At 64.5% G+C, this 56,505-nt stretch carries 48 protein-coding genes, 1 tRNA gene and 2 pseudogenes; 28 read left to right on the top strand and 23 right to left on the bottom strand.

Features of this window, described 5'->3' with window-relative positions:
• Positions 1-27: 27 nt before the first annotated feature.
• The 3 genes from HWX76_RS16845 to HWX76_RS16835 form a co-directional block, all read right to left on the bottom strand.
• Positions 28-1,332, bottom strand: coding sequence for an MFS transporter (locus HWX76_RS16845; protein WP_050012028.1), 1,305 nt, complete (start codon positions 1,330-1,332; stop codon positions 28-30).
• A 195-nt stretch (positions 1,333-1,527) separates the two neighbouring features.
• The gene (locus HWX76_RS16840; protein WP_006478125.1) at positions 1,528-2,286 is read right to left on the bottom strand and encodes an SDR family oxidoreductase; all 759 of its coding nucleotides are present in this window, start codon (positions 2,284-2,286) and stop codon (positions 1,528-1,530) included.
• A gap of 85 nt (positions 2,287-2,371) precedes the next feature.
• Entirely contained in the window at positions 2,372-3,811 is a 1,440-nt protein-coding gene (locus HWX76_RS16835; RefSeq protein WP_050012027.1) for an aldehyde dehydrogenase family protein, read from the bottom strand.
• Positions 3,812-4,151: 340 nt separating this feature from the next.
• Here HWX76_RS16835 and ppa point away from each other — a divergent pair, with 340 nt between their 5' ends.
• Positions 4,152-4,679: an inorganic diphosphatase gene (gene ppa, locus HWX76_RS16830; protein WP_006489643.1), complete on the top strand. Its 528-nt coding sequence runs from the start codon at positions 4,152-4,154 to the stop codon at positions 4,677-4,679.
• Between the two features lie 54 nt (positions 4,680-4,733).
• Here ppa and HWX76_RS16825 read toward each other — a convergent pair whose 3' ends face one another.
• Together HWX76_RS16825 and HWX76_RS16820 are read right to left on the bottom strand one after the other, a co-directional pair.
• On the bottom strand, positions 4,734-5,576 hold the full coding sequence (locus HWX76_RS16825; RefSeq protein WP_176016070.1) for a GIY-YIG nuclease family protein: 843 nt from the start codon (positions 5,574-5,576) through the stop codon (positions 4,734-4,736).
• A 49-nt stretch (positions 5,577-5,625) separates the two neighbouring features.
• Positions 5,626-6,660 (bottom strand): AraC family transcriptional regulator, encoded by a 1,035-nt coding sequence (locus HWX76_RS16820; RefSeq protein ID WP_050012025.1) that lies wholly within the window; start codon positions 6,658-6,660, stop codon positions 5,626-5,628.
• Between the two features lie 142 nt (positions 6,661-6,802).
• Here HWX76_RS16820 and HWX76_RS16815 point away from each other — a divergent pair, with 142 nt between their 5' ends.
• A complete protein-coding gene (locus tag HWX76_RS16815; RefSeq protein WP_050012024.1) occupies positions 6,803-9,049 on the top strand; it encodes a glycoside hydrolase family 3 C-terminal domain-containing protein in 2,247 nt (748 codons plus the stop codon).
• A 73-nt stretch (positions 9,050-9,122) separates the two neighbouring features.
• Here the strand turns inward: HWX76_RS16815 and HWX76_RS16810 are convergent, their stop codons facing one another.
• The gene (locus tag HWX76_RS16810; RefSeq protein WP_124554792.1) at positions 9,123-10,301 is read right to left on the bottom strand and encodes a GNAT family N-acetyltransferase; all 1,179 of its coding nucleotides are present in this window, start codon (positions 10,299-10,301) and stop codon (positions 9,123-9,125) included.
• A 109-nt stretch (positions 10,302-10,410) separates the two neighbouring features.
• On the opposite strand from HWX76_RS16810, the gene HWX76_RS16805 reads away from it, so the two are divergent.
• Together HWX76_RS16805 and HWX76_RS16800 are read left to right on the top strand one after the other, a co-directional pair.
• Positions 10,411-12,114 carry an NAD+ synthase gene (locus HWX76_RS16805; protein ID WP_176016069.1) on the top strand — a complete coding sequence of 568 codons (1,704 nt, stop codon included), beginning with the start codon at positions 10,411-10,413 and terminating at the stop codon, positions 12,112-12,114.
• Between the two features lie 83 nt (positions 12,115-12,197).
• The gene (locus HWX76_RS16800) at positions 12,198-12,536 is read left to right on the top strand and encodes a P-II family nitrogen regulator (RefSeq protein WP_006398637.1); all 339 of its coding nucleotides are present in this window, start codon (positions 12,198-12,200) and stop codon (positions 12,534-12,536) included.
• 176 nt (positions 12,537-12,712) lie between these two features.
• Here the strand turns inward: HWX76_RS16800 and HWX76_RS16795 are convergent, their stop codons facing one another.
• Together HWX76_RS16795 and HWX76_RS16790 are read right to left on the bottom strand one after the other, a co-directional pair.
• Positions 12,713-13,792 (bottom strand): porin, encoded by a 1,080-nt coding sequence (locus HWX76_RS16795; protein WP_050012021.1) that lies wholly within the window; start codon positions 13,790-13,792, stop codon positions 12,713-12,715.
• A gap of 541 nt (positions 13,793-14,333) precedes the next feature.
• Complete coding sequence (locus HWX76_RS16790; protein ID WP_124651403.1) at positions 14,334-15,260, bottom strand: LysR family transcriptional regulator; 927 nt, start codon at positions 15,258-15,260, stop codon at positions 14,334-14,336.
• A gap of 141 nt (positions 15,261-15,401) precedes the next feature.
• Between HWX76_RS16790 and HWX76_RS16785 the strand changes: the two genes are divergently transcribed.
• Positions 15,402-15,899 carry a GNAT family N-acetyltransferase gene (locus tag HWX76_RS16785; RefSeq protein WP_050012019.1) on the top strand — a complete coding sequence of 166 codons (498 nt, stop codon included), beginning with the start codon at positions 15,402-15,404 and terminating at the stop codon, positions 15,897-15,899.
• 63 nt (positions 15,900-15,962) lie between these two features.
• On the opposite strand, the gene HWX76_RS16780 is transcribed toward HWX76_RS16785, so the two are convergent.
• The 4 genes from HWX76_RS16780 to HWX76_RS16765 all read right to left on the bottom strand — a co-directional run bounded on the left by HWX76_RS16780 (position 15,963) and on the right by HWX76_RS16765 (position 19,173).
• Complete coding sequence (locus tag HWX76_RS16780; RefSeq protein ID WP_176016068.1) at positions 15,963-16,742, bottom strand: ABC transporter ATP-binding protein; 780 nt, start codon at positions 16,740-16,742, stop codon at positions 15,963-15,965.
• A gap of 19 nt (positions 16,743-16,761) precedes the next feature.
• Positions 16,762-17,475 carry an ABC transporter permease gene (locus HWX76_RS16775; RefSeq protein ID WP_050012017.1) on the bottom strand — a complete coding sequence of 238 codons (714 nt, stop codon included), beginning with the start codon at positions 17,473-17,475 and terminating at the stop codon, positions 16,762-16,764.
• Entirely contained in the window at positions 17,472-18,161 is a 690-nt protein-coding gene (gene hisQ, locus HWX76_RS16770) for a histidine ABC transporter permease HisQ (RefSeq protein WP_006489645.1), read from the bottom strand. The genes HWX76_RS16775 and hisQ overlap by 4 nt, the downstream gene beginning before the upstream one ends.
• A gap of 229 nt (positions 18,162-18,390) precedes the next feature.
• Positions 18,391-19,173: an ABC transporter substrate-binding protein gene (locus HWX76_RS16765; RefSeq protein WP_124554794.1), complete on the bottom strand. Its 783-nt coding sequence runs from the start codon at positions 19,171-19,173 to the stop codon at positions 18,391-18,393.
• 366 nt (positions 19,174-19,539) lie between these two features.
• On the opposite strand from HWX76_RS16765, the gene HWX76_RS16760 reads away from it, so the two are divergent.
• On the top strand, positions 19,540-20,244 hold the full coding sequence (locus HWX76_RS16760; RefSeq protein WP_089488724.1) for a pirin family protein: 705 nt from the start codon (positions 19,540-19,542) through the stop codon (positions 20,242-20,244).
• A 69-nt stretch (positions 20,245-20,313) separates the two neighbouring features.
• On the opposite strand, the gene HWX76_RS16755 is transcribed toward HWX76_RS16760, so the two are convergent.
• Positions 20,314-20,868: a periplasmic heavy metal sensor gene (locus HWX76_RS16755; protein WP_050012014.1), complete on the bottom strand. Its 555-nt coding sequence runs from the start codon at positions 20,866-20,868 to the stop codon at positions 20,314-20,316.
• Between the two features lie 224 nt (positions 20,869-21,092).
• Between HWX76_RS16755 and HWX76_RS16750 the strand changes: the two genes are divergently transcribed.
• Both HWX76_RS16750 and HWX76_RS16745 read left to right on the top strand, forming a co-directional pair.
• Positions 21,093-21,818: a response regulator gene (locus HWX76_RS16750; RefSeq protein ID WP_006493394.1), complete on the top strand. Its 726-nt coding sequence runs from the start codon at positions 21,093-21,095 to the stop codon at positions 21,816-21,818.
• Entirely contained in the window at positions 21,802-23,121 is a 1,320-nt protein-coding gene (locus HWX76_RS16745) for an ATP-binding protein (RefSeq protein ID WP_050012013.1), read from the top strand. The genes HWX76_RS16750 and HWX76_RS16745 overlap by 17 nt, the downstream gene beginning before the upstream one ends.
• Before the next feature lie 42 nt (positions 23,122-23,163).
• On the opposite strand, the gene HWX76_RS16740 is transcribed toward HWX76_RS16745, so the two are convergent.
• A complete protein-coding gene (locus HWX76_RS16740) occupies positions 23,164-23,430 on the bottom strand; it encodes a hypothetical protein (RefSeq protein WP_011545926.1) in 267 nt (88 codons plus the stop codon).
• A gap of 504 nt (positions 23,431-23,934) precedes the next feature.
• Here HWX76_RS16740 and HWX76_RS16735 point away from each other — a divergent pair.
• From HWX76_RS16735 to HWX76_RS16710, 6 genes and pseudogenes are all read left to right on the top strand, one after another.
• Positions 23,935-25,692: an ABC transporter permease subunit gene (locus tag HWX76_RS16735; RefSeq protein WP_050012012.1), complete on the top strand. Its 1,758-nt coding sequence runs from the start codon at positions 23,935-23,937 to the stop codon at positions 25,690-25,692.
• Positions 25,693-25,714: 22 nt separating this feature from the next.
• Entirely contained in the window at positions 25,715-27,052 is a 1,338-nt protein-coding gene (locus tag HWX76_RS16730; protein ID WP_006755837.1) for a nitrate/sulfonate/bicarbonate ABC transporter ATP-binding protein, read from the top strand.
• 518 nt (positions 27,053-27,570) lie between these two features.
• Positions 27,571-28,865 (top strand): annotated as a pseudogene (locus tag HWX76_RS16725) (type VI secretion system Vgr family protein); the annotation flags it as partial.
• 16 nt (positions 28,866-28,881) lie between these two features.
• On the top strand, positions 28,882-29,412 hold the full coding sequence (locus HWX76_RS16720) for a hypothetical protein (RefSeq protein ID WP_176016067.1): 531 nt from the start codon (positions 28,882-28,884) through the stop codon (positions 29,410-29,412).
• On the top strand, positions 29,412-30,098 hold the full coding sequence (locus tag HWX76_RS16715; protein WP_050017460.1) for a hypothetical protein: 687 nt from the start codon (positions 29,412-29,414) through the stop codon (positions 30,096-30,098). Before HWX76_RS16720 ends, HWX76_RS16715 begins: the two co-directional genes overlap by 1 nt.
• 72 nt (positions 30,099-30,170) lie before the next feature.
• On the top strand, positions 30,171-30,653 hold the full coding sequence (locus HWX76_RS16710) for a tetratricopeptide repeat protein (RefSeq protein ID WP_050017461.1): 483 nt from the start codon (positions 30,171-30,173) through the stop codon (positions 30,651-30,653).
• A gap of 69 nt (positions 30,654-30,722) precedes the next feature.
• Here the strand turns inward: HWX76_RS16710 and HWX76_RS16705 are convergent, their stop codons facing one another.
• Positions 30,723-31,217, bottom strand: a complete 495-nt coding sequence (locus HWX76_RS16705) for a hypothetical protein (protein WP_050017462.1) — start codon at positions 31,215-31,217, stop codon at positions 30,723-30,725.
• A complete protein-coding gene (locus tag HWX76_RS16700; protein WP_176016066.1) occupies positions 31,214-31,765 on the bottom strand; it encodes a hypothetical protein in 552 nt (183 codons plus the stop codon). The genes HWX76_RS16705 and HWX76_RS16700 overlap by 4 nt, the downstream gene beginning before the upstream one ends.
• Before the next feature lie 288 nt (positions 31,766-32,053).
• On the opposite strand from HWX76_RS16700, the gene HWX76_RS36690 reads away from it, so the two are divergent.
• The 3 genes from HWX76_RS36690 (at position 32,054) to HWX76_RS16690 (ending at position 34,409) form a co-directional block, all read left to right on the top strand.
• Entirely contained in the window at positions 32,054-32,263 is a 210-nt protein-coding gene (locus HWX76_RS36690; RefSeq protein WP_080334377.1) for a hypothetical protein, read from the top strand.
• A 138-nt stretch (positions 32,264-32,401) separates the two neighbouring features.
• A complete protein-coding gene (otsA, locus tag HWX76_RS16695; RefSeq protein ID WP_050017464.1) occupies positions 32,402-33,823 on the top strand; it encodes an alpha,alpha-trehalose-phosphate synthase (UDP-forming) in 1,422 nt (473 codons plus the stop codon).
• Entirely contained in the window at positions 33,816-34,409 is a 594-nt protein-coding gene (locus tag HWX76_RS16690; protein ID WP_089488721.1) for an AAA family ATPase, read from the top strand. The genes otsA and HWX76_RS16690 overlap by 8 nt, the downstream gene beginning before the upstream one ends.
• Before the next feature lie 30 nt (positions 34,410-34,439).
• Here the strand turns inward: HWX76_RS16690 and HWX76_RS16685 are convergent, their stop codons facing one another.
• Both HWX76_RS16685 and HWX76_RS16680 read right to left on the bottom strand, forming a co-directional pair.
• A complete protein-coding gene (locus tag HWX76_RS16685; RefSeq protein WP_176016065.1) occupies positions 34,440-35,807 on the bottom strand; it encodes an MFS transporter in 1,368 nt (455 codons plus the stop codon).
• A gap of 182 nt (positions 35,808-35,989) precedes the next feature.
• Positions 35,990-36,370 (bottom strand): DUF5594 family protein, encoded by a 381-nt coding sequence (locus HWX76_RS16680; RefSeq protein WP_050017467.1) that lies wholly within the window; start codon positions 36,368-36,370, stop codon positions 35,990-35,992.
• A gap of 117 nt (positions 36,371-36,487) precedes the next feature.
• Here HWX76_RS16680 and HWX76_RS16675 point away from each other — a divergent pair, with 117 nt between their 5' ends.
• On the top strand, positions 36,488-36,889 hold the full coding sequence (locus tag HWX76_RS16675; RefSeq protein WP_050017468.1) for a hypothetical protein: 402 nt from the start codon (positions 36,488-36,490) through the stop codon (positions 36,887-36,889).
• 185 nt (positions 36,890-37,074) lie between these two features.
• Here the strand turns inward: HWX76_RS16675 and HWX76_RS16670 are convergent, their stop codons facing one another.
• Complete coding sequence (locus HWX76_RS16670) at positions 37,075-37,389, bottom strand: hypothetical protein (RefSeq protein WP_050017469.1); 315 nt, start codon at positions 37,387-37,389, stop codon at positions 37,075-37,077.
• Between the two features lie 143 nt (positions 37,390-37,532).
• Here HWX76_RS16670 and eco point away from each other — a divergent pair, with 143 nt between their 5' ends.
• Positions 37,533-38,033, top strand: coding sequence for a serine protease inhibitor ecotin (gene eco / locus HWX76_RS16665; protein WP_089488719.1), 501 nt, complete (start codon positions 37,533-37,535; stop codon positions 38,031-38,033).
• Between the two features lie 30 nt (positions 38,034-38,063).
• Here the strand turns inward: eco and HWX76_RS16660 are convergent, their stop codons facing one another.
• Positions 38,064-38,687, bottom strand: a complete 624-nt coding sequence (locus HWX76_RS16660; protein ID WP_050017471.1) for a TetR/AcrR family transcriptional regulator — start codon at positions 38,685-38,687, stop codon at positions 38,064-38,066.
• A gap of 115 nt (positions 38,688-38,802) precedes the next feature.
• Between HWX76_RS16660 and HWX76_RS16655 the strand changes: the two genes are divergently transcribed.
• Positions 38,803-39,543 (top strand): SDR family NAD(P)-dependent oxidoreductase, encoded by a 741-nt coding sequence (locus tag HWX76_RS16655; protein WP_176016064.1) that lies wholly within the window; start codon positions 38,803-38,805, stop codon positions 39,541-39,543.
• A gap of 60 nt (positions 39,544-39,603) precedes the next feature.
• Here the strand turns inward: HWX76_RS16655 and HWX76_RS16650 are convergent, their stop codons facing one another.
• Together HWX76_RS16650 and HWX76_RS16645 are read right to left on the bottom strand one after the other, a co-directional pair.
• Positions 39,604-39,936, bottom strand: coding sequence for a hypothetical protein (locus HWX76_RS16650; protein ID WP_050017473.1), 333 nt, complete (start codon positions 39,934-39,936; stop codon positions 39,604-39,606).
• A gap of 208 nt (positions 39,937-40,144) precedes the next feature.
• Positions 40,145-40,221 (bottom strand) — tRNA-Met (locus HWX76_RS16645).
• A 174-nt stretch (positions 40,222-40,395) separates the two neighbouring features.
• Between HWX76_RS16645 and HWX76_RS16640 the strand changes: the two genes are divergently transcribed.
• The 8 genes and pseudogenes from HWX76_RS16640 to HWX76_RS16605 all read left to right on the top strand — a co-directional run.
• Positions 40,396-40,977 carry a sigma-70 family RNA polymerase sigma factor gene (locus tag HWX76_RS16640; RefSeq protein WP_124593617.1) on the top strand — a complete coding sequence of 194 codons (582 nt, stop codon included), beginning with the start codon at positions 40,396-40,398 and terminating at the stop codon, positions 40,975-40,977.
• Positions 40,978-40,989: 12 nt separating this feature from the next.
• Positions 40,990-41,298 carry a hypothetical protein gene (locus HWX76_RS16635; RefSeq protein WP_059576549.1) on the top strand — a complete coding sequence of 103 codons (309 nt, stop codon included), beginning with the start codon at positions 40,990-40,992 and terminating at the stop codon, positions 41,296-41,298.
• Between the two features lie 2 nt (positions 41,299-41,300).
• On the top strand, positions 41,301-41,597 hold the full coding sequence (locus HWX76_RS16630; protein WP_124631382.1) for a 4Fe-4S binding protein: 297 nt from the start codon (positions 41,301-41,303) through the stop codon (positions 41,595-41,597).
• Positions 41,598-42,297: 700 nt separating this feature from the next.
• Positions 42,298-45,084, top strand: a complete 2,787-nt coding sequence (locus HWX76_RS16625) for a type VI secretion system Vgr family protein (protein WP_176016063.1) — start codon at positions 42,298-42,300, stop codon at positions 45,082-45,084.
• Positions 45,085-45,097: 13 nt separating this feature from the next.
• Positions 45,098-47,182, top strand: coding sequence for a DUF3274 domain-containing protein (locus HWX76_RS16620; RefSeq protein WP_176016062.1), 2,085 nt, complete (start codon positions 45,098-45,100; stop codon positions 47,180-47,182).
• The gene (locus tag HWX76_RS16615; protein ID WP_176016061.1) at positions 47,179-48,861 is read left to right on the top strand and encodes a DUF2875 family protein; all 1,683 of its coding nucleotides are present in this window, start codon (positions 47,179-47,181) and stop codon (positions 48,859-48,861) included. The genes HWX76_RS16620 and HWX76_RS16615 overlap by 4 nt, the downstream gene beginning before the upstream one ends.
• 18 nt (positions 48,862-48,879) lie before the next feature.
• A complete protein-coding gene (locus tag HWX76_RS16610; protein WP_176016060.1) occupies positions 48,880-49,143 on the top strand; it encodes a PAAR domain-containing protein in 264 nt (87 codons plus the stop codon).
• Positions 49,144-49,752: 609 nt separating this feature from the next.
• Positions 49,753-54,612, top strand: a pseudogene (locus HWX76_RS16605) (DEAD/DEAH box helicase); the annotation flags it as partial.
• Here the strand turns inward: HWX76_RS16605 and HWX76_RS36685 are convergent.
• Positions 54,589-55,338, bottom strand: a complete 750-nt coding sequence (locus tag HWX76_RS36685; RefSeq protein WP_244137980.1) for an N-6 DNA methylase — start codon at positions 55,336-55,338, stop codon at positions 54,589-54,591. The pseudogene HWX76_RS16605 and the gene HWX76_RS36685 overlap by 24 nt on opposite strands.
• Between the last annotated feature and the right edge of the window lie 1,167 nt (positions 55,339-56,505).

Below are 56,505 nucleotides of genomic sequence, written 5' to 3'. Positions count from 1 at the left end.
TCCGGCCGCGCCTTTACGCGCCGCGCATCACTTGTCGACGAGCCGCTTCGGCACCGACAGCGCCAGCAGCCCGCCGAGCACGAGGAACCCGGCCAGCATGTACATGCCCGCATCGTTGCTGCCCGTTATCTGCTTGAGCCAGCCCATCAGGTACGGGCTCAGGAAGCCCGCGAGGTTGCCGATCGAGTTGATCATCGCGATGCCGGCCGCGGCGGCCGTGCCGCCGAGGAAGGCGGTCGGTAGGCTCCAGAACAGCGGCAGCGTCGTCAGGATGCCGATCGTCGCGAGCGTGAGGCCGAGCATCGCGAGCGCGGTCTGGTGGGCCCAGATCACCGACAGCACGAGGCCGAGCGCGCCGATCGCGGCCGGAATCGCGAGGTGCCAGCGGCGTTCGCGGCGCTTGTCCGCGCTGCGCGCGATCAGGATCATCGCGACCACCGCGGCCGCATACGGAATCGCCGACAGCAGGCCGATCATGACCGTGTCGGTCACGCCCGTCGCCTTGATGATCGTCGGCAGCCAGAAGCCGACGCCGTAGAGCCCCATCACGAACGAGAAATAGATCAGCGCCATCAGCCAGACGCGCGGGCTCGACATCACGGCGCCGAGCGGCGGGTCTTCCTTGGTGGCTTCCTCGGCGTCGACGTTGCGGGCGAGCAGCGCCTTTTCTTCGTCGGTGAGCCACGTCGCCTTCGCGATCCGCTCGTCGAGCGCGAAGAACACGAGTACGCCGGCGAGCACCGACGGAATGCCTTCGAGCAGGAACAGCCATTGCCAGCCGTGCCAGCCGCTTACACCGTCGAACGCCTTCAGGATGAAGCCCGAGATCGGCCCGCCGATCACGCCGGACAGCGCGACGGCCGTCATGAAGAACGTCGTCATCCGGCCGCGCCGGTGCGCGGGATACCAGTAGGTGAGGTAGAGGATCACGCCGGGGAAGAAGCCTGCTTCCGCGACGCCGAGCAGGAAGCGCATCACGTAGAACATCGCGGGCGTCGTGACGAACATCGTCAGGATCGAGATCACGCCCCACGTCGCCATGATGCGGGCGATCCACACGCGGGCGCCCACCTTGTGCAGGATGATGTTGCTCGGCACCTCGAACAGGAAATAGCCGAAGAAGAAGATCCCCGCGCCGAGCCCGTACACGGTATCGCTCAGGTTCAGGTCGCTCGCCATCTGCAGCTTCGCGAACCCGACGTTCACGCGGTCCAGATACGCGACCACGTAGCACAGCAGCAGCAGCGGCAGGAGCCGCCACGACACCTTGCGATAGGTTGCTTCCTCGAATGCGCCGGACGAGCCCGGCAGCGATTGCGTCGATGTTGCCATGTTGTCTCCTGTCGATCCAAGTTGGCGCTTTAGCGCTTACTTGGATCCCATGCTTTGCGGTCGATCCAAGTTGGCGCTTTGGCGGTTACCTGGATCCCGTGTACCGCTGTCGTTGTAGTTGGCCGGCGCAGACGCCGCGGCGTCCAATCCGGTTTCGTGCGAAGCAAGACGGGGCGATCGAGCGTCCCGGTACGACTAGATGCAGCGTCCGCCGTCGACTTCGAGGCACACGCCGGTGATGAATTCGGCTTCGTCGGACGCAAGATACAGCGCGGCGTTCGCGATGTCCTGCGGCGTCGAGAAGCGGCCGAGCGGGATCGTCGCAAGGAAGCGGCGGCGATTGTCCGGTGTGTCCTCGCAGCCCATGAACTCGGTCATCAACGCGGTTTCGCCGAGCACCGGGTTGATGCAGTTCACGCGGATGCGATCGGCGCCGAGCTCGGCCGCGAGCGACTTGCTCGCGGTGATCATCGCGCCCTTCGTGCTGTTGTACCAGACGAGGCCCGGGCGCGGCCGCACGCCGGCCGTCGACGCGACGTTCACGAACACGCCGCCGCCCTGTGCGCGAAAGTACGGCACGAAGGTCTGCACGCACCAGAACAGGCTCTTCATGTTGACCGCGTACACGCGGTCGAACTCGGCCTCCGTCACGTCGAGCACGGGCTTGTTGCGGTGCGTGGTGCCCGCGTTGTTCACGACGATCTGCACCGCATGGAAATCGTCGAGCGCGGCCTGCAGCAGCGCGCGCCAGTCGTCCTCTTTCGACACGTCGCCGGCCACCGCGATCGCCTTGCCGCCCGCGAGCGCGATTTCGCTCGCGACGCGCTCGGCCGCCGCGCCGTTCAGGTCGTTGACGACGACGTTCGCGCCTTCGCGCGCATACGTCTTCGCGATGCCTTCGCCGAACCCCGAGCCGCCGCCCGTGACGATGGCCGTCTTGCCGCTCAACCGCATGGTGTGTCTCCTGTGCTGGTAATGAGAGTCGTCGTGTGCCGACGGGCGGCCGGCTGCTGCCGGCTGCCTGTGGCGTGCCGTGCACTCAGCCGTGCCGGATCGCGATCGTCTTCAGCGCGGTGAAACCGTACAGGGCCTCGAAGCCTTTCTCGCGGCCGTGGCCCGAATGGCCGACGCCGCCGAACGGCAGTTCGACGCCGCCGCCCGCGCCATAGTTGTTGATGAACACCTGGCCGGCGCGCAGGCGCCGCGCGAGCCGCATCTGGCGGGCGCCGTCGCGTGTCCAGATGCCCGCGACGAGGCCGTACGGCGTGCCGTTCGCGAGTGCGACGGCTTCGTCCTCGTCGACGAAACGCATCGCCGCGAGCACGGGGCCGAACACTTCCTCCTGCGCGAGCCGGTGCGACGGCGGCACGTCGCGCAACAGCGCGGGCGCCTGATAGAAGCCGCTTTCGGGCGCGTCGGCGACGACCTGCCCGTGTCCGGCCATCGGAATGCCGTCGTGCTGCGCGTCGGACAGGAAATCCCACACGCGCTGCTGCTGCTTCGCGTTGATCAGCGGGCCGCAGTCGAGATCGGCGCGGCTCGGGCCGACGCGCAGTCCGTTGAATGCGGTGGCGAGGCGCTCGACGAGCGGCTCGTACACCGCGCGCTCGATCAGCACGCGGCTGCCGGCCGAGCACGTCTGCCCGCCGTTCTGCACGATCGCGGACACGAGCACGGGCAGCGCCGCGTCGAGATCGGCATCGGCGAACACGATTTGCGGCGACTTGCCGCCGAGTTCGAGCGTGACCGGCACGTGGTTCTCGGCCGCCATCTGCGTGACCAGCTTGCCGGTGGCCGGCGAACCCGTAAACGAGATGTGATCGATGCCCGGATGGCGGGCGAGCGCGGCGCCCGCTTCATGGCCGTAGCCGGTGACGACGTTGAGCGCGCCGGCCGGCAGCCCGGCCTCGGCGGCCAGCTCGGCGACGCGCAGCACGGACAGGCACGCGTCCTCGGCCGGCTTGACCACGCATGCGTTGCCGGCCGCGAGCGCCGCGCCGACGCTGCGCCCGAAGATCTGCATCGGGTAGTTCCACGGCACGATATGGCCCGTGACGCCGTGCGGCTCGCGCACCGTCAGCACCGTATAGCCGGCCTGGTAGGGGAGGGTTTCGCCGTGCAGCTTGTCGGCGGCGCCCGCGTAGAACTCGAAGTAGCGCACGAGCGCGGCGGCATCGGCGCGCGCCTGTTTCAGCGGCTTGCCGGTGTCGCGCGCCTCGATCGCGGCGAGTTCCTCGATCGAATCGGCCACGCGCGCCGACAGCCGCATCAGCGCGCGGCCGCGTTCGGCGGCGCTCGCGGCGCCCCACGGGCCCGCGAACGCGTCGCGGGCGGCGGCGACCGCGCGCTCGATGTCGGGCGCGGTGCCGCGTGCGATCGTCGCGAACGGCTGGCCGTCGGACGGATCGACCACCGCGATGGTTTCCAGTTGCGCGGGCAACGTCCATTCGCCCGCGATGAAGTGCTTCGCCTCTTCCATGCGTCCTCCTGTCGACCCAAGTTAGCGCTTTAGCGCTTACTTGGGTCCCATGCATAGCGGTCGATTCAAGCAAGCGCTTCAGCGCTTGCCCGGCCCCCACGCACCGCGGTCGACCCGGGTCGGCGCCTTGGCACCGCCTCGGGCCCATGCATTGTGATCGACGTGCCACGCCGCCGCCGGTTCGGCGGTCGGACATCCGGAACGATTATCGCGCCGATCGTCATCCGGACGCCACCGGTCGATTGGCTATAATGGCGCATTCCTTTTTGGGGGACGCCCGCGGCCGTGCATCGGCCGCGGCGCCCTGTCCCGAATTCCCATCGACCTACAGAGAGTGCTCATGAGCTTCAATCATGTTCCGGCCGGCAAGGACCTGCCGCAAGATTTCAACGTGATCATCGAGATTCCCGCGCAAAGCGATCCGGTGAAGTACGAGGCGGACAAGGAACTGGGCCTCCTCGTCGTCGACCGCTTCATCGGTACCGGCATGCGCTACCCGGTGAACTACGGCTACATCCCGCAGACGCTGTCGGGCGACGGCGATCCGGTCGACGTGCTGGTGATCACGCCGTTCCCGCTGCTGGCCGGCTCGATCGTGCGCTCGCGCGTGCTCGGCATGCTGCAGATGACCGACGAGTCGGGCGTCGACGCGAAGCTGGTCGCGGTGCCGCACGACAAGATCTGCCCGATGACGGCGAACCTGAAGACGATCGACGACGTGCCCGAGTACCTGAAGGACCAGATCAAGCACTTCTTCGAGCAATACAAGGCCCTCGAGAAGGGCAAGTGGGTGAAGGTCGAAGGCTGGGCCGGCATCGAAGCCGCGCACAAGGAAATCACCGACGGCGCCGCGAACTACAAGAAGTAAGCGGCGTGCCGGCCGACGGCCGGCTCGTACGGAACGCGAACCGCGCGTGTCTCGTCAGGAGGCCGCGCGGTTTTGTTTTGCGCGCGCGGTTTTCCGGCGGGCGGACGCGGAGACGGGCGGCAGCGAGGTAGCCGGTGCGTTCTTCGCGCGTTTCGCGCGGGGCGCGGCAACGGACGGCGCGGTCGCTTCGGCGGCTTTCGTGGCCGAACGACGGCGGGCCGGTGCGGAAGCGGCGTCTTCGCGTGCGTTCGCGGCGGGTTTGCCGGCGGCGGCCGGTGCCTTCCTCTTTGACAACGCGGATGCGGGCAGGTCGGTTTTCTTTACCGGTGTGCGACGCGACGAGGTCTTTTTTGCGGCTGCATCGCCGACGGGTTTTGCACGTTTCGCGTCCGGTGCGGCTTGACTCGCCTTCGTCGACTTCGATGCTTGTTTGCCCTTCGCAGGCTTCGCCGTCTTCGCGGCCGTTACTGCCCCGACCACTTTCCCGGCCTTCACCTTTTTCCCGGCAACCTGTTCCGTTGCAGCCGTCTCCGCCGCAGCGTCGACATTTTCCGCCTTCACCTTCTTCCGCCCGCGCGCCGTCGCCTTCGTCCCGGCCGTGTCGCCGCTCTCGTCGAGCGTGACCACCGCCGGCAGCACCGATTCAAGCGTCCGCAACCCGGCCGCGAGCTCGCGTTTTTTCGCGGGCGCGAGCCGCTTCACCCAGTATTCGGCGCGCGACGCGCTCGACCGGTCGGGCAGCGCAAACGCCGCGAGCACCGCGCGCGGCTTGCGCGAGCGCGTGTAGCGCGCGCCCTTGCCGGACGCGTGTTCGTCGAAGCGCGCGGCGACATCGGTCGTGATGCCCGTGTAGACGCTGTCGTCGGCGCATTCGATCAGATACAGAAACCAGGACATGGCAGGGCGGCGGGATGCGAAGCCGCCAGTGTCTCAGAAAAACCGTGCATCAACGCCGTCGGTCGCCGTGCCCGTCGCGAAAGCGGCTGGGCGCCGCGCCGAGTTCGCGCGTGAAGAAGCGCGTGAACGCGCTCGTCGAACGGAAGCCGACGCGCACGCCGATCTCGCCGATCGGCAACTGCGTGTTGAGCAGCAGGTCGCGCGCCTCGCCGAGCCGCGCCTGCGCGACGAGCGCATGGAAACCGACCGCTTCGCGATGCAGGCGCCGGCGCAACGTCCAGCGCGACATCGCGAAGCGCGTGCAGACGTGCTGCATCAGCGTATCGGTCGGCACGTCGGCGTCGTCGGACGTGCGCAGCCAGTCGCGCACGCATTGCTCGACCGACGAGCCGAACGTCGAGCGAGCGCGCACGCGTTCGCGCGCGGCGTCGGCCGCATGCCGCTGGATGCCGGCGAGCGGCGCGTTGTAGCGCTCGAACGGCGTGTCGAAGTGTGCGGAGCGCAGCACGATGCGATTGTGTGAGGCATCGAACGACACCGGCGCGCCGAGCATGTCGCGCAGCGCGGCAACGGGCGCGAACGCGCGGCCGGCGAATGCGGCGTCGTCGACGCGCACGTGCGGGTCGTACAGGCGCGCGAGCGCCGCGAGGATCGCGAGGTTCGCGAACGCGCTGCCCGCGTGCCGGCCGTCGCCTTCGTTCACGTACTCGAGCGCGATCGCGTCGCCGTTCTCGTGCGCGAACACCCAGTCGACGTTGCCGATCAGCTCGCGATAGTGCAGGTAGCCGTGCAGCGCGTCGCGCAGCGTCGCCGCGTTGCACGTGATGCCCGCGAGTTCGGGAAACGGCACGAGCCACGGCACGACCTGCGGCGGCGGGCGGTGCCACGACAGCGGCCAGTCGTCCATCAATTGCAGCGCGGCCACGTGCCGATCGCCCGCGATGCGGCGCGTGTCGTCGGCGAGCTCGGCCGGCCCGATGCCGAGTGTTTCGTAAAGCGGTGCGGGATCGATGCCGTTCGCACGCGCGTCTTCGCACAGCCAGCGGTAGATCCGGACGGATACCGATTTCTGCTGCAACTCCATGTCTGTCTCCCTGTCGTCATGCCGTTCGGGTTTGTCCCCGCTGCGAGAGGTCAACGCATGCTCCTGCCGGTCAAGCGTGGTGACCGGTCGATTTTTAGACTTGGAGTGGCCACAAGTACAACAGAACGATTCTGGAGGATCAATGAAAACTTCGCTGTTCCGGTGTTCGACGATTGCGTCCGCGTGCGCGCTCACGGTGCTGCTCGCGTCGTGCGGCGGCGACGACATTCACGCCCCGACCGACCCCGACGCGGCAGCCGACCAGCGCGCGGCCGCGCTCGTCGCGCAACTGACGACCGACGAGAAACTGCAGCTCGTGCACGGCACCGGCATGCCGGCGCTCAGCCTCGGCGGCCCGTTTCCGGCCGACGCGCTGAACGGCGCGAGCTACATCCCGGGCGTGCCGCGGCTCGGCATTCCGGCCGTCAGCAGCGCCGATTCGGCGGGCGGCGTGAACGTGAAGAATGCGCGCGTGACCGCGCTGCCGGCGCCGGTCGCGCTCGCGGCGACGTGGGACCCGGCGCTCGCGGGCACCTACGGCACGCGCATCGCGCTCGAACTGCGCGCGCTCGGTTTCGCCGAAGGGCTCGGCGGCGGCGTGAACCTCGCGCGCGAGCCGCGCAACGGCCGCACCTTCGAATACATGGGCGAGGACCCGGTGCTCGCGGGCACGCTGAGCGCCGCGCGCACGCAGGCCACGCAGGCGCGGAAGGTGATCGCGACGATCAAGCATTTCGCGTTCAACGACCAGGAAACCAACCGCATGACGGTCGATTCGGTCGTCGACGAGCGGACCATGCGCGAGGCCGAGCTGCTCGCGTTCGAGATCGGCGTGAAGGACGGCCAGCCGGGCAACGTGATGTGCGCGTACAACAAGCTGAACGGCGTGTATGCGTGCGAGAACCCGTATTTGCTGACGACGGTGCTGAAGAACGAGTGGGGTTTCAAGGGCGTCGTGCAGTCGGACTGGGGCGCGACGCATTCGACGGTCGCGGCCGTGCAGGCGGGGCTCGACGAGGAACAGCCGGGCGCGGCCGACGACGGCAACGCGCCGCTCGGCTCGTACTTCAATGCGAAGCTGCGCGCGGCGCTGCAGGCCGGCAGCGTGTCGGTCGCGCGGCTGAACGACATGGTGCAGCGCAAGCTGCGCACGCTGATCCGCATCGGCGTGATGGATGCGCCGCCGAAGCCGGGCGGCGCGATCGACGAGGCCGCCGGCAATGCCGACGCGCTCGCGATCGCACGGCAAGCGGCGGTGCTGCTGAAGAACGCGGCCGCGCCGGGCGACACGCAGCCGGTGCTGCCGCTCGCCGCGGGCACGCTCAAGTCGGTCGTCGTGATCGGCGGGCATGCGGACGCGGGCGTGCTGTCGGGCGGCGGCTCGGGCGCGGTGCCGGCGATCGACGGCAACGCGGTGACGTCCTGCCAGCAACCGGCGGGCATGCTGTTCGGCGGGTGCGCGACCTGGTACAAGTCCGCGCCGCTCGCGGCGATCCGCGCGAAGGCGCCGAACGCGTCGGTCAGCTATCTCGACGGGACCGACGCGAATGCCGCGGCGAGCGCGGCCGCACAGGCCGATGTCGCGATCGTGTTCGCCACGCAGTGGCAGACGGAAGGGCTCGACCTCGCGAGCCTGTCGTTGCCCGATGCGAAGGCGGACCCGTACAACCAGCAATACGACCAGAACGCGCTGATCGCCGCGGTCGCCGCGAAGGCGAAGCGTGTGATCGTCGTGCTCGAGAACGGCAGCCCGGTGCTGATGCCGTGGCTCGCGAACGTGCATGGCGTGCTGGACGCGTGGTATCCGGGCGCGCAGGGCGGCCAGGCGATCGCCGACCTGCTGTTCGGCGACGCGAACCCGTCGGGCCGGCTGCCGCTCACGTTCCCGAAGCAGGAGGCCGACCTGCCGCAGCCGACGATCGATCCGTCGAACCTGCAAAACGTCTATGCGGAAGGGCTCGCGTACGGCTATCGCTGGTTCGACGCGAAGGCGATCGAGCCGCTGTTCCCGTTCGGCTACGGGCTGTCGTACACGACGTATGCGTTGTCGGCGATGTCCGCGCAGGCGGACGCCGCGGGCAACGTGACGGTCGGCGTGACGGTGACGAACACCGGTGCGCGCGCCGGTACGCAGACGGTGCAGATCTACGCGGCGCTGCCCGCGTCGCTTGGCGAGCCGCCGAAGCGGCTCGTCGGCTGGACCAAGGTCGCGCTGCAGCCGGGCGAGGCGCGCACGGTCAACGTCGCGGTGCCGGCGCAGCGCTTCGCCGTGTGGGATGCGAGCGCGCACGCATGGCGGATCGGCGCGGGCAGCTACGCGCTGTCGGCGGCCGCGTCGTCGCGCGATCCGCAGGCGCTGTCGCAGACGGTGACGCTCGCCGCGCACTGAACGCGCGGTAGCCGGACGGCAGGCGGCGAGGCCCTTGCGTGGCTTCGCCGCGTGCGCGGCGCGCCGGACGGCGCTAGCCGGTGTTGCGCCGGAACGGATCGTGTTCGCGCAGTTCGTCGACGTACGCGTGGATATGCTCGGTCTCGCGCTCGAGAAAACGCGCGACCGCATCGGAAAACGCCGGATGCGCGAGCCAGTGCGCGGAGTGCGTGACGGTCGGCAGGAAACCACGCGCGAGCTTGTGCTCGCCCTGCGCGCCGCCTTCGAACGTGTCGAGTCCGGCCTCGATGCAGAATTCGAGCAACTGATAGTAGGCGGTTTCGAAATGCAGGCAGGGCACGTGTTCGATCGCGCCCCAGTAGCGGCCGTACAGCGTGCCGCCGCCGTGCTCGCCGCGCCGGTACACGGCGAGCGCGCTCGCGATCGGTTTCCCGTCGGCTTCCGCGATCACGAGCAGCAGGTTCTCGGGCATCGTCGCGCCGATCGTGCGGAAGAAGTCGAGGTTCAGGTACGGGCTCGAATAGTGCTCGCGGTACGTTTGCCGATAGCAGCGCGAGAAGAAGCGCCAGTCGGCGTCGGTGATCTGATCGCCGGTCAGCCGCCGGAAGGTCACGCCCGCGTCGTGCACCTTGCGCCGCTCCGCGCGGATGTTCTTGCGCTTCTTCTGCTCGAGTGTGGCGAGGAAATCGTCGAAGTGGCGGTAGCCGTCGTTGAGCCAGTGAAACTGCACGCCTTCGCGCAGCATCATCCCCATCGATTCGAGCAGGCGCGCTTCGTCGCCGGTCGGAAACAGCACGTGCAGCGACGACACGTCGCTCTGCTCGGCGAACGCGAGCAGCGTGGCCGCGAGCCGGCGGCGCGCGTCGTCGTCGGCCGCGAGCAGCCGCGTGCCCTGCACCGGCGTGAACGGCACCGCGCACAGCAGCTTCGGGTAGTAGGGCAGGTCGTTGCGCTGGTACGCGTCGGCCCACGCCCAGTCGAACACGTATTCGCCGTACGAATGCTGTTTCGCGTAGACGGGCGCGGCGGCCGCGAGGCGGCCGGTGCGCGTGTCGGTCAGCGTGACGAAGTGCGGCGACCAGCCGGTGTCGTCCACCGCGCAGCGCGCGACGTGCAGCGCGTCGAGGAATTCGTGGCGCAGGAACGGCGTGGGCTGCGCGTCGCCCGCGAGCAGCGCGTTCCATTCGTCGGCCGGCACCTCGGCGGGGGACGACAGGATGCCCGTGCGATAATCGATGCGTTCGTGTTTCAAGCGTGAATCCGTACCGTTGGATGTTGCCGGATGCGGGCCGCCGTGGCCCGCGCCCGGATCGATTTCGTCAGCCGTTCAAGGCGCGCCGCCGGGTTGCGCCGCCCCCGCCATGAAGACCCGACTCGCTCTCGCCCAGATCAACGTCACCGTCGGCGATTTCGCCGGCAACGTCGCGCGCATCGTCGCGGCCGCGCGCGCCGCGCACAACGATGGTGCGCAACTGATGGTCGCCCCCGAACTCGCGTTGTCCGGCTATCCACCCGAAGACCTGCTGCTGCGACCCGCGTTCTACGCGGCGGCGGCCGCCGCGCTCGATGCGCTCGCCGACGCACTGAAGGCGTTCGACGGGCTCGCGGTACTGGTCGGCCATCCGTTGCGCGGTGCGGGGGCGGGCAGCGCGTCAGCCGTCGATGGTAATGCAAACCGCCCGATCGAGCGCGGCGTGCCGCCCACCGATACCTTCAACGCGGCGTCGCTGATCGTCGGCGGCGAGATTGTCGGCACCTACCGCAAGCAGGATCTGCCGAACGCCGAGGTGTTCGACGAGAAACGCTACTTCGCGACCGATACCGAGCCGCTCGTGTTCGAGCTGAACGGCGTGAAATACGGCGTGATCATTTGCGAGGACGCGTGGCATGCGTCGGCCGCGCAGATCGCGAAGGCGGCCGGCGCGCAGGTGCTGCTGATCCCGAACGGCTCGCCGTATCACATGAACAAGGAGGCGGTGCGCATCGACATCCTGCGCGCGCGGATTCGCGAGACCGGGCTGCCGATGGTCTACGTGAACCTCGTCGGCGGCCAGGACGAACTCGTGTTCGACGGCGGGTCGTTCGTGCTCGACGGCGACGGCGCGGTCGTCGCGAAGATGCCGCAGTTCGACGAAGGGCATGCGATCGTCGAATTCGATGGCGCGCGGCCGCTGCCTGGCGCGATCGCGCCCGGGTTGTCGACGCACGCGCAGGTGTACCGCGCGCTGGTGACCGGCGTGCGCGACTACATCGGCAAGAACGGTTTTCCCGGCGTGCTGATCGGGCTGTCGGGCGGCGTCGATTCGGCGCTGGTGCTGGCCATCGCATGCGATGCGCTCGGGCCGGAGCGCGTGCGCGCGGTGATGATGCCGTCGCGCTTCACGGCCGACATCTCGACCACCGATGCGGCGGAAATGGCGCGGCGCGTCGGCGTGCGCTACGACGAGATCGCGATCGCGCCGATGTTCGATGCATTCCGCACCGCGCTCGCGGACGAATTCGCGGGCCGCGCGGAAGACGCGACGGAGGAGAACATCCAGGCGCGCATCCGCGGCACGCTGCTGATGGCGCTGTCGAACAAGTTCGGCTCGATCGTGCTGACGACCGGCAACAAGAGCGAGATGGCGGTCGGCTACTGCACGCTGTACGGCGACATGGCCGGCGGTTTCGCGGTGATCAAGGACATCGCGAAGACGCTCGTGTACCAACTCTGCCGCTATCGCAACGAAACGACCGATTACGCGCTGCGCGACGTGATTCCCGAGCGGATCCTGACGCGCGCGCCGTCGGCGGAGCTGCGCGAGAACCAGACCGACCAGGACAGCCTGCCGCCGTACGACGTGCTCGACGCGATCATGCGGATGTACATGGAAGAAGACCGGCCGCTCGCCGCGATCGTTGCGGCCGGCTACGCGCAGGCCGACGTCGAGCGCGTGACGCGGCTCATCAAGATCAACGAATACAAGCGCCGCCAGGCGCCGATCGGCATCCGGGTCACGCATCGCGCATTCGGGCGCGACTGGCGCTACCCGATCACATCACGTTTTACCGAACGGCTCGATTGACCGGTGCTGGGCCGGAGGCGGCCCGCCGGCTTACAATCGGGAACGCGATTTTTCATCCAAACGAGCATTGAGGGACAACCATCATGAAACGCATCACCGCCATCATCAAGCCGTTCAAGCTGGACGAAGTCCGCGAAGCGCTCGCCGAAGTCGGTCTCACGGGCCTGACCGTGACGGAAGTGAAGGGCTTTGGCCGTCAGAAGGGCCACACCGAGCTGTATCGCGGCGCCGAATACGTGGTCGACTTCCTGCCGAAGATGAAGATCGAGGTGGTCGTCGCGGAAGCGCAGGTCGATCAGGTGATCGACGCGGTGATCGGTGCGGCGCGCACCGGCAAGATCGGCGACGGCAAGATCTTCGTGTCGGACGTCGAGCGCGTGATCCGCATCCGCACCGGCGAAGAGAACGAAGCGGCCGTCTGAGCGCCGCGTCCGCGCCGCTCGATCAATCCCGGCCGCTTCGACCGAGCGGGCCACGGGTCGCAAGAATCCGCCGCCCAAGAAAAAACGGTGCGGATACCCGGTTGGGTACCGCACCGATACGCGCCTCTCGCAGCAGCGTGGAAAGTGTTGTCGAATCGTTCTTTGACGGCGCCTGATCAGAACAGGTGCTGGATGCCGGCGTAGACGCCGGTCTGGCTGCCGCCCGGATGCGGGTTGCCGGTCGACACGGCGGTGCCCGCACCGTTCGCGTTCAGGCCGAAGTTGGCCGACGAGCTGTTGCGCACCGTCGCGGCCTGCAGGTCGAACAGCGTGCGCTTCGAGATGTTGTACGAACCGCCGATCGTGTAGATGTTCGCGTTGCCGCCGCCGTGGTTCGCGTTCACGTGATACACGGCCGCGATCAGCGCCGCTGCCGGCGTCGCCTGCCACGTCACGCCGCCCCACACCTGTTGCGTACCCGTCACGCCGGCGTTCACTGCCGGGCCGCCGCTGCCGTCCGCGCGCGATGCCTGGTAGGCCGCCTGAACCTTGAACTGGCCGAGGAACACGTTCACGCCCGCGAAGTATTCGCGCGAGTAGTTGAACACGTCCGAGAAGCGGCCGTTGCTGTCGCGCGTTTCGTCGTAGATGCCGCGCAACTGGAACAGCGAGTTCGTGTAGGTGACCTGACCGCCCATTGCACGACCCGGTTGGCCGGCCGTCGTGTTGCCGTTGAAGCTGGTCGAATTCGAGAACGAGAACTGGCCGTAGAAGTCGAGGCCGTAGAGCGACGGCGACTGGTACGACACGTTGTTGCTGGTCTTGTTCCAGTTGCGGCCGCGCACCAGCGAGGCCGTCGACCAGGCCGACTGGCCGAACGGGTCGAAATCCCACACGCCGTTGGCGATCGCGAGCTCGCGACCCAGCAGCAGCGTACCGTAGCGGTCGTTCGAGATACCGACGGTCGCGAAACGATCCCAGATCGAGCCGCTGAAGCCGCCCGTCATCGTGTTGAACGCGCCTTCGATGTGGAACAGGACCTTGTTGCCGCCACCGATGTCCTCGCTACCCTTCAAGCCCCACAGGCTCGTGCCCCAGTCGCCGCTTTCCGCGCGCACTTGGTGGCCGTTTTGCAGGCCGTTCATGTACTCGATACCTGCATCCAGGCGGCCATACAGCGTGACGCTGCTCTGCGCGTGCGCCGTCACCACCCCAGCAGCCATCAGCGCCGCCGCGACCAAAGCTTTCTTCATCATCTCCTCCATACCCTGTCAAAAAGTCAACCCAGACTGCACGAGATGCCCGGAGCGCGAGCGCCGGGCAAAAGCGGGATAACCAGGGAGACCTCGTGCAGGGCCGGTAAGCGCGGCACGCGGGCAAGCAGACGGAAAACCGTTGAGCGGTCCCGCGCAGCCGGGTCGGCCTGCGGGGTCTCCTTGTTGTGTCGTGAAGCTAAACTACATTTCACGAACTTCGTTTTGCTACTTTGGTTACTAATTTAGCAAAAATACAATTTTGTGGCGACGGAAATCGTTGTTTGACTAACCGCTGTCGCCAAATTGCCATGCAACACGGTGCGCAACAGGGCTCCCAAGGGTTCTCGATTACCGGAAAACCCTTGTCCCACAAGGGAGACATGGATTCGGCGGATAGGGCTCAAGGATTGCCACTATTGACGTTGCAAAGGCGCCGGCGTAAGCGCGAAAGTCGCGAAATGGGTAAGTATTTCGTAATGATTCGGGCGATTGTCGCCATCGCGGATCGACGCCGGAAACGCCCGGCCGAAACGCGCTGTGGCTAGTCCGCGCTCGGCCGTGCGTCGAGCAACTGCGCGCGGATCCAGCGATGCGCGTCGGTGCGTGCATGCTTCGCATGCGAGTAGACCTTCACCGTGTAGCGCGGGATTTCGAACGGCGCGGGGAAGATGCGGATCGGCGCCGCGTGCCGCAGCGCCTGCGCGGCGCGGTTCGGCACGGTCATCAGGAGTGCCGACTCCGCGATCACGAACGGCGCGGCCAGCACGGTCGGCAACTGCACGGCGACGTGCCGCGCGAGGCCGAGCCGGTCGAGCACGTAGTCGACGACGCCACGCGACTCGTTCCACGGCGTGACGACCACGTGGCGCGCCGCCAGGTACTGGTCGAGCGTCAGCCGCCGGCGGATGTCCGGATGCGTGGCGCTCGCGATCACGACGTAATCGTCGGAGAACCAGTCGAAATCCTCGATGCCCGGTGCGTCGGCCGCCGATTCCTCGTGGTAGCCGAGCGCGAAGTCGATGCGGCCGGCCGCGAGCTCGTCGACGGAAATCTTGCGGTCCGAATGGACGACGCGGATGCGCAGGTGCGGCGCCACGTGCTGGATGCGGGCGACGAACGCCGGCAGCACCGCGAATGCCGTGTAGTCGGTCGCGGCGAACACGAACGTGCGGTCGCTTTGCGCCGGATCGAAGCGGCGCGCGCGGGCGAGCCCCTTCGACATCGCGTCGAGCGCGTCGCCGGCCCACGTGGCGATGTCGTCGGCGCGCACGGTCGGCTGCATCTCGTTGCCGAGCCGCACGAACAGCGCATCGCCGATCGCGTCGCGCAGGCGGGCGAGCGCATGGCTCAACGCCGACGGGCTCAACGCGAGCTCGTGCGCGGCCGCTGCGACCGACCGGTGGCGGTACAGCGCGTCGAACACGAGCAGCAGGTTCAGGTCGAGGCGGCGCAGATCGGGATGCATCATGTTCAGGTCTGGATGAAGAACCTGCACTTCCTGCAGGCATCGCATGAACGTAGCATGACGGTTTGAACGGCGCCAGCGCGGCTGCGGGCTGCGCGGCGCCGTTTTCCGTTTCACATCCCGGGCCGGAGGAGGGCTCAACCCGTGCAAATCGATATCCGTTCCGCCACCGTCGCCGACGTGCCGCAGATCCTGCGCTTCATCACCGAACTGGCCGTCTACGAGAAAGCGGAGCACGAAGTCGTCGCGACGCCCGAATCGCTCGAACGCAGCCTGTTCGGCGAAGGCTCGCCGGCGCGGGCGCTGATGTGCGAGATCGACGGCGAGCCGGCCGGCTTCGCCGTGTATTTCTTCTCGTATTCGACGTGGCTCGCGCGGCAGGGGCTGTATCTGGAGGATCTCTACGTATCGCCGCGTTTTCGCGGCGCCGGCGCGGGGCTGCGGCTGCTGAAGGCGCTCGCGCGGATCGCGGTCGACTCGGGCTGCGGGCGTTTCGAATGGAGCGTGCTCGACTGGAACGAGCCGGCGATTCGCTTCTACGAAAGCGTCGGCGCGGCGCCGCAGAGCGAATGGGTGCGTTACCGGCTGGCGGGCGACGAACTGCGCGCGTTCGCCGACGGCACGCCGGTGAGCGCCGCGTAAACGCAAAACGGGCGCCGCGCGGCGAACCGCGGGCGCCCGCTCGGGCGTGGCGCGTGACGGGCGTTACTTGAGGCTGCCCGACAGGAAGCCGCGCAGGCGGTCGCTCTTCGGGTTCGCGAACACCTCGGCCGGCACGCCTTGTTCCTCGACGCGGCCCTGGTGCAGGAACATCACGTGGTTCGACACGTTGCGCGCGAAGCCCATCTCGTGCGTGACGACGATCATCGTGCGGCCTTCCTCGGCCAGCTTCTGCATCACCTTCAGCACTTCGCCCACCAGTTCCGGGTCGAGCGCGGAGGTCGGCTCGTCGAACAGCATCACGTCCGGATGCATCGCGAGCGCCCGCGCGATCGCCACGCGCTGCTGCTGGCCGCCGGACAAATGCGACGGATACTGCTTCTCGACGCGCGGCGCGAGGCCGACCTTCTCGAGATACTCGCGCGCACGCTCCTCGGCTTCCTTCTTCGGGATGCCGAGCACGTTCACCGGCGCTTCCATCACGTTCTCGATCACGTTCATGTGCGACCAGAGGTTGAAGTGCTGGAACACCATCGACAGCTTGGTGCGCACGCGCTGCAGCTGTTTCGAATCGGCCGCGCGCAGTGCGCCCGTCTTGTCGAGCGCGGTGCGCACTTCCTCGCCGTCGACGAAGATGCGACCCGCGTTCGGCTGCTCGAGGAAGTTGATACAGCGCAGCATCGTGCTCTTGCCGGAGCCGGACGAGCCGATCACGCTGATCACGTCGCCCGAGTTCGCCCTCAGCGACACGCCTTTGAGCACCTCGTTGTCGCCGTACCGCTTGTGGAGATCGTCGACGAAAAGCTTCTGGGTCTGGGAGTTCATTCGATAGTCCTGCGGAAACTTACTTGCCTTGCGGGCGCAGATACGCGAGCCAGCGGCGCTCGGCCTGGCGGAACAGCCACACGAGCGTGAACGAGATCACGAGGTAGAGCAGCGCGGCGATGCCGAACGCGTGGAACGACATGTAGGTCGCCGAGTTCACGTCGCGCGCGATCTTCAGGATGTCCGGCACGGTCGCGGTGAAGGCCACCGTCGTCGCGTGCAGCATCAGGATCACTTCGTTGCTGTACAGCGGCAGCGCGCGGCGCAGCGCCGATGGCAGGATCACGCGGCGATACATCGTGAACGGCGACATCCCGTACGCGCGCGCGGCTTCGATCTCGCCGTACGACGTCGCCTTGATCGCGCCCGCGAAGATTTCGGTGGTGTACGCGCAGGTGTTCAGCGTGAACGCGAGCAGCGTGCAGTGCATCCCGTCGCGGAAGAACGCATCGAGCATCGGCGTGCCGCGCACCGCCTGCAGGCTGTACAGGCCCGTGTAGCAGAGCAGCAGCTGCACGTAGAGCGGGGTGCCGCGGAACACGTACGTATACAGCCACACGGCGCCCGCCAGCCACTTCCGCTTCGACACGCGCGCGACGGCGAGCGGCACCGACAGGCAGAAGCCGAGGCCGATCGACACGACCAGCAGCCACAGCGTGATCGCGACACCGGTGATGCGATAGCCGTCGGTGTACAGATAGTTGCGCCAGTATTCTTGGATGAGTTCGATCATAGGTCAGCCTTGCGGACACCGGTCGAGTAGCGCTTTTCGAGCCACATCAGCACGAAGTTCGAGATCGTCGTGATGGCGAGGTAGACCGCTCCCGCGATCAGCGTGAAGAAGAAGAATCGCAGCGTGCCCTTGCCGGCGTCCTGCGACGCCTTCACGACGTCGGCCAGGCCGATGATCGACACGAGCGCGGTCGACTTCACGAGCACCTGCCAGTTGTTGCCGATGCCCGGCAGCGCGAAGCGCATCATCTGCGGGAACATGATCCGCGTGAATACTTGCCAGTTCGTCATCCCGTAGGCGCTGCCGGCCTCGAGCTGGCCGCGCGGCACCGACAGGAACGCGCCGCGGAACGTCTCGGTGAAGTACGCGCCGTAGATGAAGCCGAGCACGAGCACGCCGGCGAGGAACGGGTCGATGTCGATCTGGTCCCAGCCGAGCGCGTCGGTCGCCATGTTCAGCCAGATCTGCAGGCTGTAGAACAGCAGCAGCATCAGCACGAGATCGGGCACGCCGCGGATCAGCGTCGTGTAGACGGTGCCGACGCCGTTCGTCACGCGGTTGCGCGACAGTTTCGCGCCGGCGCCGAGCAGCCCCAGCAGGAACGACAGCGCAAGCGAAAGCACCGCCAGTTTGACGGTTTGCCAGGTGCCGGCGAGGATCAGCGGGCCGTAGCCTTGTAGAAACATATGGGGTCCCTGGTGTGGTCCCTGACGGCGCACGCGGTGCGCCGCGAAACACGCGTCCGCCAAGCTGCGCGGAACGCCCCGTGCGTATCATGACCGTCCGCCCCGGCAACGGTGCCGGGCCCGCCCGTCGCGCGAGCGACGGGCAAGGGGCGGGCGGCGCGTGGTTGACTGCCTGTACTGCCCGGACGCGGGGCCGCCCCCGCATCCGCTGCTGCTGCTTGGGCCGCGTTCAGCGGGCCGGCGCCGAATAGACGCTGAACGAGAAGTACTTGTGCGACAGCCGGTCGTAGGTGCCGTCCTTGTGCATGTCGGCCAGCGCCCGGTTGATCTTGAGCTTCAGGTCGGTATCTTCCTTGCGCAGGCCGATCGCGGTGCCGTCGCCGATCGTCTTCGGATCCTTCACTTCCGGCCCGGCGAACGCGAAGCCCTTGCCGCGCGGCGTGCGCAGGAAGCCGTAGTCGGCCTGCAGCTCGTCCTGCAGCGTCGCGTCGAGGCGGCCCGTGCCGAGATCGGTATAGACCTGGTCCTGGTTCTGGTAAGGAACGATCGTCACGCCCTGCGGTTCCCAGTACGCCTTCGCGTAGGTTTCCTGCGTCGAGCCCTGCTCGACGCCGACGCGCTTGCCCTTCAGCGACGCGACCGTCGGCAGCAGCGGCGAGCCGGTCTTCGCGATCATCCGTGCGGGTGCGTCGTACACCTTGTCGGAGAAGTCGATCTGTTCGCGACGCTTGTCCGTGACGGTCAGCGACGACACGATGACGTCGTACTTCTTCGCCTTCAGCGCCGGGATGATTCCGTCGAGATCCTGCGCCACCCACACGCATCTCACGTTGATCCGCTTGCAGATTTCCTTGGTGAGATCCACGTCGAAACCGACGATCTCGCCGCTCGGCGCGGTCGACTCGAACGGCGGGTAGCTGGCATCGACGCCGATCCGCACGGTCTTCCACTCCTTCGCGAAGGCGCTGCCCGCCACGAGGGCGAGGGCGGCGCACAGGGCGGCCTTCTTCATTTCCATCCTTCTGTTGCTGACTTTCCGGGGGCGCTCGCGGCCGGTCGAACCGGGCGCCGCGGCGTATTCTAGACGGCCAAAAATCGCCGATCGGCGCTCTGACGTTGGCGGCCGCCGGAACGGCGAACGCCAAAAGGGCGGTATTTTACCCGAACGCGATACCCGGAAAACGGCAATCCGGCACGGTCGACCGATTCCTCGAATCGGCTGTTGCGGTAATCGCGGTATTCGCAACGAATATTTCGGCAATTGGTTCCGCGGCTGCAACGATGCGGTGCGCGGGCGGCGGATTGTGGCGCGTTCGACGTCCCCCTACAGTGGAGGTAAACCCGAACAGAACATCTGCGCCCCCGAGCGTCCACCCCAATGTTCCAGATCCTGCGCGCCGAAGACCGCTGGCATACGCGCCACGGCTGGCTCGAATCGAGTCACAGTTTTTCGTCTGCCTGCCGCACCGCGCATGCGCCGGTGCGTCCGCCCGTCGGCGCGCTGTGCGTGCTGAGCGAGGATCTGATTGCGCCGACGCGCGGTTTCGGGATGCAGCCGCGCCGCGACGTGGAGATCGTCACCTACGTGCTGGATGGCGTGCTCGCGCACCGCGACAGCCTCGGCTGCGGCGCGATCGTCCGGACCGGCGGCATCCAGCGGATGAGCGCCGGCACGGGGCTCATGCACGGCGAAACCAACGCGTCGCGCGACCGCCCGCTGCATCTGCTGCAGATCTGGCTGCAGCCGGCCGAGCGGGGCGGGCGGCCCGGCTACGAGGAGCGGCGTTTCGCCGACGACGAGAAGCGCGGGCGCCTGAGGCTCGTCGCGGCGCCCGACGGCGGCGACGGCGCGCTGTCGATGCGGGCGGATGCCCGCATCTTCGCGGGGCTGATCGACGGCGACGAGACGACGGCGTTCGACGTGCCGGCCGGGCGCAGCGTCTACGTGCACGTGGCGCGCGGCGAGGTCGAGGTCAACGGCCGCGCGCTGGCCGCCGGCGACGGCGCGCGGATCGGCGGCGTGGACGCGGTGGCGTTCGCGCGCGGCCGGAGCGCCGAGGTGCTGCTGTTCGACGTCGCCTGAAACGAAAAAGGGGACGCAGGCCGATGCCTGCGTCCCCGTTCGGTGCCGCCGTGCGAGCGGCCCGCCGGCTTACTGCGCCGGCGCCGACGCGCCCTTGGCGGCCGCGCGATGCTGCTCCCAGCGCGCCTTCATCTTCTCGTGGCGCTGTTCCATCTTCGCGAACTGCTGCTTGAGCACGGTGCTGACCATCGTCTTCTGCTGGTCGTTCAGCCCGTTGTAGAACGTGAGCCACGCGGCGGACGTCTGCTCGCGCAGCTGCGCGTTCTGCGCTTCCGCCTGCTGGCGCGCCGAATGCATCGCGCTCAGGTCGAGGATCGGCTGGTTCTGCTGCGCCTTGAACTGCTCGCGCATCTGCTCGTGGCTCTTGCGCATCGCGTCACGGTTCTGCTTCATCGTATTGACGGCGGCTTGCCATTGCTGCTCCTGCGACGCATTGAGCTTTAGCTGGTCGTGCAGTTTCATGATCGCGCCGAACGGGCCGCCTTCGTGCCCGTCGTGCATCCGGTGCATGCCGGGGCCGCCCGGCGGCGGCATGTCGTCGGGCGGCGCGGCATGCGCGGTGCCGAATGCGAGAGCGAGCACGGTGGCGGCCGCGATGGCCACGCGGGAAGTCTTCTTATACATTTCAGAAACTCCTTGTATCCAAAGGGTCCGGCGATGCGGTGCCGGGAAAGTCGGGTACCGCATCCGGTAAGACGCAGGTTAGCGATGCAGGCTCCGACGGGTGTTACGCGGGGCGGCGACCCGGTTACCGCGCATTACAGTTCCCTTGCGCGGTAACCCGCAGTAACCCTTTCGCCCCTTTGTTTCGTTCTTCGACTCCGTCCTCGCGCGGTAAACTTCGAGCCATGACTACCCAGATCCTCATCGTCGACGACGACCAAGAACTCCGAGACCTGCTGCGCGACTATCTCGTGCGCCAGGGGATGGAAGTGTCCGTGCTGCACGACGCGGCGACGCTCGAGAAGCGCCTCGAGCGCGAGCGGCCCGACCTGATCGTGCTGGACCTGATGATGCCGGGCGTGGACGGCCTGACCGCGCTGCGCCAGCTGCGCGCGGCCGGCGACGACATCCCCGTGATCATGCTGACCGCGCGCGCGGACGACGTCGACCGCATCGTCGGGCTCGAGCTCGGCGCGGACGACTACCTCGGCAAGCCGTTCAACCCGCGCGAGCTGCTCGCGCGCGTGCAGGCCGTGCTGCGCCGCCGCCGCGCGACGCCGTCGGCGGCCGCGCCCGAACAGCGCGAGCCGTTCGCGTTCGGCCGCTTCCTGCTCGACTTCCAGGCGCGCACGCTGTCGGTCGACGGCAAGCCGGCCACGCTGTCGAGCAGCGAGTTCGCGCTGCTGAAGATCTTCGTGAACCACGCGCTGCGCACGCTCACGCGCGAGCGGCTGCTCGAGCTGCTGCACGGGCCCGAGTACGACGGCACCGACCGCGGCATCGACGTCCAGGTGTGGCGCCTGCGCCGCATCCTCGAAACGGATCCGTCGACGCCGCGCTTCATCCAGACGGTGCGCGGGCGCGGCTACGTGTTCGTGCCCGACGGCGAGGCCCATGCGCAAACCCATTGATTCGCTGTTCGGGCGGCTGGCGCTGCTCGTCGTTGGCGTCCTGCTCCTGTCGCACTTCGCGTGGTTCTTCGCGATGCGGCTCGAGCGCAACCAGATGCAGACGCGCTATGCGGTCGAGGAGGCCGCGTTCCTCGTCGACGCGGTGCGCCAGCACGTCGCGCGCACGCCCGACCAGCCGCTGCCGTCGCGCGTGCGGCTCGTGTCGCCGGACAGCGCCGACGTGCCGAAGGGCGGCGATGCGGGGCTGCCGCCGCCGCTGAAGCGATTCCGCGACGATGTGAGCGACCGGATGCCGCCTGGCACGCAGGTCGAGATCGGCACACCGGGCCATCCGCCCGTGCTGTGGGTGAAGGAGCCGGCCGACCGCAACTGGATCGTGGTGCCCGTGCAGCCGCTGCGGCCGCCGCGCTCGCTCGACCGGATGCTGCTGTGGCTCGGCACGATCTTCTCGGCCGGCGTGATCGCCGCGCTGTTCGCGGCCTGGCAGTTACAGCAGCCGCTGCGCTCGCTCGCTCGCGCGGTCGCGCGTTTCGGCCGCGGGCAGCCGGTGCCGCCGCTGCGCGAACGCGGGCCGCGCGAACTGCGCCAGCTCACGCACGGCTTCAACCAGATGGTCGAGCAGGTGTCGCAGGCCGACAGTGATCGCGCGGTGATGCTGGCCGGCGTCGCGCACGACCTGCGCACGCCGCTCGCGCGGATGCGCCTGCGGGCGGAAATGATGGACGACGCGCGGCTGCGCGACGGCGTCGTGCGCGACGTCGACTCGATGTCGCACATCGTCGACCAGTTCCTGGTGTTTGCGCATGGCGGGGCCGACCGCAGCGAGCCGGTGCCGGTCGATCACGCGTGCGAGCGGATCGCGCGCAGCTATCGCGCGGTCGCGCCGAACGCGCCGGCGGTCCAGACGCGGCTGGAGGCCGATCCCGGCTTCCGGCTGCCGACGGCGACGCTCGACCGGATCCTGTCGAACCTGCTGGACAACGCGCATGCGTACGGCGCACCGCCCGTACTCGTCGAGACGGCGCGCACGCCGGCCGGCTACGTGCTGTCGGTCAGCGACAGCGGCGGCGGCATCGCGCCGCGCGACCTCGCGGCCGCCACGCGGCCGTTCGTGCGGCTCGATCCCGCGCGCGGCGGGAACGGCCACAGCGGGCTCGGGCTCGCGATCGTCGAGCGGCTCGTGCTCAGGCTGGGCGGCGCATGCGACATCGGCAATCGCCCCGAAGGCGGCCTGCGCGTGTCGATGACGTTCCCGTTCGACGCCGTGCCGAAAGACGACGAATCCCACGCACAGGCCGCATGAGCGGGTGCGGCGCCTGCCCGGCCGGGCGGGCGCCGCGCGGCGTCATTCGCCGAACAGCGTGCCGAGCGTCTCGGCCGCGTTGCTGTCGATCGTGTTGTAGGTCACCGTGGTGGCCTCGAAGATATAGACGGTCGTATACCGGCCGAGGCGCTCCAGGATTTCCTCCTGCAGCGATTCCGGCACGACGTTCATGTTCAGGTACCACGCCGTGGACGACAGCCGCGTCTGGAACGACCCGTACTCCTGCATGAGTTCATAGAACGCGTCGGCATCCTGATCGCGACAGACGATCACCAAGTTTCCTGCCATTCCCTTCCTCCCGCTCGTCGGTCGATCCCCGGGGCCGGTCGACACGGCGCGCGTGCGTGTTGCGGCGACACGGCCGAACCGGACCCCGGGGGCTAGCCCCGATCATACCTGCTTCGCCGTATCCGGCTGCTGATCCCGGACACGGTTTGTGCCCGCGTGCGGGGGGGCGGGTTCACGGCCGGGCCGGATCACGGCATAATTCGGGCCTGCGTGCCGGCCGCCGGACTGCGGCCAGGCTGTTCCGTACCGCGCGCCCGCCATCCGTCCACGCGCCGGGCACGATCCATGCGTTGCCTGCGCCGTCCCCGGACGGTTGTACCTGAAATACAGGTTGGTGTAGTGTCGTGCCGTCGCGGCCCGGCTCGACCGGCCGCGGCAGCGCATGCACGCACGGCGCGCCGCGTGCGCGAGATCGCCAGTCAATCGAATTACCGCGCCCGTGCGCTTTGCCATGAATCAACATCGACTGCCGGCTTCGATCGGCCTTACCGGGGAGGGCGCCTGATGAACGTCGGATTCTTCAATCCGAACCGGACCGCCAACGCATCCGCGTGGCGCGTGTTGCCGAACCGGTGGGACTTCATCGCCTTTCCGCTGATCATCTGCCTGATCGCGATGGCGGTGGTCGGCTTTCACGAAACGCTGGCGCCGATCGGCGTGCTGCAGACGCAGAAGATCTCGCTCGATCCGTCGAACCTGCCCGAATATGCACTGCGCACCACGCTGCGGATGCTCGCCGCGATGGTCGCGTCGCTGGCGTTTACGCTCGTCTACGGCACGCTCGCGGCCAAGAGCCGCCGCGCGGGCATGGTGCTGATCCCGATCCTCGACATCCTGCAGTCGGTGCCGGTGCTCGGCTTCATCTCGTTTACGGTCACGTTCTTCCTCGCGCTGTTCCCGAGCCGCGTGCTCGGCGCCGAGCTGGCCGCGATCTTCGCGATCTTCACGAGCCAGGCGTGGAACATGACGTTCAGCTTCTACCAGTCGCTGCGCACGGTGCCGCGCGACCTGGACGAGGTGTCGCGCGGCTTCCACCTGACGTCCTGGCAGCGCTTCTGGAAGCTCGAGGTGCCGTTCTCGATGCCGGGCCTGATCTGGAACATGATGATGTCGATGTCGGGCGGCTGGTTCTTCGTCGTCGCGTCGGAGGCGATCACCGTCGGCAACCAGACGATCACGCTGCCGGGCATCGGCGCGTATCTCGCGCAGGCGATCGCGGACAAGAATTTCGGCGCGATCGGCTGGGTGATCCTGACGATGACGGTCGTGATCCTCGCGTATGACCAGTTCCTGTTCCGCCCGCTCATCGCGTGGGCCGACAAGTTCCGGATGGAAAACACCGCGTCGGGCGATGCGCCGCAATCGTGGCTGCTCGACCTCGTGCGCCGCACGCGGCTGATCCATCAGCTGCTCGTGCCGGCCGGCTGGTTCTTCGCGAAGGCCGCGCGGATCCCGCTGCGCCTGCCGCTGTCGGGCGCGATGCGCTTTACGCTGCCGCGCGTCGAGAAGAAGGCGTCGCGCACGGTCGACATCGCGTGGGCGGGGCTCGTGCTGCTCGGCACGGCCTATATCGTGTGGCGCGTCGTCAGCTTCGTCGCGACCGGCGTGACGATGGCCGAAGTCGGCCACGTGCTCGTGCTCGGGCTCATCACGCTGCTGCGCGTGGTCGTGCTGATCTCGATCGCGTCGCTGATCTGGGTGCCGATCGGCGTGTGGGTCGGGCTGCGTCCGAAGCTGGCCGAGAAGCTGCAGCCGCTCGCGCAGTTCCTCGCCGCGTTCCCCGCGAACCTGCTGTTCCCGGTGTTCGTGATCGTGATCGCGCGTTTCCACCTGAATGCGGACATCTGGCTGTCGCCGCTGATCGTGCTCGGTACGCAGTGGTATATCCTGTTCAACGTGATCGCCGGCGCGACGTCCTACCCGAACGACTATCGCGAAGCGGCGACCAACTTCCGCATCCGCGGCTGGCAGTGGTGGCGTCAGGCGATCCTGCCCGGCATCTTCCCGTACTACGTGACCGGCGCGATCACCGCCTCGGGCGGCGCGTGGAACGCGAGCATCGTGTCGGAAGCCGTACAGTGGGGCAGCACCCGGATCGAGGCGCATGGCCTCGGCGCCTACATCGCGCGGACCACCGCCGCCGGCGATTTCCCGAAGATCATCCTGGGCATCGCCGTGATGTCCCTGTTCGTCACCCTGTTCAACCGCCTGCTGTGGCGCCCGCTGTATGCCTTCGCCGAAGCGAAGCTGCGGCTCGACTGAGACCGATTGAGAGCGAAACGCGATGCACAATCCGAATGCTGTAAACGCCCCCGTCCAGACGTCCCAGCCGCCGCGCCTCGGTGAAGAAATCCTGCGCGTCGATCATGTCTGCCGCGGCTTCAACAAGACGCAGGGCGAGCTGCTCGTGCTCGACGACGCGAACCTGTCGCTGCGCGAAGGCGAGATTGTCGGCCTGCTCGGCCGCTCGGGCTCGGGCAAGTCGACGCTGCTGCGGATCATCGCCGGGCTGATCGAGCCGACCGGCGGCGAAGTGACCTATCTCGGCAAGCCGCTGCGCGGCCCGGCCGAAGGCGTCGCGATGGTGTTCCAGACCTTCGCGCTGTTCCCGTGGCTCACCGTGCTGCAGAACGTGGAGGCCGGGCTGGAAGCGCTCGGCGTCGGCGCGCGCGAGCGGCGCGAGCGTGCGCTCGCCGCGATCGACCTGATCGGTCTCGACGGCTTCGAGAACGCGTATCCGCGCGAGCTGTCGGGCGGGATGCGCCAGCGCGTCGGTTTCGCGCGCGCGCTCGTCGTCGATCCGACCATTCTGCTGATGGACGAGCCGTTCTCCGCGCTCGACGTGCTGACGGCCGAGACGCTGCGTACCGATTTGCTGGACCTGTGGACGCAGGGCCGCATGCCGATCAAGTCGGTGCTGATCGTCACGCACAACATCGAGGAAGCGGTGTTCATGTGCGACCGGATCCTCGTGCTGTCGTCGAACCCCGGCCGCGTGATCGCCGAGATCAAGGTGCCGTTCAAGCACCCGCGCAATCGTCTGGACCCGGCGTTCCGCAAGCTCGTCGACGACATCTACGCGAAGATGACCGCGCGGCAGACCGGCGAGGCGACGAAGAAGGGGCTCGAGCTCGGCAGCTGGCTGCCGCAGGTGTCGACCAACCTGATGGCCGGCCTGATCGAGACGCTCGCGATGGCGCCGTACCACGGCCGCGCGGACATGCCGGAAATCGCACGCACGCTGCATCTGGAAGTCGACGACCTGTTCCCGATCGCGGAAGTGCTGCAGTACCTCGGCTTCGCGGACGTGCGCGAAGGCGACGTGTTCCTGACGCCGCCGGGGCGCGTGTTCGCGGAATTCGGCACGCAGGAGCGCAAGCTGATGTTCGCGGATCACCTGCTGAAGCACGTGCCGCTCGCCGCGCGGATCAAGAAGGTGCTGAACGAGCGCCCGGGCCATCGCGCGCCGCGCGTGCGCTTCGAGCAGGAGCTCGAGGATTTCCTGTCGGACGGCGCGGCCGAGGAAACGCTCGACGCGGTGATCGACTGGGGCCGTTACGGCGAGATCTTCTCGTACAACGACCAGACCGAGATCTTCAGCCTCGAGGACGTCGAGTCCTGATGTTGACAGGGCGATTCCTGCACGTCCCGCTGGAGTCGCCCGGATGCCCCCAAGCGGGTTGATTCGGCCGCTGCGGGCCAAGGGCCCGTGGCCCGCCCTGGCGTTCGCAATGGGCGCCGGTCCCCATGGACACCCGCCTGGCGGATCGTGCTCCTGCCGGAAGCGCCGCGGATGGCGTTCGCCGAGGATGTCGCGCCCGGTTTCACGCTTCGGCGCTCACGCTTCGTTCACTTTCGCCGCCGTCCTCCCCCTTCAACGCGCGTTTAATGCCGGATCGGTGCGGTGTGCTTCAATCGGCGCGCGAGCGCGCCCGCCCGTCAGCAACTGATATCGGGGATCGCTCAATCGATCGACAGCGGCCGTTTTTCGGCGCCGACTACTAAATGCCGAGAAGCGCTTATGAATTTCCCTACGGTTTGATATATTTGGCGCCACCAAGGCGGCTGAGAGCGCCTTGGTGGTGCGATAGCGTCCAGATCGCGACGGGTCCGCCCGACAAAAAAAGAACGAGGTTAATGATGAGTTTCGCAGCAAACGGAAACCCTGACGGAATGGGAGGGGGCGGTGCGGCCTTGGCCGGCGGTTTGAGCAACCTGGGTTCGCTTGCCGGCATGGCGGGCCAACTGGGCGCGCTGACCGGTATGCCGGGCGCGGGGCTGCTGGGCGGTGCCGCGAGCGCGGTGGTCAGCTGACTGAAACCCATCTCGACCTGCTTTCCCATCGCAACAACATCGAACCGCAGGAAATCGTCGGGCAGCGAGTCAAGATCACGCTCGAGCCGCAGAGCCGCAATTTCAGTCTGACGCGCGTCGTGACGTCGGCGGCGGATACCGAGACGAAACGATATTTCGACGGTTACGTTGCGTCGTTCGGTCGCGTCGGAAAATCGGGTTCGGTGACCCGCTATGAAATGTCGGTCGTTCCGTGGTTCTGGTTTCTCACGCGCTCGACCGATTGCCGGATTTTCCAGAACCAGACGCCGCAGGACATCCTGAGCGACATTTTCCGCGAGATGGGTTTTTCGGATTTCGAGTTCACGATGCAGGGCGAACGTCCGAAACTCGAATACATCGTCATGTACGATGAGTCGTACTACAGTTTCTGCTCGCGCCTGATGGAGCAGGAAGGGCTGATCTGGACGATCCGCTACGAACAGGACAAGCACATCCTCATGATCGGCGACACCAACGCGGTGTTCCAGCCGATTCCGAACCTGAAGACCGTTCCGTACGAAGCCAGCAGCGCCGCCAGCGAGCAGAACGGCATCGATCGATGGGACGAGGCGTTCAGTTTCCGCGTCGGCAAGATCACGTACCGGGACTTCAACTACAACCAGCCGTCTTCGCAACTGATGCATGTCGAGGTGCCGACCGTCAATCTGAAGCACCCGAACATCCAGACGACCGAGCGTTACCAGTTCCATTCGCTGTATGACCACGGCGACGACGGGCAGCGGTACGCGTGCTACGCGATGGAAGCGGAAGAAGCGCTCGCGCATCGTTTCAACGGCGCCGGTCATGCGCACGGGATGACGACGAGCGGGCGCTTCACGCTGGTCAATCACGGCACGTCCGCCTACAACAACAAGGATTTCGTGATCCTTCGCGTGCGTCACCAGGTGGCGAACGACTATACCCAGCAGACGTCGAAACTGCCGTACCACAACACGTTTACGTGCCTGCCGATCGACATTCCGTTCAGGCCCGAGCGGCGTACGCCCAAGCCGCACATGCAGGGTACGCAGTCGGCGATCGTGGTCGGGCCGAATCAGCGCGGTATCGAAATTTACCGGGAAGTCGCCGACGGAAATCGAAGGGTTCTACAAGCAAATGAACGATCAAGGTGCAACGTATCAGGATCTTATCGGCAAGGCAGTCGATAAGCATGGTCTGACGCCAGACGAAGCGCACGGGATATTTGGTTACACGACGAATCTATTCTATCGGGACCTGAATGAGACACTGTTGGCGGGTGGTAGCCCGGAAGCAGAGGGATTGAGTTCTATCATTCAGTCGGGTCTCGACAAGATGCCAAATTCGTCTCCGACGCAATATCGAGGATGGCGTCTGGGAGATACTGATGCGGTGGCGGAATTCGATGCAAGGTTTGCTGAGGGGAAAACGGTTGAGTCAAATTTCTGGTCGACTGCACCATCCGAAGGTGACGCTTATGTTGGCGACCGGAATGTTGTTATTTATACAGATAAGGCGAAAGATATTTCGGATCTTGCGTTCGGAGTACATTACCACGGTCTGATCGGGAAGCCGGTTTATTCATCAGAAACGGTGATACCTCCAGGTGTGAAGTTTGAGGTGGTAGGGGTGGATGAATTCGGACGAGTTATTTTGGAGAAATTGTGATGTTGAAGCGGGACAGACTACCTTACTCCTCGCTACCTTCAGCATTGAGAGTGTTGATTCCCGAGGCAATTTTTTTGAAGGCGTTCGAGAATGCAGAGTCTCAAACGATCGTCGTTTGGTATTCCGACTCGAAAATCGGCAGTCAGCATGAGGTCGAATATTCGTCAAAATTGGGGCGTTTTCTGTCACGCAGCGAGCGTGAAGCGCGATTTCCTGCGGAGCGGGAGATTGTTCTGCGGGACGGGATCCGAGTCAAAGTAGGCAATAGACTTGGGGTCCATACCGACGTTCGCTATGAGACGTATACGGCATACGATCCAATTACGTCGTCGAAGCTTGCAGTTGGGGAGCAGATGTTCTTCATGCGGTTTCTTGCTGAAGTCGAGACCGTCGTTCGGCAAGCAATCGAAAAAGCGAAGTTTCCAAGTACTTATGCTGGGTGGAGTCCACTCGAGCGCATTCGCTATTGGGTCGGCGTGCTGTATCGTGCGCGGCGCCAGACCGGGGAGTCGGGCATTAATGAGGATGAGGCCTTCCAGCCTTCTTTGTTGAAGCAGATGAGAGCTGTGGATCCTGGGGTCGATGCCATTCTCGCGGCGGTCCTTGCCGAGTTGAGCCGCATGGAGATGATCAGCCCAGACGTCATGCGGGCCGCGTTTAATCAACGTACGGGCGCATCGATTTGATCGCCCGGCGGATAAGCATGTTGGATGGTCGGTATACCCAGGTTCGCACGAAATTTTCTATGGTTAAGTTGAATGACCGATAAGAATCCCGATTTTTCACCGATGCGCATGCGGGCACGCGGATTCGTGTCGCAGGGGCGCATCGAGGATGCGCTTGGACTGTACGGCGACATCCTGAAAGTGGCCCCGGAAGACGCGGCGACGTATGCCGATCGCGGCACGACCTTCGCGATGATCAAGAAGACGGATCTCGCGCTGAACGATCTGAACCGGGCCATCGAGCTGGGGTACACGGACCCATCGGCGTATTGCACGCTCGCGACGATTTACCTCGAAGGCGGCGCCTACCAGAAGTCGCTCGATTACTTCGACAAGGCGCTGAAGCTCAATCCCGACCAGCCTTTCGTCTATTTCAATCGCGCCAGGGCATACGAGACGCTGGGCGATATCAATGCGTCGATCGCCGATCTCGAGCGATGCCTGACTTACAACCCGGACGATGCGCTGTCCGCGAAGATCAAGGAAAGGGTGGCGCAGCTTCGCGCGCGTCTGTAACCACGGCAGGTCGCGAGCACGCAGAGCGCCACGGGCGCCGCGCACGATGACGCGCGGCGCATCGCGCGATTACTGCAAATTCCCCCACCGATCAACGGCCGGCTCCGCCGACGCCCATTTCCAGTGCGTGCCTTGCTGGCACGCATTCGCGAAATACCAGTCGGCCTTGTCGCCGTCCTTCACCGAGAACGCGAATTCCTTGCACAGCGCGAGCGCCGACGAGTACGCGCGCGTGACGCGCACTTCGCCTTCGCCGTTTTCGAGCGGCAGCGTGTTCTTCACCTTCCACGGCTTCACTTCGCCGACGGCGAGACTGCCGGCCGTCTTTGCGATCGCGTCCTGCTGGTTCTGATGGAGCTGCTTCATCGTGCGGTTGACGGCTTCGTCGGTCGCGGCCTGCACGGCAATGCCGACGCCGACGCCGACCGCCGGGTTCGCGGTGACGAGGCCGGTCGCCGCGCCGGCCAGCGCGCCGCTGGCGGCGCCGACCGACCCGCAGCCCGACAGCGCGACCGTCGCCGCGCACAGCGCGCCGATCGCCGCGATACGGATCGCGACGCTCATTGCAGCGCGCCCCAGCGTTCGGTCGCCGGTTCCGCCGATGCCCATTTCCACACGGGCCCGTCGCGGCAGATCGTGGCGACGTAGAACGCCGATTGCGCGGCCTTGTCGGCCTTCGCCGGCGTATCGACCGCGAACACGATTTCCTTGCAGTCGAGCGGACCGACGCTGATCAACCGGCTGACCGTCACGCGGCCCTGCTCGTCGTCCTCGATCGGGAACGAATGGTGCGTCGACCACGGCGCGACACCGCCGACGTCGAGCGGCCCGGCCGCCTTCGCGATCTGCTCCTGCGTGTAGCGGTGCGCGACGCGTTGCGAGTACTGGACGCCGGCGCGCGCGCCGGCGACAGCGCCGAGGCCGATGCCCGTCGCGACGGCGGCATTGTTGGTGACCTTGGAGGCGATCGCGGCGCCCGCGATACCGGCGCCGGCCGTCGCGCCTTCGCTGTACAGCGAATTGCAGCCGGACAGCAGTGCGGCCGTGGCGATCACGGCCAGCACGACGCGCGCCGGCGTGGCCCGGCGCGGCGATTCGAAACGAATGTTCATCCCTGAGTGCAAGTCCTGTCTGGGTGAGCGGCGGCGCGTGCACGCCCTGATGCCGCGTCATTGTTTCGCAATTGTCATAGGAAAACTGCAAAGCTTTGACAAATCGCCGTGCGGCGCGCCGCGTGCGCGCGGGCGGCGTTATTGTCGGATAGATGATCGGCGAGGGGTCGAAACGTTACAAATTGAAGGTAATTGTTACCTTCGGATGCGATCAAGCGACCTAGACTGTTTTGCTATGGAATGTTTCTACGACGGCCTCGAGCCGCGCCGCATATGAGACACCCAACCATGCGCCGTTCGAAACGGTTGTCACCCCGGCCCCCCGTCGCGGCGGCCGACCATCCGGAAGTGCCGCCGCGTCCGCGGACCGACGCGCCTTCGGCACCGCCTGCGGGCGCGCCGGACGAGACACCGTCGGACGGCGATCACAACCAGGGCGGTGCTCGCCCGGAAGGGCTCGACTATCAACGCGACCTCGGTCAGGAGCAGGACGCTTGATACGGTCGTCGCCGCATTCCATCGCCGTATTTCATTGCAATTCTCGGAACTGAGTCGCCGCGCGGCCGCCTTCGGGCCGCCGCGCCTGCTTTGGCGTGCGTCGCGCGCCAGCCAATCGAATCGAGGAGGGGAAGTCGCATGAGCAGATTGATCGTGGTATCGAATCGTGTCGCCGCCGGCGAGGACACGCGCCCAAGCGCGGGCGGCCTGGCCGTCGGCGTGATGGACGCGCTGAAGGAAACGGGCGGCGTCTGGTTCGGCTGGAACGGCGAGATCGTCGGGGCGCCGGATGCCGAGCCCGCGATCCAGCGGGACGGCAACGTGACGTATGCGACGGTCGGGCTGACCCGGCGCGACTACGACCAGTACTACCGCGGCTTCTCGAACGCGACGCTGTGGCCGGTGTTCCATTACCGCGGCGATCTCGCGCGCTTCGATCGGCAGGAGTACGCCGGTTATCTGCGCGTGAACGCGATGCTCGCGAAGCAGCTCGCCGCGCTGCTGCGTCCGGACGACTTGATCTGGGTGCACGACTACCACCTGCTGCCGTTCGCGCACTGCCTGCGCGAGCTCGGCGTGAAGAACCCGATCGGCTTCTTCCTGCACATCCCGTTTCCGTCGCCCGACATGCTGCGCCTCGTGCCGCCGCACGAGGAACTCGTGAAGTTCATGTGCGCGTACGACGTCGCGGGCTTCCAGACCGACGCCGACAAACAGGCGTTCACCGACTACATCGAGCGGCGCGGCATCGGCGCGGCGAGCGAGGACGGGATGCTGCACGCGCATGGCCGCGTCGTGAAGGTCGCGGCCTATCCGATCGGCGTGCATCCCGACGCGATCGCGCAGGCGGCCGTCCAGTACGGCACGCGCAAGCCGGTGAAGATGCTGCGCGAGGCGCTCGGCGACCGCAAGCTGGTGATGAGCGTCGACCGCCTCGATTACTCGAAGGGGCTCGTCGAGCGCTTCCAGTCGTTCGAACGGATGCTCGCGAATGCGCCGGGCTGGCAGGGGCGCGTGTCGCTGCTGCAGATCGCGCCGCCGACGCGTTCCGACGTGCAGACCTACCAGCACATCCGCGAAACGCTCGAAGGCGAGGCCGGCCGCATCAACGGCCGCTTCTCGCAACTCGACTGGACGCCGATCCAGTACCTGAACCGGAAGTACGAGCGCAACCTGCTGATGGCGTTCTTCCGGATGTCGCAGGTCGGCTACGTGACGCCGTTGCGCGACGGGATGAATCTCGTCGCGAAGGAATACGTCGCGTCGCAGGATCCGGCCGATCCGGGCGTGCTCGTGCTGTCGGAGTTCGCGGGCGCGGCAGCCGAGCTGACCGGCGCGCTGCTCGTCAATCCGTACGACCTGTCGCAGATGGCCGAGGCGCTCGAACGTGCGCTATCGATGCCGCTCGCGGAGCGGCAGGCGCGTCATGAGGAGAATCTCGCGCGGTTGCGCGAGAACGACCTGTCGGTGTGGCGCGACACGTTCGTCGCCGACTTGCGCAGTGTCGCCGCGGCGGCGTCGGTCACGCAGCGCGCGGGCCGGCGGGTCGCGCATGCGTGAGTGCGCGCCGGGCGCCGGCAGCGACGAAGAAACGGCAGGCGATACGGCCGGCCGTTTCTTCGTCGTGACGGGCGGCCCCGGTTCGGGCAAGAGCACGTTGCTCGATGCGCTCGAGCGCGCCGGGTTCGCACGCTCGCAGGAAGCCGGACGCGGCGTGATCCGCGACCAGATGGCCGTCGACGGTCCAGCACTGCCGTGGCGCGACCCGGCAGCGTTCGCCGAGTTGATGCTGGGCTGGGAGATGCGGTCCTACCATCTCGCGCGGCAGGCGCGCGGGCCGGTGTTCTTCGACCGCGGCGTGCCGGACGTGATCGGCTATCTGAAGCTGACCGGATTGGCGGTACCCGCGCACGCGGAAGCCGCGGCGCGGCGTTTCCGCTATCACCGGCGCGTGTTCATCGCGCCGCCTTGGCCCGACATCTATGCGCAGGACGCCGAGCGTCGGCAGGATTTCGCGGAAGCGGTGCGCACCCATGACGCGATGGTCGAGTGCTATACGTCGTACGGCTATCGGTTGATCGAGTTGCCGCGCGTGAGCGTGAAGGCGCGCGTGCGCTTCGTGATGGACGCGCTCGACGCCGCATGACGCCCGACGCGGGTGCGGCGCACGACGGTGTCAGGCCGCCGTGTCCGGCCGCGGCGACGCGATGCGCAGCAGGCTGACGACCGCGGCCACCGCCGCGAACACCGTGGCGACATAGAGTGCGATCGTCGGTCCGCGGTCGGGCGCGAGCCCGAAAATCAGCGCGACCAGCGCGGCGCCGAGCGTCTGACCGGTCAGGCGCGCGGTGCTCAGCATGCCGCCGGCGCCGCCGCTGCGCTCGCGCGGCGCCGACGACAGCATCGCGCGGTTGTTCGGCGACTGGAACAGCCCGAAGCCCGCGCCGCACAGCGCCATCCGCCACACGATGTCGACCGTGCCCGGGTGCGCGCCGATCGTCGCGAGCGACAGCAAGCCGGCGGCGAACAGCGCCAGCCCGATCCCGCCGAGGATGCCGGCCGAATAGCGGTCCGACAGCACGCCCGCGAGCGGCGCGGCGAACACGATCACGAGCGGCCACGGCGTCATGTAGAGGCCCGTCTCGACCTGTGAGAAACCGAGTGAATTCTGCAGCCAGAACGGCAGCGCGACGAACGCGAGCATCTGCGACGTGAACGACGCCGTCGACGTGTAGACCGACAGCGCGAACATCGGGATGCGCATCAGGTCGACCGGCAGCAGCGGCGCCAGCTGCGACAACTGGCGCTTCACGAAGAAGTAGCCGACCACGAATGCGACGGCCAGTTCGGCCGCGACGTACGCATGACTTTCGCCGTGACCGAGCCCGTCGACGGCCGTGATCAAGAGGCCGAACACGCAGGCGTTCATCAGCGCGCTCGCGAAGTCGTACGGCGCGTCGTGCAGCGGGTTGGCCGGCAGCGCGCGCACGCTGCCGAGCACGGCCGCGATGCCGATCGGCACGTTGACCGCGAACAGCCACGGCCACGACGCGAACGACAGGATCGCGGACGCGACCGTCGGCCCGATCGCCGACGACAGCGCGACCACCATCGCGTTGAGCGACAGCCCGCGCCCCAGCATCGACGACGGGTAGATCATTCGCACGAGCGCCGCGTTGACGCTCATGATGCCGGCCGCGCCGAACCCCTGGATCACGCGCATCACCGCCAGCATCGGCAGCGAGCCGGCGAGCGCGCAGCCCAGCGATGCCGCGGTGAACAACGCGAGGCCGGCGATGTAGACGCGGCGATAGCCGATGCGTTCGCCGAGCGACGCGAGCGGCAGCAGCGTGATCGTGACCGCGAGCTGGTACGCGTTGACGATCCAGATCGACGCGGCGTCGGACGCGTGCAGGTCGCGCGCGATAGTCGGCAATGCGACGTTCGCGATGGCGCCGTCGAGCACGGCGAGCGTGATGCCCAGGGCGACGCAGACGATCGCCCAGTAGCGTTGCGGAAGCGGCAGGCCGGTATCGGCGTTCATGACGGGAGCGAGAGCGTGGTTGTCCGCGCGCCCGCGGGCCGGTTGCGTGCGCAACCATGTGCAGGGGCGGCGGCGATGAACGGCCCGGCCGGCGCGGCTGCGCCGGAACGGGGCCGGTCGAGTGTATCACCGGGCCGCATCGCGCGACGCCAGGTCGCGCGGGGGCCTGCTGGCGCGCGCATTCAGCCTTCGAAGTCGAGGCCGCCGAGCCGCACGAGCGGGTCGGCCTGCGTGCGCGACGCGAGATCGATGTCGCGTGCGCTTTGCCATGCGCTCAGCTTTTTCGGCAACGCGGCGAGATAGTGCTCGAAGCGCTGCGGGCCGTCCGGCTCCATCAGCCGCTCGATTTCGTCGGTGTCCCAGGTCAGTTCCAGGTTCAGCGGATACACGAAGCCGCTCACGTGCTCGTGCGGCGCGCTGCGGATCTGCACGCGCGTCGGGTGCCCGTGCCCGCCATAGGGGACGACGTCGGTCTGAACGTGATCGGCGAAGAATGCGGCGATCGCCTGCGCGATGCGCGGTGCGAATTCGGTATCGAAACGGCGGGCGGTTTCGGGCTGCATGAAGGCGTCTCCTGTCTGCCGAAAATCGTAGCACGGCGACGACGCGTTTCGGCGCGAGCGATACCGGTAATCGCGCGTTACCACTTGCTGCATCTATTACGGCCGCGTCCCGCCACAATGCATCGCATCCAGTACCACTTCGCGTGGGAGTCCATCATGAAAAAGATTGCCGCAGTGTGTGTCCTTGCCGGTTCGCTCGCGGTCGCGGGCCCGGCGTCCGCGCACGGCCGCGATGGCGGCGCCGTCATCGGCGCATTGATCGGCGGCGCGGTGCTCGGCGCGATCGTGACGTCCGCGATGAATCCGCCCGTCGCGTATCAGGCGCCCGCGTACCAGGCGCCGGCCTATCAGCCGCCGACGTACTACCAGGCGCCCGCGTACCAGCAGCCTGCCTACCCGACGTATCAGCAGGCGCAGTACCAGGACGACGGCCCGAACTATTGCTACGACCGTTACCAGCGCGCGTACGTGTGCGGGGCGCCGGTGCAGGGCGGCTACGCGCGGCCTGCCGGCTGGTGAGCGCGCGCGGGTTTCGGGCCGGTTGGCCGTTACCCGTCGATGCTCGCTTCGCCGGGCCGGACGACGAAAGGCCCTCGCTCGATGCGAGGGCCTTTGTCTTTTTGTGCGGCCGGTTCGTTGGCCGGAGCGATGCGCCGCCGGCCTTCGGCGCGCCGTGCGCGGATACAAACGGTTGCAATTGCGCGTCAGTGGCGATGACCGCCGCCACCGCCGCCTTCGTTCCAGTCGCCGCGGTGTCCGCCGCCGCGGCCCCAGCCGTTGCCGCGGTTGCCGCGATCGCCGCGATCGCCGTCCCAGCGATGGTAGTCGCGGCGGCCGCGATCCCAGTCGCGTCCGCCGCCACCGCCCCAGATATTGACCGTGCCGTACACGGGGGACGGCGCGTACGCATAGCCGGGATCGGAATAGTAAGGCTGCCCGTAGCCGTATCCGGCGTCCGGGGCGACGACGCAGCCGGCCAGCAGGGTGGCGACGCCGGCGGCAGCAATGAGCTTCAGCATGATGTTCTCCGTTGGTTCCGCTATAAGTACCGCGCCCGGGGATTGCCGGCTGTTTGCAATTGTGTCGCCAAATTACAGCCTCGTAAGGTCGTGTGACGAAAGTGTTAGCATCGGGGGCTCATTTGTTTTTCAGGAGCACATCAATGAAATTCGCGATCCGGGCCGCGCTGGCCGCCTTCTGCGTGACAACCGCCGCCGCATGCGCGGCCGCGCCGGCTTCCGCGCCCGCCGTGTCGGCCGAGTCGATCAAGATGTTTCCGCAGGCGGCGACCGGCCAGCAGCGCGTCGTGATCGCGCTGCCCGCGCTCGAGAACGAGGGCGACGCGCGCGTCGAGCTGATGATCGGCAAGACGCTGCAGACCGACTGCAACCAGCAGTGGTTCGGCGGCGAGCTGACTGCCGAGGACGTGAAGGGCTGGGGCTATACGTACTACCGGCTCACCGACGTGAAGGGGCCGGCGTCGACACTGATGGCGTGCCCGGGCCAGGCGCCGCAGCAACGGTTCGTGCAGGTGCGCAGTGACGGTCAACTGCTGCGCTACAACAGCCGTCTGCCGCTCGTCGTGTATGTACCGGACGGTTTCGACGTGCGCTATCGCGTGTGGCATGCGTCGAAAGACGTGCAGCAAGCGGCGAAGCAGTAATCTTTCCTTTCGGCGGTGTCCTGCCGCTACCTATACACCGGCCGCGCTGCTCGTGCCGACGAGCGCCGGCCATGCGGCCAGCGCGGCCTGTGCGACGGCCTCCAGATCGCGGCGGCTCGCGCCGTCGCGCGCCTGGATCGACATGCCCTGCTGAACCGTCACGTAGTAGCGCGCGATCGCGTCGAGGTTCGCGTGCGTTGATATTTCGCCTGCCGCGACGCCTTGCACGAGGCGTTCCCGCAGCGCGTCGACCGTGCCCTCGCGCATCGCGATCAACGTTTGCCGGACCATATCGGAACGTTCGGCCGGATGCAGCGCCGACAGCACGATCAGGCAGCCGGCCGGCTTCGAGCGCCGCGTGAACACGCGTGCGGTATCCATCAGGTAACTCTGCACGGCGTCGCGCGCGCTGGCCGCCCGTTCGACACCGCCCCAGATTTCTCGCCCCTCGGTTGCGCGGTAATGCTCGAGCGCTTGCCGGAACAACGCTTCCTTGCTGCCGAAGGCCGCATACAGGCTCGGCGACGCGATGCCCATCGCGGCCGTCAGGTCCGTCATCGACGCGCCTTCGTAGCCGAGACGCCAGAACACCTCCATCGCGCGATCCAGCGCCGCTTCCTTGTCGAAGCTTCTCGGTCGGCCTCGTTCAGCCATTGCGTCCATTCCTTCGTCGATATCTGTATCGATCGATAAAATAAATCAATTGACTGTGCGGCGCAACTTCCCACATTCTGTGTCGGTTGTTACATAAATGAGGAAAGGAACCGACATGAATCGACTCCAGGGCAAGCGTGCACTCATCACGGGCGGCAGCCGCGGCATCGGCGCGGCGATCGCGAAACGGCTGGCGGCTGACGGCGCGGACGTGGCGATCACGTATGAAAAATCGGCCGAGCGGGCGCAGGCCGTCGTCGCCGGCATCGAGGCGTTGGGCCGTCGCGCCATCGCGATCCAGGCCGACAGCGCGGATCCGGTGGCCGTGCGCAACGCGGTCGATCGTGCCGCGGAAGCGTTCGGCGGCCTGGACATTCTCGTCAACAACGCGGGGATTTTCCGGGCCGGCGCGCTGGACGACCTCACGCTCGACGATATCGACGCGACGCTGAACGTGAACGTGCGCGCGGTGATCGTCGCGTCGCAGGCGGCGGCGCGGCATCTCGCGGAAGGCGGGCGCATCGTGTCGACCGGCAGTTGCCTCGCGACACGCGTGCCCGATGCGGGGATGAGCCTCTATGCGGCGAGCAAGGCCGCACTGATCGGCTGGACGCAGGGGCTCGCGCGCGATCTCGGCTCGCGCGGCATCACGGTCAACATCGTGCATCCGGGTTCCACCGATACCGATATGAACCCCGCCGATGGCGAGCATGCCGATGCGCAACGTTCGCGGATGGCGATTCAGCAGTACGGCAAGGCCGACGACGTGGCTGCGCTCGTGGCGTTTGTCGTCGGGCCGGAAGGGCGGTCGATCAATGGGACCGGGTTGACGATCGACGGCGGCGCGAACGCGTAAAGACCGATGCCCGGCGTGAGTAGGCCGGGTAACGGCGCGCTCGTTGTTCGTCGTGGTTCGTTATTGGCAGCCGAGGCGCACGTGCTCGGCTTCCAGGTCGGCCCGTTTGTCGTACGCGTGCAGTTCGTTGCGCGGCTTGCCGTCCGGGCCCATGCCGCGCACGACTCGGTGGCCGCGGTCGGGCGAGTGCGTGAGCGCATCGATGCCGGCGGCCAGTTCCCGGCACCGCGCGTCGGGAGAGGTGCTTTCCGGGCGAGGGGCTGCCGAGGCAGTGACGTTGGCGATGCCCGGGCTGACGTAGCGTTGCTTGGCAGGCGCCGTGCCGGTGTCGGCGGCGTTGGCCGTGGCGGTTATCGCTGAAAGCGCGGCGAGCGCCGCGATCGTTCGAATCATTCGAGAAGTCCGTGTGCTGAACCGAAGAAGGTTCGGAATTCTACGCAATGTTCGCTGCATGTCCTCGGAGAATGGACGAGATGCGATCGCGTGTCGCACGTCGCGGTGAACGGTCGACTACCCATCTTCGTGTGCGGCGCCGCATGCGCGGCAATATCCCCCAGACAGCAAAAAGCCCGCTTGCTTTCGCAAAGCGGGCTTCGGCATTTGGTTGCGGGGGTAGGATTTGAACCTACGACCTTCGGGTTATGAGCCCGACGAGCTGCCAGACTGCTCCACCCCGCGGCGCGAAGTGTACTTCGGGTTGATACGGGGAGTCAATCGATTCCTGCGACGACGGGTCGATGCCATATCGGGCCCGTTCCTTGAAACGACTGCGGCGCAGTGAAGCCGATGCGTAAAGCCGCAAATTTTTCATACTCGCCACAATATTCGCGCGCCTGAAACGTCTTCAGACGCATGGAACCGCCACCCACTTCGCAAACGATGACCGACCCAGACCGCGACATCACTGCGACAGTGATGCGTGAACGAACGAGGCTAGGGAATTTCATTCGGCGCCGGATCCGCGACCCGGACGATGCCGAGGACGTTCTGCAGGATGTGCTTCACGAATTCGTACAGGCTTATCGGCTTCCGGCGCCAATCGAACAGGCGAGCGCGTGGCTGTTCCGTACCGCGCGTAATCGCATCATCGATGGCTTTCGCAAGAAGAAGGAGCAGCCGCTGGCCGATCTGCTCGATGCCGATGATGACGCGGACAGCGAGTATCGCCTGGATCTCGCGCTACCGTCGCACGATGCCGGCCCTGAAGCGCTCTACGCTCGCACGCTGTTGCTCAAGGCGTTGCAGGATGCTCTCGACGAATTGCCGGCGAATCAACGCGAGGTTTTTATCGCGCACGAACTGGAAGGGCGGTCCTTCAAGGAGATGGCCGCGGAAAGCGGCGTCACGCTCAATACGCTGCTTGCGCGCAAACGATATGCGGTTCTGCATCTGCGTGCGCGACTGCAACCGATTTATGACGAACTGGATATCTAGAGGAGTCGACGGATGAATTTTCGAATCAGATGTGCGGGCAAGGCGCTGCTCGTGGTGGTCGCCATCGGCGTGCTCGGGTGGGTCGTCATGATGCTGTGGAACTGGGTGATGCCGGGGTTATTCGTCGGTGCCCGGACGATTGATTTCGCCCATGCGCTGGGGCTACTTGTATTGAGCCGCATCCTGTTCGGCGGATTCCGCGGACACCGCGGCTGGCACGGCCGGCGTCACTGGCGGAAGTGGGAAGCCATGACGCCCGAAGAACGCGAGCAATTCCGGGCCGCATGGCGATCGCGCGGCAAGCGGCCTACCGAGGAGTGAACATGCGCGAGAAATCAACAGTCGACTGCAAGCAGAAGGCGGGCGTGATTGCGCCGGTCGTCAATCTGAAACGTTGCGAAGGGAAGGGGGATTGCGTGACCGTTTGCCCTGAAGACGTGTTCGAGATCCATCGCATCGATCAGGCCGATTATCTCGATCTTGGTTTGATGCATCGGTTGAAGCTGCGCGTGCATGGGATGAAAGTCGCGTATACGCCGAATGCGGACGCGTGCCGGTCCTGCGGGCGTTGCGTGACGGCGTGTCCTGAGCGCGCAATCACGCTTGCTCGAAGGGCATAGCGTCGTCCGTTCGCGCCGATGGTGGAACGGCGGCTCGGGGAGCCTGGCGGCGGATTGGCGATCGCTGGATACGCCGTCCCAGTGATCAACCTCATCAGGGAAGGGGTTCAGGGCTTCCTCGGATTCCCGATCAGCCCGGATAGCGAAAACTTGTAGAGGCGCGACATGGCAGGCGAAGAGCTGACCATCGCTGCAACGATTTGGGACCGCCGGGCGGTGTTTTCGTACTTGCTGGGTTGCCGTGCCAGCCTGCAGCCTGGGGATGATGTTGATGACGGATGGGGCCGAGCATCGATCTAGATCGGATGCGGACGGTTGGATGTGACGGGCAGCAACCACCAGTTGGATACGCATTGCTTCTTTGAGCGACGTGACCCTTCGAGAGACGGACAGCGGCTTGCAAGAAGCTATGTCTATGGAAGGGACGCGCTTTGGGTGCTCTTCTTCGCATAGCTTTCAATTGGCACGATTAGCGAAGCAATTGACAATCTTTCTGCCATGAAAGGTTCGGTACATTTGCGTGCCAGCCTGTCAATTTTGGTTAAATGAGGCCTATGTACATGCAGGTGCTGCGCCAATCTCCTGCTCTCGTCTGTAGATTTGGTATCCTGTAATGTACGAAATGGTGATTCGCTCGTCCCGGTATGTGGGTTGATCGCCTAAATCAATACGAAATCGAAAAAAAATCGAGAGGGCGGCTGTGTCACTATCCGAAACCATAAGTAGCTTTGCCGCGGGGGCGGTTGACTGGAATAGGCGTCCTGTAGCGCTGAACTTTGGTCGGTTGCAAAGTACCTTAGGGCATTTGCTTGCGCTTCAGCACGCAAACGTTCGCGAGGGGTTAATGGCCGGCATCCACGGATACCTCACCTGCGTATCAGCTCGCCATGATCTTTCACCGAAGCTGTTCATTGGCGTGCCTGTCTCGGTGCGGCTTGTCACTGACCGTGGTCAGCTTCATTTGATCAACGCGATTGTCCAGGACGTACAGATTGGCCAGAGCGACGGCGAACTCTGTGTGTACCAGCTCACAGTCTGCGACGCTCTATCCCTGATGGACAAGCGCACCAATTCTCGAGTGTTTCGCAAGCTGAGTGTTGTTGACATCCTGGGTACGCTGTTCAACGAATGGCGGCAGCGCAGTCCTGCTCTTGCTCGTGCGTTTGAGTTCGACCTGTCCGGTCTGAGCCGGGATCGCTATCCGGCTCGCGAATTAACTCGACAGGTAAACGAATCAGATGCGAAATTCGTACGTCGCCTGTTGCGTCGTGAAGGGATCACGGTTTTCGCCAAAGCCGGGACGGCTCAGAGCGAGCGCACTACCCATGACGACACACCGACTCATACACTGGTGTGTTGCGATGATCCCGGGTCGCTACCTCAAGCGCCAGCCGGTACGGTGCGCCTGCACCCTCGTGATGCCGGCACGGAGGAGCGCGATACGGTCACGTTGTTTGCGCTGCATGCGCGGCTGGTGCCGGGCATGATCAGCCGCCCATCGTGGGACTACAAGAAGGCTCGAATCGACGAATCGACTGTGGCGGGCAGCGTTGATCAGGGCGAGGCCGGCAATGATCTTGCGAAGCTCTTGACCGACGTGGCGATCGACGTCCCGCATGCGGGTGACTCGTGGGACGATCATGAACGGCTCACGCGCGCGCGGATGCTGGCGCATCAATTCGAGGCTGAGCAGTACGATGGAGCAAGCGGCGTACGCGATCTTGCCGTTGGCACATGGATCACCCTGGCCGGCGATCCAGACTTGGATATGCAGCCGATCGACAAGAGACAGTTCGTCCTTACATCGATCGATCACGAGGTCTGGAACAATCTTCCGAAGGGATTGACCGGACGCGTGCAGGCACTGTTCGCTGCAAGCCACAATCTTGCGTTCCAATCACGACCGCGGCCGTCTGCGTCGGCGGAAGAGGCGGACACGCGTTACGAAAATACATTCACCTGCGTGCGCCGTGGTGTGCCGCTCACACCGGCCTACGATCCGAAAATCGATTTACCGCCGGTGCACCTGTTGACTGGTGTGATCGTGACGCGTAATGGAGAGGAAGTCGTCTGCGACGAACTCGGCCGAGTTTACGTGCGGATCCAAGGGCTCGATCCGGCGGATCACACCCACGCGCAAGGCGCTGGCACTAACGACAATGTTGGTGATAGTGCTCCGATACGCGTCGCATCGAGCCTAGCGGGAACACAGTTCGGGGCTTCGTTCCTGCCTCGTGCCGGAATGGAGGTTTTGCTGGGCAGCATCGGAGGCGATCCCGACCGGTTGGTGATCATTTCGGTGCTGGGGAACGGCGTGAATCGGCCGACTACATTTACCCATACCGGCTCATTGCCGGGAAACCGTTATGTGTCCGGGATCAAGACAAAGGAGATTAAGGGCAAGCGGTATAACCAGCTCAGGCTGGACGATACACCGGGGCAAATTTCCAGCCAGTTGGCGAGTGAGCATGCGCATACCCAGTTGAACCTTGGCTACCTGACCCAACCACGTGACAATGGTGTGGGGCAGGATCGTGGCGAAGGCGCGGAACTGCGCACCGATGCAGCGGCCGCCTTACGGGCGGCGCAAGGCATTCTGCTAACGACCTATGCGCGGTCGCAGGCGAGCGGCGGGCAACTCGACCGCGACGAATTACTTCAACTACTCGGTGAATGTACTGAGCTATTTAAGTCGCTCGGTGATTACGCCGGGCAGCACGGCGGCCAAGCGGCTGATACGGCAGGTCAGGCCGCTGTTTCGCAAGCTTTCAAGAGCTGGGCACCAAGCAGCGGTACGTCGGAAGCCGGATCTGGGGCCGCAGCAACTTCGCAGGCCTTGATGGCGTTAGGCGCGCAGGCTGGGTCGGTCAATGTCACTCCAAAGACGCATGTTACCTACGCGGGGGAGAATATCGATCAGGTCGCGCAGCAGCATCTCCAACTGATGAGCGGCCAGCGTTTTAACGCAACTGCGGGCCAGGGCATGCAGTTGTTTGCGCGTGGCACGGGTGTGCAAGCCGTCGCAGGCGAAGGTCCGATGTTGCTGCAGGCTCAGGCTGATTCGCTAACGGCGAACGCGCAGAAGGGGGTTAAGATCGCGACCAACGAAAACGAGGTGTTGGTGACCGCACCAACGATTCGGCTAGTCGCTGAGGATGGCAGCTATATCAAGATCGGCGATGGTGTGACGCTCGGCACGAACGGCGATATCAAGCTGCTATCAGCTTCGCATCAATGGGGTGGACCATCGACGCAACAAACTTCGAAGACTTCCTTCGCAAACCAACCAACCGATCAGCGTTTCCGTTTGCATTTTCCGGGACAGGACGGCGACACGCCGGTTGCCGCGAACCGCGCATATCGAATGACGCTCGATGATGGGCGCGTCGTCGAAGGCAAGAGTGGCCCCGACGGATTGACAGATCTCGTATCGGACGATGCGATGCGGATCGTCAAGATCGATATCCTGAAAAATCCGCTCGCTTGAGCTAGCTACGACGATGACCAATACCTCGCAACCGACCGTTGTTTCGCAGGGCATGGCTGTGACGATGTCCAATCGTCCCGGCCCGCGAAACGTCCAGATTCCGGCCGATCGGCCAGGCGTTGTAATTTTCCTGCATGGCGTTAATGATCCGGGTGCCAACTATGACCACATCGAACAGGGGTTATGCGAAGGGTTGAACGAACGCCTCAGTCGCAGCGATCTGAAGCCGGGTGTGTATGGTGCGCTCTTTAACAAGGCCGTGAAGTATAAGAGCGACAATCCCAACTTTGATCAGTGGAAGGACATCAAGTACGATCCGGACACCTATCTTTATCAGCGAACCGAAATCACAGAAGGTCAGGGCAAGACTCATAGTATGTTTATCCCATTTTATTGGGGATATCGAGCGTCGGACAGCGAGATCAAAGGTGGGGAAAAAAATCCGTCGACGTTTCGTGGTCAGTATCAAGACGGAAACGGAAATCGCTTGGGCAAGAAGTTCGCGAAAGGCGGCGGGATGTTCAACAATGCAACCACGAATATTCCGGCAATGTACGATGCTGGATGGATGGACAACGCTGCTAACTGGGGCGCTGGTCTGTTCATGAGCGACTATCAGTACAGTTCATCAAGCCCGAAGCGGCACTACTACGTTTTGGCCGCAGTACGTCTCGCGATGTTGATTCGCGAGATCCGGCGAGTTGACCCGAACGAAACGGTGACCGTAATGGCTCATAGTCAAGGGACCGTTATTACGCTGCTTGCGCAGGCGATGCTTGCGGAGAGTAACGAGGACGGTTCGCGATGTGCTGACTGTGTGATCTTGGCCGACAGTCCGTATAGCCTGACCGAGCCTGCGATGGCCCAGATTGCTCAACCGAGTGCGACTCCTTATACGCTTCGCGGCAAGCTCAATACTCTCATCAACATTGTCCAGGCAATCACCGCACATCCACACGCGGAGCCGCCGCTATCGCAACTCGTCTGTAAGGACGATAACCCAGATCATCAGGGGCGTACCGGACGCGGATGGAGTCCCGCGCAGGCAAGCCGAAAAGACAAGGATGGAAAGGCCTATCCGTTCACGGAACGGGACAACCGAGGAAAAGTGTACTTGTACTTCTGCACTGAGGACACCACGGTGGATCTCGTCACGGTCAAAGGTATTGGCACACATGGCGTGCCTGACACTGTTGATGAAGTGTGGCAGGGAACACGCAAGGTGTTGGGGATGCCGATGAAATCTACAACGACGCTAAAAGCAATGGACGTGCTGAAGGCTCATCGGTTCTACCAGCGACTCTGGTCGAAGGTTCCTACCGATTTATACGGTCGGCCTCGTTTTGTCGGGAAAAAACCCGAATACTATGACGGGCAATACCTTGGGGATGACCACAAGTTCGAGAAGCGCTTGATCAACGCAGATGAGTTGTTTCCGCCGTATCAGCCAAATCTCTATGGTGATGAAGCAATTCGCGGCACGGAGCGCAAGGCGGGTAAGGATAAGCCGGACTACGTGGCGCGTGACACGCTTCTCGGTAATCCAAAAGCTAAGGTGAAGTTTATTCCATTGACGGACTTGCCCGAAGATGTACGTAAGCAAGGTGGCCCGGCGATCATGAAGTGGTATAACAGCAAGATTACGGATCCCGAGGATCAAACCAATGTCGTTCGCGCGGCAGACGGATACGGAATACATTGGGAGCGTGAGGAGTCGCCCAACGAGACGCGAGCGCGATTGGAAACGGATAGTGGTAAATGGGACGATAATTCATATCATTCCGCGATTTATCGAGATTCGAATAACATGCGACGTGTTGCCGCTATGGATATTGCGATTGGTCAAGCACGCAGTCTCGATGATCCAGATATGAGGAAGCTGTTGGTGGCGATTGCTGACTGGAAATTGGATTCAACAAGGCTTAAAGAAGTTCAGAATAACAAGTGTTATGGAAATTTGCTTGGTTCGTCTCAAGGGATAATTGAAAAAAGTTCTAAGTATTATTCTCGGGGAGAGTTTCCGTCAGACATTGTTCCCAAAACGCCACCAAAGATGGTGGACGGGGAGACATTTGCTCAACGCGAGAAACGCCAATGAATGTAAGCTTGTCACCTTTGTCGCGCCCCCGGTTGCGCGGGTACGTGTTGATACTTTTCGCGCTGGCGTTGGCTTGGACGGCTGTTGCGCTGGTGCGGTCATATCACTACTGGGAAAACACTGGCATCGAGGATCCGCATATGGGCAGTACGATACGCAACGGTTTTTTGGTAATTGTAGGCTTGGTTGCCGCTGCATATGCTGGGCAGTGGATCTGGCGAGCGTCGCATGGCGAAGGTCGGGCAGCAACGGTGCAGCCTGTTGCGGCGGCCGCTGAAGTGGCCACGCCGCAGACGAACTCCGAGAGCGCTAAAATTTTGGCAGGGACGGGGGCCAAATACGCACTGGAGATTCGTGCGGTTGGGTTGACGGTAACAGGGCGACACCAAGACACGATCTGGAAGCAAATTGTCGCAAAATCGAATAATTACGAGACGGTTCTTTCCTCCGACCCGAAGGATTACGGGGAAAATCCGGATGAACGTAGGATCTTTGCAGAAGTGGCTGCTGGTGCCTCATTTAAATATGCCGCTGGCGAAGCTGTTGATCACTGGCCAGTTCCTGTGATTATTTATGGACCGCCCAAAGGGACTGACAGCCACTATCGAGCGGCATATGAAATTTCCGATGTGCGCCAAAAGGCCGGGCTTGGCGTTACTCAATTTCTTTGGTTGGATGACGCCAATGCCAGCAGCGCGGCACCTGCTATCGACAAGCTTTTTAAATTTTTCGATGAGCATCCTGATGTTCCGGCTGCACTAGTGATGAGTCAAGATGGTATGGTTAATCGTTGGGGGCTAAATACACCCGGAGCACCTAAAGAGCCGCAGGGCGCGTTTATTCCACCTGTCGTCGATAGCATGAGCGCATTGCTTGTCGCAAGAACGGATCGGGTTAATAAACTCGTTCGCCCGTATCAGGTCGACATGCCCGGTGATATCGATAACACAAAAACACAATACGACGTCGTCAAGCTGTGGAACTTCTACTGGAAGGAGGATAGTGCTTTTTCCCAGAAGGTAGAGGTCGAAGCCGGAGGGCACTTTTATGGTCCTCCGACAATGCGCTCCGACTGGTGGATATCGAAATTGCCCGAGTTGTGGAAAGAGGTGACCAACAAGGGACCAGGAGAATTCAAGTCTAGTCCGTACCTACCGGTTCGCTGGGCCAACTGGCAAGTCGAGGAGTTCGATGAGGCGCCTCTGTTGGGCTACCTTCATCGCCCTGTCGACATCAAGTTGACCGATGACAACGGGAAGCTGTTGAAGCGAGCGGAACAAGTGAAGCAGTTGCAGGAGGGCTGGAAGCAGGCAGTGGCGACGCTACCGGATGGCGCAAAGCCCACGCGAGTGTTTTATGACACAACTCAAGATCGCGAGTGGACGATCCCACTTACGCAAGCGTTGCACGGGAACACGGAAGGTATCGACCTCGGTAACGTCAAGGAGGGCTACGATGTCGGTCGACGCATCGGCAATACTGGCGTTAGCTCGGCACTCGTCCAATTGTCGCTCGCGACTATCGCGAACTATGAGGACGGCGGAAGTAGTGCGACGGTCAATCTGATGGACGATGGTCGAGCGAGCATAGTGATGGTCAGTCCCCCGGACGAGGCAACCAAGGCCAAGAATTCGGAGCATCGTGGCCAGAATCCCTTCCGATATCGGATGCCGCATTAACCAGTTTGGGAGGCGCGTATGCGCGGTGTAATACGTATCGGTGACTCGACTTCGCATGGTGGGCGTGTTCAAACTGGCCGCGAGAATTCAACGGTGATGGGGCGCTCCGTCGCATGTGTCGGGGACCGTTGCACTTGCCCCATGTCAGGTCACGACCATTGCGAAATCGTGGAAGGCGACGAAAACGTCCGTATTGATGGTCGCGCGGTTGCTTTTGACGGTCACAAGACATCGTGTGGCGCTGCGCTGATTTCGTCGATTCCGACATCGGGACGTGCGTAGCAGCGCGTACGCCGGTGGTTGGGGACCGGAATGGTCCCTGCCGATGGTGAACGTCGCTGGTCTTCCTCAAGTCGAGGAGGAGACACCCGACTCTATCGAGGTCGATCAGCCAGCGATTGACGCGTTGGTCTCGCCCCCTAAACCGCATCCTGCGGTGCCCTCACGATGCGTGTTCGAGAAAATTGGAGAGGCATATCCGGGTCCTCGTTCTGGTCACCAACGCTGTCGCCTTTTCGCCGAGGCATCTTCCTTGTTCGACGGTATGGGGGCGAAGAATCGAAGGTGGTAGCGGTCGCGGAGGGTGGAGATTGATGTGGTGCGGGTATACGGGGTCAAACCGGTTAACTGGGACGAAGATTCCGGATCCTGCCCCGCACTGTACAGCGGCGTATCAAGATGCTAGATCGCGACTACTCTTCCATAGTTTGCTAGTATTCGGGGTAATTTCGCGCGGGTTTGCCGCGGATATGGTTGAGCGGCTCGAGAGATAACGGTTCTCTAAGTTTGACGGGTGTGGCCGTGCTGGAGCGCGGATTGTTGCTACGTGAGCCGCCAAAAAATTAAGACTGTCATCAAGACCAAGAGGGGGCGTTCGTGGGCAGCAAAAACATGGACGTGTTCTCGCTGCGCGACTCGATCGTCGGTGAGTACCGTAAATTCGCCACGTCGTTTACGACCATCCGCGCGGATGATATCCGGGAACAGGTCCAGGCGATCTACGCAAAGGGGCGCTTCTGGCCGGAGCCGCTCGTTCAGATCAATCCGAGCTACAAGCGCGGCTTGGACATCAACACGCTTATCGCAAATGGTGCACTGGATCCTCGGACTGCGGAAATCTTCCAAGCCGACAGTGCGCCGCTGTCCCTCTACAAGCATCAGGAGCAAGCTGTTGTCCTCGCCGCGCAGGGCGAGAGCTTCGTCGTTACTACAGGCACCGGCTCCGGTAAATCGCTTTGTTTCTTCATTCCGATAGTTAGCGCGGTCCTTGCCGAAAGGCGAGTACGTGCAGCGCAGCGCACGCGCGCGATCATCATCTACCCGATGAATGCGCTGGCCAACAGCCAGCTTGAGGAACTCGACAAGTTCGTAGCGAATGTCCAGGGCGATCGCCCCATCACCTTTGCTCGCTACACCGGGCAAGAAGAAAATGAGGAGCGTCAACGCATTGCGGATAACCCGCCGGATATCCTGCTAACGAATTTTATGATGCTCGAACTCCTGATGACCCGTCAGGATGAGCTGGATCGCAAGGTCATCGGCAACTGTGTCGGGTTACGATTCCTGGTGCTAGATGAACTGCATACATACCGAGGCCGGCAAGGCGCCGACGTTGCTTTGCTTGTGCGTCGCGTCCGAGAGCGCCTTGCTCCCGATACGCTCCAATGCATCGGAACTTCGGCCACGATGGCCAGTGAAGGGAGTGTTCGGAACAAGCAGGAGGTTGTCGCGAGCGTCGCATCCAAGCTCTTTGCGGCCTCGATTGATCCGAGCCATGTAATTATCGAAGAACTCGAGCGCGTCACAGACAAGTCGAAGCGTGCCGAATCGGTGAACAGTGCGCTTGGTCCAGCAATCGACGCTGGCATCCCGTCGAACATCACGGACGATGCGCTTCGCAGTCATCCGCTTGCAATCTGGACAGAGACGCGCCTTGGTATCACGACGACAGACGAGAACCCGGCGTGGCATCGTGCACATCCGCGCACTCTCGATGAGGCCGCAAGCGAGCTCGCTTCGGAGGCGGGGCGAGACGCAGATGTGTGCAAAGACGCGTTGCGCACGTTGCTGCTCCTGTCGAGCCTTCCCGAGGCGGAGCGTACGGGCAACGAGGCCGCTTCCCACCGAAGCTTCTTCGCCTTTAAGCTGCACCAGTTCGTATCGGGCGCTGGCCATGCCTTTGCGACGCTCGAACCATCGGGCAAACGCTCGGTCACTGTCGAAGGACAGCAGTACTTGCCGGGTGACCCCGAAAAGCGCCTTTACTCGACACATTTTTGCCGCGAGTGCGGGCACGAGTACCACCCGGTTCGGTTGGTGTCGGATGATGGTCAGCGGGTATTCTTGGCCCGTGACATTGACGACGCGCCCCCGGTAAAAGCCGATGATGAACCAGAGGGCGAGGGCGAATCTTCCCCCGATCAAGAGCTTTTCGGCTTCCTTACGCTCGACGCGAACGACTCGGAATTTACTTTTTTCGACTGCGACGAAGATTATCCGGAAGCATGGCTTGATTTTGACGCCACGGGAAACGCGCGCATCAAGAGCCACTACCGCCGCGCGCGCGCGCGCGGAGTCTTCGTCAAGCCCGATGGCAAGGTGGGCGCTGGCGCGAAAGCCTGGTTTATCCCCGGCCGCTTCCGGTTCTGCCTTCGCTGTGGAACTACACACAGCACTTCGGCGCGCGACCGCACGCGCCTTGCGTCGCTTTCGGCTGAAGGCCGGAGTTCGGCGACCACGGTGCTGGTATCCAGCGCCCTCCGATGGATGCATGGAAAAGACTCTGGCCTTCCGACGCACACGAGAAAACTCCTCGGTTTCACCGACAATCGTCAGGACGCCGCACTGCAGTCGGGGCACTTCAACGACTTTCTATTTGTGAGTCTTATCCGCGCTGCGTTTCTCGGCGCGCTCGACGCGGCGGGCGACAAGGGGCTCCGCAGCGACGAACTGGGTGCTGTGCAGCAGCGCTCACTCGGCTTTGACCGTCCCGCGCCGGAGTTTCGCAGCGAATGGCTCCTTGAGCCGACGCTTAAGGGCTTCAACCTGCAGGAGGCCGAAAGCGCGCTCCGGCAGGTACTCTCATATCGCGTGTGGTTCGATCAACGGCGAGGGTGGCGGTATACGAACCCGAACCTCGAACAGCTTGGGCTTGTCGAGGTCGAGTATCTCGGTATTGACGATCTGGCTTCCGACGAGGGGTTGTTCGCGACGGCGCCAGATGTCCTCCGGCTCGCGTCGCCTGCAGTGCGCAAGGCCGTGTATATGGAGGTGTTCGACCACCTGCGGAAGTGGATGGCGATCCGTAGTCAGGTGCTCGATCCCACGGTTATTGAACAGATGCTGCAGAAGTCTCACAGTCGCTTGCGTGCGCCGTGGGGATTTGGCAACGACGAGAAGCCACGCATGGCGCGCTGGCTGCTCGTCGCACCGCCGCCGCGCAAGGACACAAGCCTGCGCGACGAAGACCTGATCGTGCGCGGTGGCTCGCGTAGCGCGCTTGGCAAGCTCCTAAAATCGTCACGTGGAACTCGCACGTCAGAAGATCCAGATGGACGCAGACTTTGGGAGAATTCCTCGACAGTGCGCGCTCTCAAGTCCAAGGACTTCGATACGCTTGTCGACGTATTGCTCAAGGCTGCCGTCATACACGGTCTTGTGTCTGAAGAGGTCACGCCTTTTGGCGACCAGACTGGCTTCCGGCTGAACGATGCGTGCATACTGTTCAAGCGGGGAACGCCGGTGATTGATCCAGATCACCCGAACGAGAACGCCTTTTTCCGGGACTTTTACGCGAATCTCGCAGCGACGTTGCGCCAGCCTGTTCATCCGCTTTTCGGGTTCGAGGCGCGCGAGCACACCGCACAGGTTGATGGAGAGCGGCGCGCCGTGCGTGAGAAGCGCTTCCGCTTCGGCATAAAGGAGCGTGAAGAGCTTGGCTCGGACGAGAAGCGCCTGCGCGAGATCGGAGAGACGGACCGCTTTCTGCCGGTCCTTTTTTGCTCGCCGACGATGGAGCTCGGCGTCGATATCTCCGCGCTCAACGCCGTCTACTTGCGTAACGTTCCTCCGACGCCGGCGAACTACGCGCAGCGTAGTGGACGAGCGGGGCGTAGTGGGCAGGCCGCACTTGTGCTCACGTATACCTCCTCGCAAAGCCCACACGATCAGTATTTCTTCCGCGACCCGAAGGCCATGGTGCATGGCGAGGTACGCCCGCCGCTCCTCGATCTAGCGAACCGAGATCTCGTCGAGAGTCATCTTTGTGCGGTTTGGCTTGCATGTACCGAGTTGCCCCTCAATCCGTCGATCGGTGAACTGCTCGTTCTGTCCGAGAGGGGGCGCCCGCTTAAGGACGACGTCAAGGCACCGATGGCGCTCCCGAAGGTTGCCGAAGAAGCCCGCCGTCGCGTTCGACGCGTCCTGAACCTTCTGGAAGACGATCTGTCGCCCGAGTTCGCGCCTTGGTACCGAAACCGCGACGTGTTCGCCGACGAGGTAGTCGAGCGCGCGTTGACTCGCTTCGAGCAAGCTTTCAATCGATGGCGCGATCTGTTTCTCGCTGCCGAACAGCAGCGTGATGCTGCCCGCCGTACCATGGACGACTACTCGGTCCCGCAGAACGAGAAGCGCGCCGCCCAGAGTCGCCACGCCCAGGCAATCGACCAGCTCAACCTGTTGCAGTCAGACACACGAAACTCGAACAGCCCATCAAGCGATTTCAACACGTACCGCTACCTTGCGACTGAGGGCTTCTTGCCGGGTTACAACTTCCCACGCCTCCCGCTGATGGCTTACATTCCGGCCACGAGCGACGGGCGCGGTAGGCAGACGTACCTCCAGCGGCCTCGCTTTCTCGCGCTATCCGAGTTCGGGCCGCGCAGCCTCGTCTACCACGAGGGGCGCGCCTACCGCGTTGTGCGCGCGATGCTCTCACTCAGTCATCAAACGAGCACTACGGCGGATGTGCACCTGCCGACGAAGAAAGTTCGCATCTGCAAGGCCTGCGGTGCCGGGCACTGGAACGATGATGCATCGTTGTGCCACGCGTGCGGCGCGTCACTCGGAGATGCCGAAATCGTCAACCATACATATCGCATTGAAAACGTCTCGACTCAGCCGGCCGAGCGCATCACCGCCAATGACGAGGAGCGCCAGCGCCAAGGTTTTGAGTTGCAGACGACATTCGAATGGGCCACACGCGACCACGAGCTCGACGCGCGAAAAGGCGTCGCGCTCGACTCCGAGGGTGAGATTGCGCGACTTGCCTACGGTCCTGGAGCGGCGATTACCCGCCTGAACAAGGGGCTGCGTCGGCGGAAGGATCGCACGAAACTTGGCTTCAGAATGGACCCGGTTTCGGGCTATTGGGCGAAGAATGACGATGAGGAGGATGACGGTGCCGACCCGAGTGCATCGCCTCGCCAGTGGATCGTGCCCAGTGTGCAGGACCGTAAGAACGCGCTACTTCTCCAGCCGCAAGGCAGCGAGCTCTCGCAGGTCACACTAACGACGGTGCAGCACGCGTTGCTCAGGGGTATCGAGGCCGTCTTCCAACTTCAGGAAGGTGAGATCCTCGCTGAGCCTATGCCCCAACGCGACGCGCGGACGGGCTTTCTTTTTTATGAGGCGACTGAGGGCGGTGCCGGTGTTCTCACGCGCCTTGTTGCTGAGCCCGAGTGCCTCGCCAAGGTGGCCAGCGAGGCACTCGAGATCATGCATTTCGACCTATCGAATGGACTTCCAGCTACACCGACGGCCTTCGTCGATGCACCGGACACTGCGTGCGTTGCCGCCTGCTACCGGTGCTTGATGTCTTACTTCAACCAGCCAGATCACGAACTGCTCGACCGCCGCGACGATGGCGCGCGCGCCTTCTTGCTTCGGCTTGCCCGCGGAACGCTCACGGGGCTTATGCCCGTGCAGGATCGTCCAGGCGAGCCTTCTTCCGCTGACTCTGTCGCACGCGGTGACCTTGCAGGAGCTTGGCTCGCTTACGCGAGTACCCGGCTCGACGGCCTCCATCCAGAGGCCGACCTTACACAGCTCAACAGCCATCGGATTGAGGTCGACGCCGAAGATGCAGTGACCTACGACCTGCCGAAGCGCGTGCTGGTACTCAGATGCTGATGGTGTGCCGTTCGCCTGAAGACGCGCGACATGCGCCGCGAGTCGGCGCGCGGCGGCGAGGAGAAAGTGTCCCGAGCCACAGGCCGGATCGACAATCGACAGCGAAAGCAACGCATCGACAGGATTGACCGGGTTCTTGGCAATGGTTTCGGCGATAACCGGTTCGAGAGAGCTGTCGAGCAACTCCTGCACGAGACTGTCAGGTGTGTAGTAGCTACCTGTCGTCTTGCGCACATTGCCCTTCGTTTCACCGCCCGTGGCAAAAGCGAACTGGCGTCCGTCCCGGGCGATCTGCGGAACAAGCTCGAGGAGGCTCTCATAAACGCTACCTAGTTCCTCTGGCCCCATGTCTCGCCAGTTGACGCGAGAGAGGCTGCCATCTTCTCGCAACCACGAGAGCTTGAACATCGCAATGAGGAGCGCGCGGTTCTCAAGCTTCGCCCCATCAAGCGTGCGACACTGGCTCGTGGCGAAGATGCCGGCGAGCGCCGGCAGGCCGATGCGTGACTCGCCGGAGGCAAGTCCTCGGAACACGACCTTTGTACCCTCCCAAAGGTCAGGAAAGCGATCATGGGCGCTGCGCTTCACCGACCGCTCGCGCAGTCGTCGCATGCCGTATCCGTCCGCGTAAAGCGCCTTGGCTGCATCGCTCGTGCCGTCGGGATGGAGCAACCCACGCTCTTCCACCGTCAGGAGAAAGATAAGCCGGTAGACCATTCGCAGCAGCTGGTTGAAATAGTCCTTCAGCGGCAGCGTACCGTTCTGCAGCTCGGCACGAAGAGCCTGGTTCTCGGCGTGCGCGAGGAAGCCCTGACCTAGCGCGACGAGCGCCTCCTCAACACCGCGACGCAGGTGCTCGCGAGCACGTGTGCCTTCTTCTCGACCCGCATTACGCCACGCCTCAAGCGCGCACTCGGTGACCGGCTGGCCCTCCCGGCCAAAGCGCGTCTCGTGGCAGAGCAGCCAGAGCGCTGCGAAATCAGCATAGCGCTCTTCGGCAAAAATGCGTTTGAGATCAGCCTCGATCCATGCGGGACGCGTAAGGCTTGCGTTGTCGCGGACGATGCGCAGTGACGCGCCATCGCTGGCAATGCCCCAAAGCGCGCCCTCCTGCGCATTCAGAAACTCTTGCGCAAGGCCAAAGGCGCTTCGCTTGCGTCCTCCGGCTCCGAACTCGGTCGCGACTCCAAGATCGACGAATTGACGATGAAAGAGGCGCGCTGGGACGGCATTCTCGGCTCCAACGAATATCGCCACCAGAAGCTTCTGGCCGACGCATGGTGTGCCGCCTTCGTATGGCCGAAACAACCAGGCGATTTTGCCGACGCCGCGCCGACGAACGAGCTTTGGCGACGGCTACGCGACGGCCAGGGGGCGATGTCCGAACTCACCACGAAGACGGTTGGTGAACTCGCGGAGCATTCCCGGTAAGCCAGTACCTTGCGTGTCGCCCAGTCCACCACCGCCGTCAGGTACACGAATCCGCGCGCCATCGGAATGTAGGTCGTGTCCAGT

The sequence above is a fragment of the Burkholderia sp. BCC0398 genome, from assembly GCF_902833245.1.
Taxonomy (GTDB): Bacteria; Pseudomonadota; Gammaproteobacteria; order Burkholderiales; family Burkholderiaceae; genus Burkholderia; species Burkholderia sola.
Note: the sequence above shows the minus strand (reverse complement) of the source record. Positions and strands in the feature narration are given on the sequence as shown.

What these genes read in the sequence shown, in the direction of transcription:
- HWX76_RS36690 (WP_080334377.1), top strand. Translation starts at nt 32,054, where the DNA reads ATGCGCCGTTCGAAACGGTTGTCACCCCGGCCCCCCGTCGCGGCGGCC.
- ppa (WP_006489643.1), top strand. Translation starts at nt 4,152, where the DNA reads ATGAGCTTCAATCATGTTCCGGCCGGCAAGGACCTGCCGCAAGATTTC.
- eco (WP_089488719.1), top strand. Translation starts at nt 37,533, where the DNA reads ATGAAATTCGCGATCCGGGCCGCGCTGGCCGCCTTCTGCGTGACAACC.
- HWX76_RS16760 (WP_089488724.1), top strand. Translation starts at nt 19,540, where the DNA reads ATGTTCCAGATCCTGCGCGCCGAAGACCGCTGGCATACGCGCCACGGC.
- HWX76_RS16660 (WP_050017471.1), bottom strand. Translation starts at nt 38,687, where the DNA reads ATGGCTGAACGAGGCCGACCGAGAAGCTTCGACAAGGAAGCGGCGCTG.
- HWX76_RS16680 (WP_050017467.1), bottom strand. Translation starts at nt 36,370, where the DNA reads ATGCAGCCCGAAACCGCCCGCCGTTTCGATACCGAATTCGCACCGCGC.
- HWX76_RS16735 (WP_050012012.1), top strand. Translation starts at nt 23,935, where the DNA reads ATGAACGTCGGATTCTTCAATCCGAACCGGACCGCCAACGCATCCGCG.
- HWX76_RS16840 (WP_006478125.1), bottom strand. Translation starts at nt 2,286, where the DNA reads ATGCGGTTGAGCGGCAAGACGGCCATCGTCACGGGCGGCGGCTCGGGG.
- HWX76_RS16825 (WP_176016070.1), bottom strand. Translation starts at nt 5,576, where the DNA reads ATGTCCTGGTTTCTGTATCTGATCGAATGCGCCGACGACAGCGTCTAC.
- HWX76_RS36685 (WP_244137980.1), bottom strand. Translation starts at nt 55,338, where the DNA reads ATGGGGCCAGAGGAACTAGGTAGCGTTTATGAGAGCCTCCTCGAGCTT.
- HWX76_RS16820 (WP_050012025.1), bottom strand. Translation starts at nt 6,660, where the DNA reads ATGGAGTTGCAGCAGAAATCGGTATCCGTCCGGATCTACCGCTGGCTG.
- hisQ (WP_006489645.1), bottom strand. Translation starts at nt 18,161, where the DNA reads ATGTTTCTACAAGGCTACGGCCCGCTGATCCTCGCCGGCACCTGGCAA.
- HWX76_RS16715 (WP_050017460.1), top strand. Translation starts at nt 29,412, where the DNA reads ATGTTGAAGCGGGACAGACTACCTTACTCCTCGCTACCTTCAGCATTG.
- HWX76_RS16795 (WP_050012021.1), bottom strand. Translation starts at nt 13,792, where the DNA reads ATGATGAAGAAAGCTTTGGTCGCGGCGGCGCTGATGGCTGCTGGGGTG.
- HWX76_RS16755 (WP_050012014.1), bottom strand. Translation starts at nt 20,868, where the DNA reads ATGTATAAGAAGACTTCCCGCGTGGCCATCGCGGCCGCCACCGTGCTC.
- HWX76_RS16730 (WP_006755837.1), top strand. Translation starts at nt 25,715, where the DNA reads ATGCACAATCCGAATGCTGTAAACGCCCCCGTCCAGACGTCCCAGCCG.
- HWX76_RS16630 (WP_124631382.1), top strand. Translation starts at nt 41,301, where the DNA reads ATGCGCGAGAAATCAACAGTCGACTGCAAGCAGAAGGCGGGCGTGATT.
- HWX76_RS16805 (WP_176016069.1), top strand. Translation starts at nt 10,411, where the DNA reads ATGAAGACCCGACTCGCTCTCGCCCAGATCAACGTCACCGTCGGCGAT.
- HWX76_RS16635 (WP_059576549.1), top strand. Translation starts at nt 40,990, where the DNA reads ATGAATTTTCGAATCAGATGTGCGGGCAAGGCGCTGCTCGTGGTGGTC.
- HWX76_RS16675 (WP_050017468.1), top strand. Translation starts at nt 36,488, where the DNA reads ATGCATCGCATCCAGTACCACTTCGCGTGGGAGTCCATCATGAAAAAG.
- HWX76_RS16690 (WP_089488721.1), top strand. Translation starts at nt 33,816, where the DNA reads ATGCGTGAGTGCGCGCCGGGCGCCGGCAGCGACGAAGAAACGGCAGGC.
- HWX76_RS16750 (WP_006493394.1), top strand. Translation starts at nt 21,093, where the DNA reads ATGACTACCCAGATCCTCATCGTCGACGACGACCAAGAACTCCGAGAC.
- otsA (WP_050017464.1), top strand. Translation starts at nt 32,402, where the DNA reads ATGAGCAGATTGATCGTGGTATCGAATCGTGTCGCCGCCGGCGAGGAC.
- HWX76_RS16615 (WP_176016061.1), top strand. Translation starts at nt 47,179, where the DNA reads ATGAATGTAAGCTTGTCACCTTTGTCGCGCCCCCGGTTGCGCGGGTAC.
- HWX76_RS16780 (WP_176016068.1), bottom strand. Translation starts at nt 16,742, where the DNA reads ATGAACTCCCAGACCCAGAAGCTTTTCGTCGACGATCTCCACAAGCGG.
- HWX76_RS16790 (WP_124651403.1), bottom strand. Translation starts at nt 15,260, where the DNA reads ATGATGCATCCCGATCTGCGCCGCCTCGACCTGAACCTGCTGCTCGTG.
- HWX76_RS16815 (WP_050012024.1), top strand. Translation starts at nt 6,803, where the DNA reads ATGAAAACTTCGCTGTTCCGGTGTTCGACGATTGCGTCCGCGTGCGCG.
- HWX76_RS16640 (WP_124593617.1), top strand. Translation starts at nt 40,396, where the DNA reads ATGGAACCGCCACCCACTTCGCAAACGATGACCGACCCAGACCGCGAC.
- HWX76_RS16670 (WP_050017469.1), bottom strand. Translation starts at nt 37,389, where the DNA reads ATGCTGAAGCTCATTGCTGCCGCCGGCGTCGCCACCCTGCTGGCCGGC.
- HWX76_RS16700 (WP_176016066.1), bottom strand. Translation starts at nt 31,765, where the DNA reads ATGAACATTCGTTTCGAATCGCCGCGCCGGGCCACGCCGGCGCGCGTC.
- HWX76_RS16705 (WP_050017462.1), bottom strand. Translation starts at nt 31,217, where the DNA reads ATGAGCGTCGCGATCCGTATCGCGGCGATCGGCGCGCTGTGCGCGGCG.
- HWX76_RS16710 (WP_050017461.1), top strand. Translation starts at nt 30,171, where the DNA reads ATGACCGATAAGAATCCCGATTTTTCACCGATGCGCATGCGGGCACGC.
- HWX76_RS16740 (WP_011545926.1), bottom strand. Translation starts at nt 23,430, where the DNA reads ATGGCAGGAAACTTGGTGATCGTCTGTCGCGATCAGGATGCCGACGCG.
- HWX76_RS16650 (WP_050017473.1), bottom strand. Translation starts at nt 39,936, where the DNA reads ATGATTCGAACGATCGCGGCGCTCGCCGCGCTTTCAGCGATAACCGCC.
- HWX76_RS16655 (WP_176016064.1), top strand. Translation starts at nt 38,803, where the DNA reads ATGAATCGACTCCAGGGCAAGCGTGCACTCATCACGGGCGGCAGCCGC.
- HWX76_RS16835 (WP_050012027.1), bottom strand. Translation starts at nt 3,811, where the DNA reads ATGGAAGAGGCGAAGCACTTCATCGCGGGCGAATGGACGTTGCCCGCG.
- HWX76_RS16845 (WP_050012028.1), bottom strand. Translation starts at nt 1,332, where the DNA reads ATGGCAACATCGACGCAATCGCTGCCGGGCTCGTCCGGCGCATTCGAG.
- HWX76_RS16720 (WP_176016067.1), top strand. Translation starts at nt 28,882, where the DNA reads ATGAACGATCAAGGTGCAACGTATCAGGATCTTATCGGCAAGGCAGTC.
- HWX76_RS16610 (WP_176016060.1), top strand. Translation starts at nt 48,880, where the DNA reads ATGCGCGGTGTAATACGTATCGGTGACTCGACTTCGCATGGTGGGCGT.
- HWX76_RS16765 (WP_124554794.1), bottom strand. Translation starts at nt 19,173, where the DNA reads ATGAAGAAGGCCGCCCTGTGCGCCGCCCTCGCCCTCGTGGCGGGCAGC.
- HWX76_RS16800 (WP_006398637.1), top strand. Translation starts at nt 12,198, where the DNA reads ATGAAACGCATCACCGCCATCATCAAGCCGTTCAAGCTGGACGAAGTC.
- HWX76_RS16685 (WP_176016065.1), bottom strand. Translation starts at nt 35,807, where the DNA reads ATGAACGCCGATACCGGCCTGCCGCTTCCGCAACGCTACTGGGCGATC.
- HWX76_RS16775 (WP_050012017.1), bottom strand. Translation starts at nt 17,475, where the DNA reads ATGATCGAACTCATCCAAGAATACTGGCGCAACTATCTGTACACCGAC.
- HWX76_RS16620 (WP_176016062.1), top strand. Translation starts at nt 45,098, where the DNA reads ATGACCAATACCTCGCAACCGACCGTTGTTTCGCAGGGCATGGCTGTG.
- HWX76_RS16745 (WP_050012013.1), top strand. Translation starts at nt 21,802, where the DNA reads ATGCGCAAACCCATTGATTCGCTGTTCGGGCGGCTGGCGCTGCTCGTC.